This is a genomic window from Belliella calami (assembly GCF_022549695.1).
Lineage (GTDB): Bacteria > Bacteroidota > Bacteroidia > Cytophagales > Cyclobacteriaceae > Belliella > Belliella calami.
The window spans coordinates 1-57671 of the sequence record NZ_JAKZGS010000010.1; the positions used below are offsets into that span (position 1 = coordinate 1).

The following is a 57671-nucleotide window of genomic DNA, read 5'->3' on the forward strand; positions in this document are numbered from 1 at the left end:
ATCTTTTTAATAATCTGAGAAAACAATGTAATATTACACATGAGAGGTCTTTGTTTTTGGTGCAAACCCAAAATACACATTTTGGGCAAAAATTCAGACCTCTCATATTTTATTTAGGACGCTATTGACTTTTATGTTATGGATAGAGAATTGTTTTTGCCAAAATCAAAGGAATAAGTCACTGGGATTTTCTGCTGGGTATACCGAAGCATCAAATTACATGAAAGGTATAAATTATAATTTTGGGTTTGATATTGAATCAGGAAAAAAACTTATCTATCAAATCAATGCATACTGGGTATCTGAAGACAAATCAATGCCAAATTTCAATTCAGGAGGACCAACTATCGATTTGTCTGAGTTCATTGATAATCAAGTAGGATCTAAATCACTTCTTAATCACACAATTATAACCGGATTAGAAGCTGGACTTGGCTATAAAGTTTTGGACAAAAATAGGGTCAAGCTGATCCTTTCCACAGGATTTAATTTTCAAAGATTGATTTATAATGAAATACAAACTGCCGTCATCCCAGATCAAAGCAACATGACAAATTTTGGCATTTATTCATTTTCTTATAATAAAAATCATTTAGGGTACCATGGTGGAATCACAGGATTGGCAAAACTGACTCAAAGAATATGGATCGGGCCTGAAATAAAATGGAGGGGATATTTCGGTGTGAACCCACCGATTCACCCGGTAATTTTCAATTCCTTGGACATAGACTCAATCAACATGAACGTCAAACTAGTTTTTGATTTGTAATACAAGTCTTTTGCTTATCCATTTGTTGGGATTGCAAAACCTATTGTTCCTAATAAAAGAATCAAATTTAAATCAATGAAGAAATTAACTATATTATTATTTTCGATGGCTTTTTCAATCGGATTCACCAATGCGCAAAGCCGATTTGGTTTGGGCTTTGGTGGCCAAGCATTAAAGTTTCAACATGAAACTATAGGCGAAGATGTTGGTGCCAGTCAGTTTCGGTCTGCTACTGGAAACTTTGATCTAGGTGCAAGGATCTATGGAAAATATACTATCAATGATAATTTAAATTTTATGCTGGGTATTGATCTTCAAACTTGGAATTTGGGATACCAAACTATTCATGGTAAAAACGAGAGTCATTACGGTATTTATGCATATAATTATTTTACTGGAATTTCTTACTACAAAAACTTCTCAAACAGTCGCTTTGGATATTCGATCGGGGCTGAATTAACTATATCAGAATTCAGTGGTGGTGCGGATTACAATGGTAACGTTCCAGAAGGCTCACGCCTTTACTAAGGTTTAAGCACTGATAGTAATGGAAATGAAATGGATAATAGTATCTATCTTCATGAATATTCAAGAAGTTCTAACGGAAGAAAACACCAGCTCTTTATTAGACCCGAGCTGGGCTTGTTTTATGATGTCAGTCCAAAAGGCAGAATCGTCCTAAAGGCGAACTATGGCTTTAACCTTCACGGCGATGTTTTGACACTGGATTACAAGAGAATCAGGTATCAAGGGGAATTTTATCAAACCAAGCACCGATACAGTGGGGATTTTATATCCACTTTATTAGCTAATGAGATCAAATTCAAGGCATAACTGACAGCTAAAAATTAGAATTATAAATAAACCATCAAGAGCAATAAGAAGACACAGAGGATACAAGGGCGATTTATCACAATTAGAATATTTGTGACCTCCTTTTTGAAATCCTTAGTGCCCTTGGTGGTTTAAACTTTTTTTATCCATTCTTTGTATAACCTTCAGGTAATCTAGCGAATAGAACACGGATGAGGCGGATGAAGTGGATGGTCACGGATTTTTAATCAGTGACTATCTGTATAATCTGTAGCATCAGTGTTCCATCCGGAAAAAATCCTCACTCCAAGGACTTAGCGTAGCAAATCCAAGTTTAAACTGAGGATAATTTTCTTGGAAATAACTGTATTTCTTTGGCTTGATTTGGTTTTGATCAAATTTGGCTTCAATAGCAATTGGTGGCAGCATATCAGGAATAATAAAATCCACTTCTTTTCCATCAGCAGTTCGCCAAAAACGAATAGCGTCCTCCCCATGCTTGTCAACCAACATTCTAAAAACAGCCATCTCCCATAGCTCACCCTTATCTAGTCTCATATTTATAGGCTGGAAATTATTGATCAAACAGTTCCTCAAGCCTGTGTCCATCAAGTATCCTTTTGGCATTTTGGTCAGTTCCTTTCTAAGATTTGCATAGAATGGTTTAACCAAAGATAAATGAAAGCATGTTTGCATGACATCCAAATAGCTTTGAATAGTTTCATTCCTAGCCCTTAAGGTATTTGCCAATTCATTGATATTCACCAATTGCCCTGATTGTGACGCTATCAGCTTCATCAGTTGATAAAATACATCTTCATTTCTGATTCCCGCCTCTTGGATGTCTCTTTTCACAAATGAATCCCTTATCTCTTTAAGAATTTCTTTCTTTTCATCAATATCTGATTCTATCACCACGGCAGGATATCCACCAAAAAGCATATATTCTTCCCACTCCAATCTTATCAATTCTATCTTTACTGATTTGTAGGTTTTATTTTCTTGTATTCTTTTGATTTCATCTATTAATGACTTTTTGTCTTTCAACATCAAAAACTCCTCAAAATCACAAGTATTGATTCTGAAAATTCTTTTCCTCCCAGCCAACGAGTCTTTAAATTTATCATCCATATAAAAAGCACTGCTACCACTGCAAACAATCTTGACTTGATCGCTGTGGTCATCATAAAGCAATTTCAAAAAATTGGAGGGGTCGTTTAGATATTGTATTTCATCAATAAAGACAGTTACTTTTTGCTCTGTTGTCGGCAAATATGCCAGTAAATTCAATGGAGAAAAATTCAAGTCCTCTAAAAGGATTCTATTTTCAAGATTCACAAATAAAGTAGGCTCTCCTTTGCTTTTAAGGTTTTGTTCGAGATCTTTTAGTAAAGTAGATTTACCCGTCTGTCTTGCTCCTGTCAATACCGTAAATTCTTTCTTCAAACAATGCTTCAAGAGTTTATCAAACAATTTTCTTTTCATGGCAACAGTCTTTATTAACACAATTATAGCTAAAATATTAGATATTTTTACTATTACGATAGATAAATTATCCGATATTTTTACTAGTAAACTAGATAAATTATCCGATATTTTTACTGTTAGAATCAGAAAGCTATTGTGAAATCGACAAAGAGCTACCTCAACACCCATCAATACAATACCATTTTTCGTCAACCTTCTCCACCTCTATCCTTACAAGAAATCTTATATTCGTAGCTTAATAGAAGTTGAATGCATACAACCAAAATGCTTATCTTTCTCTATTAATACCATCAGAAACCTAAGCGCCAAGTACTTTATACATGGTACTTATTATTTTGTACAAAAAATGAAACCAACCATCATTATCGGCGGCGGCATCGTTGGCCTTTTTACGGCATATTATCTGCAAGAGCAGGGTGTAGAAGTTGTTGTCATCGACAAGAGTGACATGCTGACCAATACCTCCACAGGCAATGCCGGAATGATTGTGCCCAGCCATATTATCCCTTTGGCTGCGCCAGGAATGATCAGCAAGGGAATTGGTTGGATGTTTTCTTCCAAAAGCCCATTTTACATCCATCCAAGATTTGACAAAAAGCTCTTGGAGTGGTCTTGGCTATTTTATAAATCGGCCAATGCCAAACATGTGGAAAAAAGTATTCCCTATCTCAAAAACATTAGCCTGCTGAGCAAATCCCTTTATCAGGATTTCAAACTAGAGCATATTGATTCAGATTTGGAATTGGCGGAAAAGGGACTGATGATGCTCTATCAATCTGCCGAGGTGGAAAAAGAGGAAATTGAATTTGCACATCTTGCAAGGAAACATGGGCTTGAAGCAGAGATATTAAGCCCATCTGATATCGAAAAAATAGAACCAAATATACAAGTCAATGCCAGAGGTGCAATCTTATTTCCAGGAGATGCACATCTCTCCCCTACGGCTTTGTACAGTTTTCTGAAGAGATATCTAACCGATCAAGGAGTCAATTTCAAACCCAACCTTCAAGTCAAAGGATTTGAAAAATCAGGTGGAAAAGTAACTTCGGTAATCACAGATGAAGGTGCCATAGAGGGGAATCAGTTTATCTTATGTGGCGGTGCCTGGACTGGTGAATTGGCTGGAATGTTGGGATTCAGGTTACCCATGATGGGCGGAAAAGGCTACAGTTTCATCCAAGAAAACCAGCCTGAGATCAAACAAGCAGCGATTTTGACTGAGACAAAAGTAGCTGTAAGCCCATATAGCAAAAACATTCGTTTCGGGGGAACGATGGAAATAGCTGGTGTCAATGAAAATATCAATCTCAACAGGGTCAGAGGCATATTTGAGTCCATCAATCGCTATTATCCCGATTTCCAATCCAAATTCCCTGAGCCCGAAAAGATTTGGAAAGGACTCAGACCCTGCTCACCTGATGGCTTACCATACATCGGTCAGGCGCCCAGTTTGGAAAATGTCTTGGTGGGCTCTGCCCATGGCATGATGGGGATTTCCATGGCTCCTGCTACAGGAAAACTCCTTACCCAAATCCACCAAAAAGAATCTACTGGAATCTTGATTGATGCATTTGGGGTTGGGAGGTATCAGTGATAGCGGTGTACTAAGAAAAATGGCATTTCTGGCTTACAAAATAATAAATGCAGCTGATGGGGAAATGGTTGTCTGGCTTAGCTAAATTTCTCCCAATTTATCTTTACTTTCGAAACCAAACTGAAAATCTTGAAAAAAATGAAACGGGCAGCGCTTATCCTACTGCTTTTTACATGTATTACCAATTGCAAAACAATTGAACCTCCCCTAAGAAATGCCCCTGAACCTTTGGCTTCTGCTGATCCAAAACCAACTTCAGAGAAAACTGCAAATCCAAAGGTTGATCATTCTTTTGTATCTGAAGAATTCAGGGATTTTGTTCCTGAGGTAATTTCAAGAGATCTTTTGTTGGATTACAATGGATTTGTCTTGGAGTTCGATACACTAACTCAACATGCCAAATGGGTAAGTTATTTGCTTTGTAAAGAAAACCTGGGGCATGGAGAAGAGAGATCGAGTAATTTTAGAATGGAAAAAAGGCTGGGTGACCATAGCCCACGAGATGCTTCTTACAAAAATTCCGGATATGACAGAGGCCATTTGGCCCCTGCTGCAGATATGAGCTACAGTACTGAAAGCATGTATGATAGTTTTTATCTGACCAATGCCAGCCCTCAAGTACCAGGATTCAACAGGGGAATATGGAAAAGGCTTGAGGAGCAAGTCAGAAAATTCGCTTCGGAAAAAGACACAATCTATATTGCAACCGGACCAATTCTAAAAGAAAACCTTCAAAAGATAGCCAACAGTCGAATTTGTATACCTGAATATTACTATAAAGTGATTTTGAAAAAAGACACATCAAATCCCCAAGGAATCGCTTTTATTATGAAAAATGAATCCGCATCAGGTGATTTGGCCAATTTTGCAATCACCATAGATAGTGTTGAGGTTATGACTGGAATTAATTTTTTTCCAATGCTAGACGCAAAACAAGAAGCACAAGCAGAAAGTAAAGTCGATATGAATTACTGGTTTAGGAATTGATCACTCACATTTATAATTTCGAGAAACACTACTTATCCTTCCGAAAAAAAATAACTATCTTAGGCTCAACAAGCTGAAAATTTTGAAGAACTTTTTTATATTGGATTGCGATTAGATTAATACGGATATACGGAACTTTGCCACTAACTAAAAAAAGCCTAATTTAGCTTAGATCCGATATTAATTGATATTAGATACTCATAGATATTGAACATAAGCACGCAATCAACCTTGGAATTAAAGCTACTGGCAAAGAAGCGTATAATCATATAGAATAAAAAACCAAATAGATTATGACTACAGAACAGACTATTTCACTAGAAAAAAGAATTGAAGAATTGAAGTCAAGCTTGACTGGAGACATGTTTCAAGACATGGATACAAGGGATCAAATCCACAATTTGGAAATGCAACTCAAAGGAGTAAAGCCAATGGACAGCCATATTGATTGTGTTGGTTGTGGAAGCTGATTTTATTTGTATTATATATGTATCCTCTTTCTTGCACGTAGCCAAGCAATAGAATATTGGATGAACGATATGTGGTTCTGTTGACAGTTGTCCGGTGACGAGAATCCGCAACAGATAACACCTCTTCTGAGCCAACGTCCACATTGCGGATACTCATATACTTAAAACATAAAAACCCTCTTGAATTAACTTCTTGAGGGTTTTTATGTTTAATCAATATTTTTTGAAACAACTATTTGTCTTCTGGTAAAGCTTTGATATAGCTTCTCACTTTAATTGCACGCAAATAAATTGTCACTAATGGAATCAACCAAAGTAGCTCTGTGAAGGCAAGGTGGAAGATGGTTCTTTTATTCCATCCCAACTCAGGAATAAAACCAAATGCAAACCATACAGCGAGGACAAATTTCCCTACAAGACCAACCACTATAAGATAATACCAAGAAATCGGATAAAACGCACTCAAAAAAACTAAAAAACCAACGAGCATACCAAAGCTACCCAAAGCTGTCGCACTTAAGGCAACAGGTGCAGTGGTCTCCATTGATAACCACCTTAAAAGGTCCTCTCCAAAATACCTAAAAAAAGCAGACCAAGCAAAAGTGTACATTCCTGTAAGTAATAACAAGCCTCGCATAGGCATTGGGAACATCGGTGTAAGACTAGTGTTATCCATAATATAAATTAATTATCTTCAGAAGAATTAACAAAAAAGCACCATTGAGGTTTCTTTTCTTTAACAAAACTACATGAAGGATTTCACATTCACCCGAAGAATTGGGATAATTATTATGATTCCCGCATTACTATTGACTGGATTTATTGTAGGCAAAAGATTTGGCGAGATAACCCCGCAAGCCATAGAAGGAGCGGAGACATTGATTGGCTTGTCATTTTCTGCTTCAGAAAAAGACAGCATGATCCAAAACCTCAAAAACTACAAGTCTGGATATGAAAAAATGCGGGAGAAAAATATTGAAAATGCTATCGCTCCTTCACTCATTTTCAACCCTCTTCCACATGGGTTTTTCCCAAACCAAAACCAAGAAAAACCAAACTGGGGTTTGCCATCAGAAGTTGATCTACCAGAAAGTGATCATGACATCGCTTTTTTATCGGTGGCTGAGTTATCCACACTTATCAAAAGCCAAAAGATCACCTCTGAAAGATTGACAAAAATCTATTTGAAAAGAATCAAAAATTATGGTGACACCTTACAATCTGTCATCACACTTTTGGAAAAAGAAGCGATCGACCAAGCTAAAGCAATGGACATGGAAATCAAGTCAGGAAAATATAGGGGGCCACTACACGGGATTCCATATGGAGTCAAGGATTTGTTTGCGGTCAAAAATACCAAAACGACTTGGGGAGCAATGCCTTATAAAGATCAAGAAATCGATGAAACGGCCACAGTTGTGGATAAGTTGAATGACGCTGGAGGAGTTTTGCTTGCAAAGTTCACACTTGGTGCATTGGCAATGGGGGATATTTGGTATGGAGGAATAACCAAAAACCCCTGGAATCTCAAACAAGGTGCAAGTGGATCTTCGGCAGGATCAGCATCTTCTGTTAGTGCTGGGCTGATTCCGTTTGCTCTTGGTACAGAAACATTAGGAAGCATTGTGTCTCCATCTACAAGGAATGGAGTCACTGGATTACGCCCTACTTTCGGAAGAGTTAGCAAACATGGTGCAATGGCATTGAGCTGGAGCATGGACAAAATCGGCCCAATTTCTAGATCCGCATTGGACAATGGAATAATCCTATCCGTGCTAAACGGTGTGGATAAATCAGACAAAAGTACGATTCCTGCAGCCTTTAACTATAATGTGGATAACACAATCAATAACCTGAAAATCGGTTATTTTGAAGATTTTTTTGAAGGAGAAAGGCAAAACAATGTTTTGGACAGACGGGTTTTGGAGGACTTCAAGAAAATGGGCTTGTCACTTACTCCTGTCAAGCTAAAGACATCTGTTGATGTAAGCAGCATTTTGATTATGCTACAAGCAGAAGGAGCTGCTGCATTTGATGACATGACAAGGTTGGATTTGGATGATTTGTTGGTAAACCAACGGAAAAATGCTTGGCCAAACTTGTTTAGATCAGCAAGATTCATCCCTGCAGTAGAGTATATACAAGCCAGCAGAATGAGATCCATTTTGATTGAAGAAATGCATCAGCTTTTCCAAGAGTATGATGTAATCATCACTCCTTCTTATGGAGGAACTCAACTTCAAATCACAAATCTAACAGGACATCCTGCACTCTGTATGCCAAATGGTTTTTTGGACAATGGAAGCCCGGTATCAATTACCTTGCTAGCCAATTTATTCGAAGAAGAGAAACTGATCATGCTAGGCCGAGCGTATCAGGAAAACACAGATTGGCAAAATAAGAGACCTCCATTATTCAATAAATAATGGTAACTAACCGCAATTTATTCACTTAAATAGCAAATTACAGTTCAATGCCATTAAGATAAGTCCTGCCAGGTTTTCTATTAAATTAGAACCGGTCTCTTATTCGGAAGTGAAAACCAATAATAGATTTAAACCTGGCAGGTCTGGTTTCTTAACCAAACGACATTGAATTACAATTCCATCTTTTCCAAAGATTGTAGAAGAATCATTTGATTTTTTGCTCGGTGCAAGTTTTGTTGTGGGTATTTGATTTGGTAATAGACATTGCCGTTTAGGAAGTCTGCCAAAAACCTAAACCCTGTGATACAGGTCATCATTTTACCCCCAAAGTTCAAAGAGTTTATTTCTTCATTTGTAAAAACCCCTTTGCCTACATCAAGAAATGCTTTATGAAGACTGGCATATTTGGCTTTATCAATAAAAATCTGGTCCCAATTTGTAGAGTTTTCTCCTTGTGAACACGCGACAGTTCTAACCAAATCTCCAAAATCATTGAAAACATAACCGGGCATAATCGTGTCCAAATCAATGACTGCTTCTACACTTTTCAAATCATTAGAAAAAATCAAGTTGTTTATTTTTGTGTCATTGTGAGTCAGCCTGAGAGGAAGCTTTTCCTTTAAAACCAGATATTCTTCCACTAAAAATTTCCGGGAAATATAGAAATCTATCAGCTCCTTTACCTCACCTTCAATAGGGATTTTTGTTTGTCGAACCGCATCTGTCAGTTGATTGAACCTTAGCTCTAAGTCCAAAAATCCAGGAATTACTTCCTTGAATTCATCAATTTCTAAATTGTTAGCCGCAATAATCAATTCAGCAAAAGCCTTGGCTGCAAGATACGCATGGCTAGGCTCACTCACCTCATCCAAACAAATCCCATCTACAAAAGGTGATATTCGAAAGAAATCTTCATTGATCTCGGACAGAGTAAATCCTGAAATACTTAAGATTGGGAGAGGAAACTCATATGGTAAGCTAAAATTATCCATATATTTGATCAATAACTCGTGATTATGTGAAATGATCTCAGGTTTCTTAAATACTAACTTATTGAATCGTTGAAGAATATAAGTTTGGCGATGATCTATCACTTTATATGTTTGGTGAATGTGCCCACTACCAAAAGGTTCCACTTGTATTTCCTTCCAATTGAGACCATAAAGACTATTGAGTTCAGGTAAAAAAGAAAAAGTATCCATGCTTGAAGAAATTTATTTTGCAAAAGTAAGATTTTTGAATGAATCATTCATTTAAATTAAAAACCTTAATCTAAAGGCTCTTTGTGTTTGGGAAAAATTTATATACATTAGTAAAAATTTTATTTAAGTATTTAATTTAAAATAAAAATTTTAAATAACAAAATCAAAAACATATGAACATATCGCTACTAGACTGGGGCATCATTGCAGCTTTTTTTGTGGTTTCAATGCTGATTGGAGTATATACCTCAAAAAAAGCGGGCACTTCAGCAAAAGAATTTTTTCTTTCTGGCCGAAATATGCCCTGGTGGCTATTGGGTGTATCTATGGTAGCAACAACATTTTCTGCCGATACACCAAATCTAGTAACAGACATAGTCAGGACAAACGGTGTATCTGGCAACTGGGTATGGTGGGCATTTTTGCTAACAGGTATGCTGACTGTATTTGTCTATGCCAAATTATGGCGAAGGTCAGAAGTGACCACAGACCTCGAATTTTATGAATTGAGATATGGCGGGAAATCAGCCGCATTTTTGAGAGCATTTAGAGCTATTTACCTTGGAGTCTTCTTCAATGTCGTGATCATGGCAACAGTGTCATTGGCTGCCATCAAAATCGGTGGTGTTATGCTAGGTCTGAGCCCTATTGAAACATTGTTGATCGCATCGATCGTAACAGTGATATACAGTTCTTTGGGTGGGCTAAAGGGTGTGTTGTTGACAGATTTCTTCCAATTTTTTATAGCCATGGCAGGAGCGATTGGAGCAGCATATTATATTTTGGATCTTCCGGAAATCGGCTCTTTGGACAATTTGCTTACACATCCAAACGTAGTGGGCAAGTTAAGCTTCCTACCTGATTTCAATGATATGAATGTGATTGTACCGTTATTGATCATGCCTTTGGCTATCCAATGGTGGGCTACTTGGTATCCTGGTGCTGAACCAGGAGGTGGAGGATATATTGCACAGAGGATGCTTTCGGCCAAGGATGAAAAAAATGCGATCGGCGCTACCTTGTTTTTCAACATTGCCCACTATGGTATGAGACCATGGCCTTGGATCATTATCGCATTGGGATCGTTGATTATATTTCCGAATGTGTCAGATATGCAAGAGGCTTTCCCACATATTCCGGTGGATAAGATGGGACATGATTTGGCTTATTCTGCTATGCTGACTTTCCTTCCAGCAGGTTTGATAGGATTGGTCTTGGCCTCTTTGATTGCGGCTGTTATGTCTACTTTATCCACTCATCTCAATTGGGGATCCTCTTATGTAGTGAATGATTTCTATTTAAGATTCCTAAAACCTGAAGCTACCGACAAGGAGTTGGTTTTGGTGGGGAGAATTTCTACGGTAGTTTTGATGGGACTGGCAGCTTTGCTGGCACTTGCGTTATCAAATGCTTTGGAAGCCTTTGAGATATTACTTCAAATCGGAGCAGGTACAGGAGCGATATTTATTCTTCGTTGGTTTTGGTGGAGAATCAATGCAAAAACCGAAATTGCTGCCATGTTGATTTCTTTGGTCGTGGCAATTTTCTTTCAATACATCAATCCCAAATTTAATATCATTCCTATTACTGAAGGCCAAGAGTATCTTAAGATTTTATATGGCGTCATTATCACTACAATCGGTTGGGTTACTGTAACTTTATTTACCAAGCCTGAAAAAGATGCTGTTTTGCTTACTTTTTACAGAAAAGTAAAACCGGCAGCCTTTGGGTGGAAAAAATTACTGAATCGCTATCCCGAAGAAGAGCAAGAACAAGGTCAATTACCAATGGAAATTGGTTTGATGTTAGTCGGATCAGTGATGGTTTATGCAACCCTATTTGCCGTAGGCTTCTGGATATATGGAAATATCACTGGAGCCTCTATAGCTACGGGCACCGCAATTTTGGGAGGGATTATCATCTTCAGGAGTTGGAAGAAAATGAGGTGAGAATTTGTATGATGGCCTTTTATAGAAAGTTAAATGCCATTCCATAAATCTTTTTACAAAATAATACGGTGTAAAATCATTTAGTAATCCCGTCCAGTTTGCAAACTGGACGGGAATATTTTTTGCTTATTCATGAACACAAATAAAGCAGATTTGCAGATGGTCAAGGATCGTGTCGAGTTGGTTGGTCTCATCTTCTCGTTTCTCGTTTCTTAATCCTTAATTATCAACATCTTAATGTTCGACCCTCTCAGGGTCGTGTGACACCATAATTGTGTTTTCATCCCCCAGTTTCACCGAGGGTTAATGAAATGTTAAAGCCTTTCAGGCTTCTCACTCTCTCTCATTGTCATGTCCTGAAATTACTTGACACTCTGTCGCGTCCTGATTTTTCTTGACACTTTATTTATAGATTTCTCTTTACTCTCTTTAGCTATTCAATTGCCCCGTCAGGGCAAAAGCGAATCAGACATTTACCATTGCATTGGGTTGAAACCCAATGTTAGTGTCAAGTACCCTTTCAGGGTATATTCTCATTTCTTTGTCAGGACATGAAAATTAAATGTCTAGCATCTCACTTCTTATGTCTAGCATCTTGGGATCTTCCACATCATTTCACAAATTCCAAAGTGTTGATCAAGTGCATCATATCAACTTTGACATGCTCAATGACCGGGGCGAGAGAATCGTTTTTCATGGCTGTATCAAAATAAAGTGCACCTCGAAGGAAGTGATTGGTAGAATCTGTGACAAAAAACTGGAATTGTGTTGGAACTTCTCCACTCAACTCAGCCACTACTCCTGTGTAGCCTTTAGGTGTCAAAAACACTGACTCTTCAATACCATAGGCTTTGATTTGATGCTTGGCAGTCAAATTGATCGCATCATTCAAGACCATTTTGACATCACTACCTTTGCTCCCCAATGGTAAATAAGTAAGGTGAACTTTGGCGCCGAATTTTTGATAGTTCAAATTAATCCAGTCTTTTTGATTCAAATTGAAAGAATCTTGCTCAACCTCTACTGCTATTGGCGAATCAAATCGGTAAGGATATTTGCCTTCGAGTACTTCAAAATCATGCGTTGGAAGGTCTATTCTGTTATAGCCTGTTGGCCTTGGAAGATAATCCCCGCCACAGCTACTAACCAACAATAAAATAGTGATCCAGTAAATGTTCTTAAATGACATGATTCAAAGTTATTAAATTGAATTGATTTGCGCTTTGGAATATCGATATTTATGTAAAATTCAAAAAAATCAAAAATATGAAAACAAGTAAAACTATCTTTCAAAGTGCATTTATCGTCATGCTCCTGCTTATCGGTCACACTGTCGCTACAGCTCAGACGACCATGGAAGAGTTTATGATGAAATGGGAAAACGGCAAAAAATTGACCCTAGCAGTGGTGGAAGCAATGCCTGATGATCTCCAAAACTACAAACCGCATGAGACTGCCATGAGTTTCAATGAACAAGTGACCCACTTAAGTTCAGCGATTGTTGGAATTGGTGGTGGTTTTTTAATGGGAGAAGATTCTGGAATTGATTTGGAAAAAAAGCCAAGCACAAAAGCTGAATTAAAGGCTTTGGTAGAGGCTTGCTATGATTACGGCAAAGCTACATTTTCAAAGTTGACAGAAGCACAACTAGCCGAAAAAATCGATATTTTCGGATATACTGCCAGCAGAAGACAAGTATTGGGATTGATAGATGATCACTGTACCCATCATCGTGGTGCAGCGATTTCTTATATCAGAGCCAATGGGATCGAACCACCAAGATTCACTGCATTGTAATGAAAAAAGCCGGGATGAACCCGGCTTTTTTTATTGGAAAACAACTCATTCAATTTTCCATTTAGTTATCCATGGTCTGTGCCCTCACAGACCATCGCCAAGGATTTTTTGATTATTATGCCTTGTTTTACACAGACTTTAGTAGGAGAATTAAATTGGTCTGTGAAGACACAGGCTAAGGTGTATTAATTCGGTCTGTAGGGCACAATCCTAGGTGTAATTAGAGCTGGTCTGTGAGAACGCAGAAATGAGTATAGTTTTGGTCTGTGAAGACACAGACCAAGGTTTAAGTTACCCTTTGACCCATTCGACTTTTTCTTCGATCGGCTTTCTTCGACCTTCTGGCCAACGATCTGTAGCAGGTTTTGCTACATAGAAAAATCCCATCAACATATCTTCCTCAGCTAAACCAAACCATTCTTTGGCTTCCGGCCAAAATGTAGGCCCACCAGTTCCCCAATATGCCGCCAAACCGTGCGCAGAAGCAGTAAGATACATATTCTGTACAGCCATAGAAACAGCAGCAATCTCTTCCATCACAGGAAGGTTTGCCTTAAGGTCTCTCTTCATTTTGATAGCAATTATATGCGAAGCTTTCAGGGGGTTTTCTTTGAATTTTTGAAAAGTCGCTTCTATGAAATTTCCATTTTTGGTAGCCCTTTCTTTGTAAAGATTTGCTTGAAAATCAGCAAACTTCACCAACCCATCACCTGAAAAAACAGTGAAACTCCATGGCTCTGTCAATTTATGTGTCGGTGCCCAATTGGCATTTTCTAGCATTTCTTCTATAATCGCATCATCCACCGGATCATTTTCCTTGAATTGAGCTACAAACATGGACCTGCGTCCACGAATGATTTTATTTACTTCTTCGATATTGAAATCAGGTTTTTGCATATTGTATTAAAATTTATAATTAGTATATCAATTCAAGATCCCTTAAAATGGTTTCCTATTTCTCCTTTATAATCCCACTTCTGTTGATTTTGGATTATTTTTTTCTTCATTGATCAAGTTGTACATGATTTGTTCAGCCTCTGAGTATTTTTTCACAACACGAATTGCTACCAAAGCAAGGGGGATCCCTATCAGATTGATTACCATGTCTACTTCTGTACTAGAAATCAAGTTTTCGACAGTATTCTCTTTTTTCAAAAACTGCATTGAAATCCTTCCCAGGAGACCGGAAATAATCCACAATGCCCACCAAGACCCAACCCATGCCACTGGTAAATACACTTCTTTTCCAAAGTTTCTTTTGAGTAAGGAAGTGGTTTCGGCGTAGAGCTCTTTCATGATTTGGAAAGGTCTGTAGAGATTGATAATTGGAACAAACCAAGCACCAGCTGCCCAGCCCTCACTTTGGTTGAGGTGTTTTACATTGAGATGAAGATTATAATATGCTCTTCTAAACCACCTAATAAACAATACCGCTGTCAGAATAATAGAAGCAAGATAAATCCAAAAAAACAAACTTACCCTGAGGTCATTTGCCTCTAATTCTTCCATTGTGTAATTCTCACCTTCTTGGATATTGATTAAAAGATCAAATTGAAGATAATTTGAAAACAATACAATCACTTCCAACATCAAAACTATCCAAAGTAAGGTAAGAGCATATTTTGCCCTTTGATCATTAGGTCGAATTTTTTTCATTATGAAACATCGAGATTAAATTACTTCTAATAAAAACAAATAAAACTAAACCCTTTCTCTAAAATTTCAAAGGGTTTTCTCCCACATTAATTTGCCATTATCAACATAAAATACCTCCAGAGAAGGAGCCCTTCCGTCTTTTGTCAAATGTCTATTTACCTTTAGAAACTATACCCAACTTTCACACCACCATAAAAATTCCTCCCTGGTGCAGGTTGGAAAAATCTATTTGCAAAAGCATTCAGGTCATTTCCCAAACTGTAGGACTCATCGAGTAAGTTATCCACACCCAAATACGCCTCCAAGTCCCAATTTGCAATAAATGTACTTCTCCAGCCAACTCTTCCTCCTACCAAGTTGTAAGCATCTTGATATACTGTATTAGCATCATTCAAGGGCAACTTATCCACATATTGATGGGTGAAGTTCAAATATAATCCAAATTTGGATCTGAAATCAAATTGGTTGACAAGAGTATTTGGAGCTACTCCTGTGAGTTGGTTTCCTGAAAAATCATTCCCACCACTATTGAAATCCGCAAACTCAAAATAATGCCCAGTAAACGCATGATTGATTTTCAATTCTTGAATAAGTGTCTGTGGATTTCTCCATACCGCATAATCCACTTGCGCTTCAATGCCACGTTGATTGGTACTTCCGGCATTTCTGAACAAGACTACACCTTGTTCATTGGCAAAAGTAGTGATCGTCTGATCCAGCTTGAAATAGAAGCCTATAACATCAATATTGAAGATCCCAAAACTCGATCTGTAACCCAATTCATAGTTCACTCCCCTTTCAGCTTCCAAATCCAAGTTCAAACTACCTTCATTGGTCCGAACCTCATCTATACTTGGAGGAGAAAAACCTGAACTTATACTACCATGCACTGCAGAGGTATTGTTGATCTTGTATGCAAGCGCAAATCTAGGTACAATAATGGGGTCAAATCTCCTAACATTATCAGCGGGATCATTTGCACTTGCATCAATAGTCCTGTTGATATCATACTTGGAAAAATTCTCACTTGCCGCCACTGTCAAAAGAAGATCAGGGGACAATTCAATTTCAAATTGTTGGAAAAGAAATGCTTGGGTTGTAATCAGATCATCACTAAACCTTACCGTATCTGCTTGGCCGTTTCTATTACCAAAATTTTGAGCCAATGTTTTACCCAGCTGGTATTCACCTCCGGCAATAATCCTAATCGGAAATCTACCTAGTTTATCATTTCTGGTAAATTTCGTCCTTCCACCATAGCTAAAGGCTGTTTCCTTTTTGTAATCTAGAATAAACGGATTCTCAAAATCAGTCGTGTTTACAAATACAGAGGTTTGATTTTCCAAATACTCATTGAACTGGTATGTATGGGATAACAAACCATAAAGTGACTTTTGAGTGATCGAACTGTTTTGGTCTATAGAACCTGGCCTTGCCTGCCTTGGATTTTCATTAGCTTGGTCAGAATTAAGCGCGCCAGGAATTTCATAAAACAAATCTGTATATAAAATCTGTGTGGATAACTCTTGTTTTTCGGAAGGCTTCAGATGCGCTGCCAATTGAAAAACTTTCCTATCAACCGCACTGTGCTCGCGATAACCATCAGATTTTTGATGCACATAGGAAGCACTTATTCCACCATTCCCTATTTTCTGGTCTATTCCAACCCTATACCTTAAAAGTCCAAAATCCCCTACATTCAAATCCGAAGAAATCCTATTTTCCTCTATTTCTTTACGGCTTTCCAAATTGATCACCCCCCCATTTCCTGCACCATATATACTGCTTGCTGGTCCTTTGATGATTTCAGTATTTTGGATATTGCTTAAATCTAAAAGATTTAAGGGAGTCGTTCCATCAGGCGAAGTGAATGGAATACCATTCCAATAAACCTTGATATTCCTTACTCCAAATGGAGACCTCAAAGAGCTGCCTCTTATTGAAATTCTATAGCTTGCCGGAGCTCTTTCCTCGACTCTTATTCCTGCTTTTGTATTGAAGGCGTTTACGATAGAAGTTTCATTAAACCGATGCAATTCATTTTCCAACACCCTGCTCACAGCACTCGCTTGCATTAGCAGTGGCCTGTCTGTTTCAAATGCAGTAACTGTAACTGAGGATAAGTCATTAAGAGCAATTTCCAATGTGACGAGATTCTCTTTATTTGGCATGATTCTTTGCACTTTACCTTGGTAGCCAAGGTGGGAAAACACTAGCTCTTTAGATTGTGTCAAATTAATTTGTGCAATCCCATTCTGATTTGTCACCTGATTTTTTTCTCCTTCTATCTTGATCACAACCCCTGAGATAGGTAGCTCATTGTGCGTATCGATCACTTTGATGGTAGTCTGGGCAAAAGTGGATGAAAAGGCAAAAAGTAATATAGGGATGATTAGTTTTTTCATGGTGTAAATTATTGCTCTTTGTATGAAACCTAGAATCTCGCATATAATATTCACTACGGACATATTCCGCTTAAAAATATTTAAATGCTAGGCTTCTTATTTAGGGATTAGATCCTAAAATTACCAAAACTTATATAGACATATTGTAAAAATTGAATTAAAAGTATAATAAAGCGAAATTGAACCCAAATAGTTATAAAATTTGTATGATTTTATCATTGAAAAATGACAAATTACTTTAAATTTAAAATCATATATAAATGCCGTTAAGATAAGACCTGCAAGGTTTTCTATTAAATTAGAACAGGTCTCTTATTTGGCAGGGAAGACCAATAAAAGATTTAAACCTGGCAGGTCTGGATTCTTAACTAAACGACATTGAATCATATATACTCAATTTATTTGACGGTGAAAATGATAAGAATGCTCCTAGTTCTCATTTTTTTTATTGCAAGTTGCTCTACCAAAGCTCCTGAGCCCGTATTTCCTATTCCATCTGAAAGACAGCTGGCTTGGCACAAAATGGAATATTATGGTTTTGTCCATTTCAATATGAATACTTTTTCAGATATGGAATGGGGTATGGGTGATGAAGACCCCTCAAGTTTTAACCCCACAGATTTGGATACCAGACAATGGGCAAAAGTTGCAAGAGAAGCTGGAATGAAAGGACTTATCATTACAGCCAAGCATCATGATGGCTTCTGTCTCTGGCCTTCAGAATATACAGAACATTCCGTAAAAAAATCCCCATGGAAAAATGGCCAGGGCGATCTCATCAAAGAATTGGCAGAATCCTGCAAAGCTGAAGGAATAGGTTTTGGAATATACTACTCACCTTGGGATAGAAACCATGCGGGCTATGGAACGGAAACTTACATTTCTTATATGAAGAATCAGCTCACCGAGTTATTGAGTAACTACGGTGAAGTGTTTGAAGTATGGTTTGACGGTGCAAATGGAGGAACTGGATACTATGGCGGGGCAAATGAAGATAGAAAAGTGCACAAACGCTCTTACTATGAATGGGAAAATGTCTATAAGCTAGTTAGAGAATTACAACCAAATGCAGTGATCTTTGGAGACGCTGGCCCAGATGTACGCTGGGTGGGTAATGAACACGGCTATGCATACGAAAGTACATGGTCTAACCTAATGAGGGATTCTGTTTATGCTGGAATGCCTGAGTACGCTGAGCTGTATTCAAGTGGACAAGAAAATGGGAGTCATTGGGTTCCAGCAGAAGCTGATGTATCAATCAGACCAGGCTGGTATTATCATGCATATGAAGACCACAAAGTGAAATCTCTGCCACAATTGTTGGATATATATTATAAAAGTATCGGACAAAACAGCGCGCTACTTATCAACTTTCCTGTGGACAGAAGGGGACTTATCCATGAAAAGGACGTAGAACAAATCATGAAGTTATCCACAAAAATCACAGAAGACTTTGAAAACGACTTAATTCAAAACGCCAAACTAGTTGCGAGTAATGAGAGGGGAAAAGGCTATGAGGTAGAGAATGTTCTGGAAAATGAATGGGAATCCTATTGGGCGACTGAAGATGGAGTAGTCCAAAGCAGCATTGAAATAACTTATCCACAAAAAATCCGCTTCAACAGATTCTTGATTCAAGAGTTCATTGCGTTGGGACAAAGAGTCAAAAGCTTTAGTCTAGAAATCAGAACTGATGAAGGTTGGCAAGAAATCTATCAAGGCACAACAATCGGGGCAAAAAGAATTCTAAGACTGGGGGACCATTTCACCGACAAGATTCGGCTGAATATTTTGGATGCAAAAGCTTCTCCTGCCATATCCAAGGTTGGTATATTCGATGCTCCAAAACTATTGGTTCAGCCAGTTATCCACAGAGATAGAGAAGGGAAGGTATATATGGAAATTCCGGAATCAGGTGTGGATATCTATTATACCCTTGACGGTACTATTCCAAGCAAATCAAGTGGAGAGCAATACATCGCTCCATTCACCATGAAAGAAGCGGGCAAAATCACAGCCATTTCAATCGACCAAAATAGTTACGATTCGAGTGAAGCCATGGTTCAGAACTTTGACATTGCAAAATCGAATTGGAGGGTTATTCATGACGATCCAAACTCAATAAACATCATAGACGACGATCCTAACACCAATTGGACTAATCCAAAAAATGAGGTTATCATTGATCTTGGTGAACTTATCCACATCAATGGCTTTGAATATTTGCCTCCCCAAGGTCGGTATTTTAGCGGTTTGATTTTCAAGTATCAATTTAGTGGCAGTGTGGATGGGAAAAGTTGGAAAGATCTGTCCATTGGTGAATTTTCAAATATAAACAACAATCCAATCAAACAAGAGATCCGTTTTGGGAAAACACAAGCCCGATATATCAAACTAACAAGCCTCGAGACTTGGGATGGAAAACCAAGTCAGTATGCAGAGATTGGAGTGCTTACCCGAGATTGAGTTTAAAATGAAAACAGGCAGTAGAAACGAATTCTACTGCCTGCTTTTTTTTATGAAAATTTGAAGAAAATCACTTCCTCTGCGCTTTTTTCATCGGATTATCGCCAGATGAAGCACCTCTTACTCCTGCAGCTCCTTTGAACAGTTCAAATCTGCTTGGTGCAAATGTCCGTGGCCAATAATTGTTAGATTCGTCAATATCAGCTGTTTCTCTATATGGATCCAGCAAGATGCTTTTCACTTCTTTTTTCTTCGCAAAAACTTTAGAAACTTCATTCTCATTCAATCTCCAAATCTGTGCTGGAATTCTATCAACTTCAGAAGTTCCATCTGTATAATTAAATTGGATTATAAGTGGCATTACAAGGCCTCCAAAATTTTTGAATCTCAATTCATAGAAGTTCAAGCCACTATTCAAGAGATCCTTCTCTTGCTGACTCAATCTAGCCATAAAGTCCTTGTAAGCCTTTTCATCTTCAGGCGTCACAGTGAAAGGATTATAACTATTATAGAAATCTCTAGTCGCAGGATCTGCCTCCAATACCGTCTCTTCTATATCTTTTGCATTGTAAGTTTTTGATATATAGGACTCTTCTTTATCAAAAGTCTTCTTGGCATCTGCTTTTTTCTCCGCTGGAGTTCTATTATCCAATTTATACCAACTCACAGATTCTAATGAAATATCAACAGGATCTGTACCAAAGAACCAACCTCTCCAAAACCAATCCAAATCCACAGCGGAAGCATCTTCCAATGTTCTAAAAAGATCTTCTGGCGTAGGGTGCTTGAACATCCATCTTTGGGAATACTCTTTGAACGCATAATCAAAAAGCTCTCTACCCATTACAGTCTCTCTTAGGATATTTAATGCTGTGGCAGGCTTAGCATATGCATTTGGACCAAACTGAATGATATTTTCTGAATTAGTCATGATAGGTTCAAGGAGGTTTTGTTCGCTTGCCATATACGGCGCGATTTTATGCGCAGGTCCTCTTCTGGAAGGGTAATCTCTATCCCACTCTTGTTCTGCCATAAATTGCATGAAGGTATTCAACCCCTCATCCATCCAAGACCACTGTCTTTCGTCAGAATTGACAATCATTGGGAAATAATTGTGTCCTACTTCATGTATAATTACTGAAATCATTCCGTATTTTACAGCATCTGTATATGTCCCATCCGCATCAGGTCGGCCGTAATTGAAACAAATCATTGGGTATTCCATTCCATTGCTTCCCTCTACTGAAATCGCAACAGGATATGGGTAATCAAAGGTTTTGGCAGAGTAAGACTTTAATGTATGAGCTACTACTCTTGTCGAATATTGTTCCCAAAGTGGGTTTCCTTCTTTTCCATAATAGGACATGGCCATGACATCATTTCCACCTTGTTTCACTGCCATAGCGTCCCAAATTAATTTACGAGACGAAGTCCAAGCAAAATCCCTCACATTTTCTGCATGGAAAATCCATGTTTTCTTATCTTTAGACTTTCCTTTTTCCAATCTCTCAGCCTCTGCTTGGGTTCTGATGACTACTGGCTTGTCATACGATTTTTTTGCCTGCTCCCAACGATCTAGTTCTGTTGGAGAAAGTACTTCCTCTGGATTTTGCAAAACACCAGTGGAACCAACCATGTGATCAGCAGGGACTGTGATTTTTACTTTATAATCTCCAAAAGTCAATGCAAATTCTCCTCTACCTACAAACTCCTTATTCTGCCATCCTTCAAAGTCGGAATAAACTGCCATTCTAGGAAACCATTCTGCCATCGTATAGAGGTAATTACCATCCTTCTCAAAAAACTCGTATCCAGGGCGACCACCAATGAAACTCATCCTATCGTGGATATTGAAACTCCAATCCACTGTAAATTCAAACTTTTCACCTGCTTTCAATGGTTGTGGCAAATCAACTCGCATCATTGTATTATTGATCGTCACCGGAATATCATCTCCTGACATTGTCTTGACAGCATTGATTTTATATCCCAAATCTTGATCGTGCCATACGATTCCTTCAAGCTGCCTCATAGACATTCTTGGATTGATGCTGCTCGTTGCCATCTTTTGAGTGTTGGAATCTTTGGATCTTTCATTTTGGTCAAGCTGAATCCACAGATATGTCAATTGATCTGGGGAATTGTTGAAATAAGTGACTTTTTGCCATCCTTTGATAGACTGGTTGTCATCATTCAATTCTACTTCGATTTCATGATCTGCTTTTTGTTGCCAATATAAGTGCCCTGGGGCTCCTGAAGCAGTTCTGTACACATTTGGAGAGCGAAGCATGGTTCCCAATTGTTCGAATTTCTCTGCATGATTTCTTTCAGCACTTTGGCCAAAAGATGCAAATGAACACATAAGTCCAAGTGCAAGGAAGGTAAATATTCTATACATATTGTAGCTATTATAGTCAATGACCCGAAGGTCAAAATCTTTGATAATATAATTATTTTCTACCAAAACTTCGTGTCTATCATCATCATGATAGCCATACCAAGTACAACGGAAGAAATCGTAATTGTCCATTCTTTTCTATTGACACCTATCAGGCCGACTATCAGTGAAGAGGCAATCAGGAATATCGCAACGATCGCCAGCTGCCCTACTTCCAGACCAATATTGAAAGCTAATAGCGGTTGAAATATCGACGCTTCTCTTCCTAGGAGAGATCTCAGGTAATTGGAGAAACCAAGACCATGAATAAGTCCGAAGAATAATGCGAAAATGTAATTCAACTGTATTCCACGGCTATTGCTAGGTTTTGGCTTGAGAATATTGGCAAATGCAGTGATGGCAATAGTAACTGGAATTAGGAATTCAATCAAATTTGAATTGACTTTTACAATATTCAATGTCGCCAAGGCCAAAGTAATCGAATGACCTATTGTAAATGCTGTTACCAATATCAATATTTTTTTCCAATCTCTGGCTACATATATCGCACATAGTGCTATCACAAAAAGGATATGGTCAAAACCTTTAATATCTAGGATATGCTTATATCCTAACTCAAAATACAATTGAAATTGGCTCATTTTTGCCTTAAGTATTTAAAATTATTTTTACTTCACATTACGGGAATGTAAGTATAATGCATAATTTGCAGAAAAAGTACAATTAAACTCTCAAATGGTGTATAATTATATTTTCACGTTAATCTTGGGATGGAAGGTATTGTTCCATCCTTTTTATATCAGTCTGACAGACATCAGGTACAATGATGCTTCGAATACGATCGAAGTTGCACAAAAGATTTTTTGGGATGATCTCGAAAGGGGACTTGGTGAGACTTTCGGTACAAAGGTGGACTTCTTGAATCCAAACGATCCAGAAAAACTCAAAAAAATGGTTGAGAAATATGTAATTCAACATAATGAAATCGTCATTAATGAAAAAAATATCAAACTGACCTTCTTAGGTTATGAAATCGAAGAAGAAGCAGTTTGGATATATTTAGAAGGTGAAAGCTCTGGAATTCCCAAAACAGTCAATATTCGAAATACAATACTTATAGATCAATTCAATGACCAGCAAAATATTGTAAATTTCTATATTGGGAAAAAGCCCAAAAGCTTGATTCTATACAAAGAAAAAATAGAGGGGGAGATTGCTTTCTAGATTCTCAGTAGATGTCACTCTTGTTAAGTTGCTTCCCTCTTATTATTTCAAATCCCTCCATTACCAGGCTTCAAACTTCCTTCTTCAAAGGAATCTCGCTAAGTGGAAACCACCTATTATCTATCCTTTTGAGCAATACCAATCGGTCAAATTGAAACTCATAGTCAAAATCCAAACTATTGACATAAGCCCAGTATTCTTCAAAATCTTTCGCTTTAATATCTTTAAATGCCACAGTCATATGTGGGTAATAGTTTGTATCACTCAATTCTTTGACCAATTTCAATTCACGTTTGAAATGTTCTGCTAGAGCACATTGCAATAAGTTGAGTTTTTCGTTTCTCCTTACTTTTATAAAAATAACCCTATTCCCAAATTTGCCAAAGCCTTTGAAATGAAGCTTTATACTTTTGTAATCTTTGGCAAATTCTTCCAAACTTTTTGTCAAAATATCCTCCTTGGCTTCATTCCAACTAAATGGCATCTTAAGGGTGACATGAGAAGGTGATTTCAAAGAATATTTAAGTCCAAACTTTTCCCTAAGATCTTCTTTAATTGCAGTTGCCCCTTTTTGAACTTCTCCTTCTGGAACTAGTGCAACAAAATATTTACCTATAACTTTTGCCATTGAACACAAATATATTTGAATTCAGATTCTATACTACGTAATTCCTTCATCTATTTATTATAAATTTGAGTGGGATTTGTATAATCTCGGGGCAAACGATTAAATTGAAACATCATTGAGAAATTATAGCTATGAAGAATTTTGAAAAGGCAATGATTGGCCTTGACCTCAGCGAAATGGATGAAATTCTGATCCGAAAAGTTGCTTTTATCAGTGAAGCACTAGGGTTCAAGAAATTGTACTTGGTCCATGTTGCCAAAGACTTGGTCCTTCCCGAGGAAATCAGAAGTGCATATCCAGACCTGCTTGCTCCAATGGACGAGACAATCACTGCAGAAATAAAATCATTAATAAATAATGAAAAATCGCTAGATAAATCTATCGAAATAGAAATTATGGTCTTGGAAGGAAACCCTATGGAAACTTTCTTAAGGTCTGCCAAAGTCAAAGATGTCGATCTAATCATTATGGGAAGAAAAGATGAACTACCTGGCAGTGGCTCCCTTTCCAAAAACCTTGCGCAAAAAGCTCCTTGCTCAGTTTTATTTCTAACTGAACAGGGACCTGTTGCTATACCTAAAAAAATAATGGTGCCTCTAGATTTTTCTGGTCATTCTAACATTTCTTTCGAGTTTGCTACACAACTCAACAAAGATCTCAATGCCGAGATCATCGGTATGCATATCTATGATGTCCCTACAGGATATTACAAAACAGGAAAATCTTTTGAGGAGTTTGCGAAAATTATGGAGGATAACTCAAAGAAAAATTACAAAGATTTTCTTCATAAAAACAAGTTGAATTCATTTGAATGCCTATTTCTTTTGCGTGAAAATGGAAATGATGGAAGACAAATCCTGAAGTTGGCAAAAGCAAAGAACATCGACCTTATAATTATGGGAAGTCGGGGGCGAACCAATTCAGCAGCTGCTCTACTCGGAAGTATCGCTGAAAAAATCGTTCAGCTAAACAATGAAATTCCGATGTTGATTTTTAAGAAAAAGGGTGAGAATATGGATTTTCTCCAAGCCTTGATGAAGATCTAAAATATATACACGGAAAAAGGATTGTAATTTAAGAAATAGTTGCTTTTCGATTCCTTTCGATAGTAGATCCGTCTCGATGGACAAGATGTCTCTGGCTATTAGTCTTTTTAAAATACATGAACTAGATGTTTCTTGCATATTTGCTTTTCACACTAAACTAATATGATTATAAGCTTCTTTGCCAGTAGCTTTAATTCCAAGGTTGATTGCTTGCTTATGTTCAATATCTATGAGTATCTAATATCAATTAATATCGGATCTAAGCTAAATCAAGCTTTTTTTAGTTAGTGGCAAAGTTCCGTATATCCGTATAAACTAATATGCACTTTCTCTATTGTACACTAGTTCTATGACAGTCTTGATACAAATATTCAAATCCATCCAGATAGACCAATTTTGGATATAAAAAGAATCTAATCTTACTCTTGATCTGATTTGCCTTAAGTTCTCAATTTCACCACGATATCCTTTTACTTGTGCCAAGCCTGTAATTCCCGGTTTGATTTTATGACGGGAATTATACTTTTCTACCTGCATTTGAAATGTCCTATTCATCGGAATAGTATGTGGCCTAGGCCCAACTATTGACATATTCCCGATAAAAACATTTAAGAACTGTGGCATTTCATCCAATGAAGTATTTCTCAAAAATGCCCCAATTTTTGTCACCCTCGGATCATTTCTTACCGCTTGCTTCGTGTCTGCATAGTCATTTGGAGTCATAGACCTGAATTTTAGACACTTGAATACCTGATTATTTACTCCATTTCTTTCCTGAACAAAAAATATTGCCCCCTTTGATTCGAGTTTGATCAAAAAACCAACTAAAGGAACCATCCAACTCAATATAAAAACTATCACAAAGAGTGAAAACATGATATCAAACGCTCTTTTCAAAGCCCTATTCATGATATTATCCAAAGGAATATCATTGATATTAATCACAAAAAACTCTTCGTATTTAGAGAATGACAGATTCTTCTCTAGTTGTAAATTTCCGTTAGGAATGACTTTCACTTTAATGTACTTGTCATCGGCATAATTCATTACTTTTTTGATGATGCTCACATCCAAGTTTTCACTGATATAGATCAAATCTAAATCTAGCTCATTTGCTTCTTCAAAAAACTTATCAACAGCCCCTCTTGTATTTATGCTATTCACATCCAAATCATCATAAAAACCAATAAAATTGATCCCGAAATCCCTTCTTTTCCTAAAGACTTGAGATAATTTATTGCTAGTCCCACTTTTTCCCAAAATCACTGCATTTCTGTAGTTCTTTCCTTGGATTCTATATTGTTTGAGTGCCAAGTGAACTCCAACCCTATACAATCCCAAAAACAAAAGTGAATTGATTGCAACTCCAATTAAGAAAAAGATACCCAAGGGGTGTTCTTGGGTTGGGACCCAAAAGATTGACATCAGCCCCAGAAGCCAAATCATTGATTCGGGTAATTGCTTTAGCGTATATCCAACTTCGGTCGTTCTTCCTATCTTGTAATCTTTCCTACCTACAGAGATCAGCAACCAAAAAAGAAGAAAGTAGCTATAGAGTGTTAGGTTTACTTTGGGAAAATCAATAAAATACACAAAAACAGCAACCGTGACTGTAAGCCCAATCGCGATTACTAAAAGATCCCCAATAACAAAAAGCCAAGGGAAGTATTTGTGAAAACGTCTTTTCATAAAAATTTATAATCCTATAACTATTTACGTAAACAGCTAGTGGATAGATTATTCTTGTTTACCTATTATTCGAATAATAACTTCGAATAATTAAATTTGATCGTAAAATTAAAAAAGTTTTACAAAGCAGTGTTACATTTGAAGCAATAAATTTTTTAATCTTGTATTTATTAATTTAAAAGTAAAAGTCCAAAAAGCCCGTGTTTAAATTTAAAGACCTTTTGAGTACTTCTGCTAATCCTGAATCTATCGGGTATAAGTTCAGAAATAGACGTTTTATTGTATTTGAAACTTTTGTTTGACATTCTAACCAAAACCAAACTAAGCCAGACTAGAAAATGGGAACCAAGAGATGCCAAACAGTACATAGAGGAAATCCGGTTACTTTCTGGAAAGGAAGTGAAAACGCTCTTCCCAAATTCCAAAATTTATAAAGAGAAATTTATTGGCATGACAAAGTCCTATGTAGCTCACAATCTTTAGTTTTTTTCTCTTAACTCATAGATATAATAACACTGATAGTCTTTTTCATACTCATGCAATTCAGCTTGGTCACCATATTGAAGATATCGATTCTGGCCAACATTGAGCAAAATTTTGCCAGGTAAAGTCCATTCTATAGGTTTCCCTAGTTGCTTTCCATCTTTGATATAGAAGTAGTACTTTTTTCGTGAATTTGCTTCAAGCTCACGTTGCTCCTCACTTGGATTTTCAAATACAGTATTTGGATCAGAACCTGTTCTATATCCAATCAACATCTCATCACCAAAACCTACAGCTTCAAAAAAAGCTCCACCAAACCTATTGTTATTCCCTCTATGTTCTTGCACAGTAGCTCTTGTTGCTTCTTCCAATGGAACTGTAATCAATTTATTGGGAGCAATTCTCTCCAAGTTAATTTTATTCACAATCTTAAAATTGTCATTGGGATCCATTTGATACAAAATGGAATCACCATACATGATACTTGAAATGTAGGTAGAGTTCACGTCTGAAAAATAAATAGGGTTATCTAAAAATGGAATAAAAACTCCCTGCTTGAAGGCACTGCTCTCATCAATTTTCCCTCCCTTTTTAATTTCGCCTGTCTTGACATTCTGCAAATGAACCATATTTAGGGTATCAAAATAATCAACTGGATAGGTTTGTAAAAATGCATCATTCATATTTACCACAGCAGAAATGCTCCCATCTGTGGTCTTGAAAGAGCTAAGGTTATCCCTTGTAAAATTCATCAATCTAAATCTAATCCCTTGCTCAAAAGTAAAGCTTCTCTGAACTTTCAGATTCAAGTCATAAACAAATGTGCTTCCATCAGTGACCACCATAATCTCATCCCCAACAAACCCCACTCTTGCGGTAACTAGACCAAATGCATCTGGTCCCTCGGCTAAGGTATTCTCTGCTACTATTTCTCCTTCTTTGTCAATGATGATAAATCTACCCTCCATACTCATCTGAGGGATTATCAAATACAATTCTTTTTCGTGGTGATAGTCCAGTATATGAACTGTCTTCAAAATATCGATGACGACCGAATCGACTTTGACAAATTCGAATTCTTTATCTAGATCAGAAATCTTGTTTTTGGAATCACAGGATAAAATCAAAAGGCCAACGCCTAGAAAGTAAAGTAGATGCTTCATATCGGCAAAAATTTTTCTTCAATATAATTGTTTATTTAGTTGAAAAAAAATCCCGATAGATATTCTCAAGAAATCCTCGGGCCATCCGTTTGAAATTCAGATATTAGCATATTAATCACTAAACTATCTAAGAAAACTAAACTTATTTATTATGAAGAATTTCATCGCTAAATTTTTGATCTGTATTACACTATGCTCTATAGCCCATGCTCAAACACAGCCAATACTCAATCTGGAAAAAGCCACAAAAATTGCCGATGCTGCTCAAGAGAAAGCAATTTCTGAAAACTGGAATGTGGTCATTTCGATTCTTGATCAAGGAGGAAATCTGATCTTACTCAGAAGAATGGATGGTACACAAATAGGAAGTATAGAAATCGCCCAACTCAAAGCCAAAACAGCCTTTGAATTCAAACGTCCGACAAAAATCTTCGAAAACATGATCAAGGAAGGAGCGGTTCACCTGACTACCATGCCTATTACGGCTGTAGAAGGTGGTCTCCCAATCTTCCAAGATGATGTCATCATTGGATCCATTGGCATATCTGGAGTGACTTCTGCACAAGATGGTATCATAGCCGAAGCGGCATTGAAGGCAGCTGGGTTTAAGTAAGAATATTGATAATTTCTTTGTGCGTAGGAAATTTTTCCAATAGCTCTTGTTTGTTGTAAAGTCTAAAATCATCGAAATCAAAACCAGGTGCAACAACGCATGAAACAAGTGCAAAAGAATCTTTATCGTCCACAGTAGAACCAAAAATCACCCCAGCAGGAACCATCTGCTGGGGTTTATTTATTTCACTTACTGGACCAACTTTGATTTTGTCATATTGACCATTTTCATCTATCACATGTACTGTCAATGGTGATCCTTCATGATAAAACCACATTTCGTCACTTTTGATTTGATGAAATTTGGAAACATTCTCAGAGGTCAACAAAAAGTAAATTGAAGTCACAATACTTCGCTCCCCAGAAGATGTACCAATTCCTAAATCAGATCTGTAGATCTCTTTATAATATCCTCCTTCTGGATGTGGTATTAAGTCCAATTCAGCAACCAATTCTTTGATTCTTTTTTGTATCATCTGTATATATCAATAATCTTATCCACGATTCTCACAGCTGTCTTTCCATCCCAAAGTGGGATTCCTTTGTAGGATTTCCATTCACCACGCATCAACTTTTGGAGATATGGCGCCAGGTTTTGGGGATTTGTTCCTACCAATTCATTGGTTCCCAAATGAATGGTCTCAGCACGCTCGGTATTGTCTCTCAAAGTCAAACAGGGCACGTTCATCACGCTTGCTTCCTCGGTGATTCCTCCTGAATCTGTAATCACAGCAAAAGCATTTTCCACCAAATAATTAAATTCCAAATAAGCCAAGGGGTCAACTAGGTGTAAGTTTGAATAGGAAATCCCAAGCTTTTCCAAGCTTTTGGCAGTTCTCGGGTGAACAGGGAAAATAATCGGCATCCCATTGGTACCTTCTATAATTGCATCAATCATTGCCTTGAGCTGTCCCTCTTGATCTACATTCGCAGGACGGTGCATGGTGAGGACAAAGTATTTCTTCGCTTCCAAAACATCGAAAATTTCACCTTTCGGCTTTTGGAATTTTGACCTATTTGTCAACAAGGTGTCGATCATGGTATTGCCGACATAATGGATCTTTTCTTTTGCAAAGCCAGCTTGGAGAAGATTTTCATTAGCAATTTCTGATGTGGTGAAAAAATGGTCTGAAATACTGTCTGTCACCATCCGATTGATTTCTTCTGGCATTGTCAAATCGCCAGAGCGAATCCCTCCTTCCACATGAGCCACATCTACGCAAAGCTTCTTGGCAGTAATCGAACAAGCCAATGTAGAAGTCACATCACCGACAACTATTACCAAATCTGGCCTATTTGCCAACAATTCCTTTTCAAAGGCGATCATCACTGCGGCAGTTTGCTCTGCTTGTGTCCCTCCTCCAGCAGCAAGATTCGTGTGAGGTTCAGGTATATTCAATTGATCAAAAAAGTCGCCCGACATCTTTTTATCATAATGCTGTCCAGTATGTACTAGCCTAAATGATAGTTGGGAGCCTTTATTTATTTCAGCTTGAATGGCATGTAGGATTGGTGCGATTTTCATGAAATTTGGCCTAGCACCTGCCACCAAAGTAATTTTGATCATAGAAGGATTAATAAATATTGAATGGCTAAATTAATTATAATTGGCAGGAGGACAAATTCATAAATCATCTAATCTCTCTTGAAAATAAGACGTTTTGCATATTTATTTCGTTTATTTGTAGATTATTAAAATACCATACCTTCATCCAATCCACTTGAAGGACAAAAACTTTGACGAAATGATAACCAATTTCAAAAAAACGCTTCCAATTTACTTTTTGGGATTTTTTCTTCTGACGGCGCTATATTCATGTGAAGATGAATTGGTTGGCGAAACCCAAATCTACTCCAATGACTTTAGCCAGTTAGATTTGAGGAATTTCAACAACTCTAGACTCTTTGTCTTCGAAAATGATACGATTATGGGGTTTTATCACAATGAAGAAGTCTGGGTCAAACTCTTCGATATTCCTCCACATAATGCGATAAAAATCACGATAGATGTATTGGCACACGACACATGGGATGGCAATTTGGATGATGGTGTTTCTGGTCCTGATTATTGGTATTTCAAAATAGATGATGAAGAAGTCTACAGGACTACTTTTTCCAATAGCGTATGTGAATCTACTTACTGTTTGAGACAATCTTTTCCAGATGAATTTATAAAACAAAACTTTCCAAAAGAAGGGGCTTTAGCGACCAATATCCCTGGACTATGCAGCCAAGCTGGCGTCCCAAACCAAACTACCAAGTACTCAATCACCAAGACTTTCAGACATTTCAAAGATAGCTTGAAAATCACAATGGGTGATGAGTTGATGCAGACCAACGCATTTAGTCCCCTATGTGACGAAAGCTGGTCAATCTCCAAAATTGAAGTTAGTGCTCTTGCTGTTAGATAATAGAATATGAAAAAATTACTAAAACTCAATATTTTCTTACTTTTGGCAGTTGCTTCATTTGAAAATATAGCGCAAACCCTTCCCTTCAATACACTTGGAATGGAGGAATATCTTAGGAGAAGACAACTTTTGGGCGAGGTAGATCGGAATAGTTCATTCACGATCAGACCACTTTATCCAGCTCAAGCATTTGATACGTATTCAGGAATAGATATAGACAATACTTTTCAGGATTTTGATAACTCGGAGTTCAATATGAAATTCGGGGACAAAAAGCAGGGAACCTTTTTGCTCATGCCTTTTACAATGATGAATCAATACAATTCAGATTTGACTTTTGGGCAAAATGATGGAGCAATGATTCCAAATAATGGATTGCAATCCATGTTATCCCTAGGGGTCTTTGTCAGCTATGGGATATTTAGCCTTCAGTTTCAGCCAGAATTGGTTATTGCCCAAAACAAAGATTTTGTGGGTTTTCCAATCGAGCATCAGTCAACTATTCTTTATTACTACGAGTATTTGAATAGAATCGACATGCCTGAGCGATTTGGCACAGGTACTTATATGAAACTTCTCCCTGGCCAATCAAGTATTCGCATCAATCCGGGAAACTTTTCCATTGGTCTTTCCACTGAAAACCTTTGGTGGGGGCCTGCCAAACGTTCATCTTTAATACTTAGCAACAACGCCCCAGGTTTTGCCCATTTTACAATCAATACAAGAAAACCAGTGAAAACGGCAGTTGGACATTTTGAAGGCCAAATTATCGCTGGACATCTAAACAGCACAAACTACGAATTGCCACATCAAGATTATATCTTTCAGCAAAACAACGTTTTTGTACCCAAAAGAGAAGATGGGAGCAGGTATCTTTCTGGATTGATATTGACCTATCAGCCAAAGTGGGTTCCTGGGCTTTCTTTGGGATATGCATCTACAAGCCACATGTATCGGGCTGATATGGATGAGTTAAAAGATTACTTGCCTGTATTTAATGGGGAAAAAAGCATAAGTACTGTGGGATATCCAAAAAGAGATCAAAGGCAACAATTTAGCTCTGGTTTTTTTAGATGGGTAACTCCAGAAGGGCATTTTGAATTTTATGGCGAATATGGCACAAATGGTAACAGCAGAAGACTGAAGGATTTCTTGGTGACACCAGAGAGAAATAGAGGTTTTACTTTTGGATTCAGTAATATGTTTCCGCTCAAAAAGCAAGAACAGTACATACAACTTAGTGCAGAAATGACCCAAACTGGCCAAACCATAAGAGAAAGTATTAGAGACATGGACACTTGGTACATTCATGACCATGTAAGGCATGGCTACACACATCAAGGACAAGTGTTGGGGATGGGCTATGGTCCAGCCGCGAATGTTAATTGGCTAGAAGTAAGTTGGATCAAAAATTATAATAGAATCGGATTTCAATTCGAACGGATTGTCTACAACAACGACTTTTATTACTTCAGAATGGAAACTTCAAAAGATTGGCGAAATAAATACATAGATTTAGTACCCGGTCTAATAGCTGATTGGAGATTTGGAAATGTCCTTCTAAGTGGAAGTTTACAATATGTGAATACCTTAAACTATAAGTGGTATCTTGAAAATGATCCGGATTTCTATTTTGTGCCTGGGGATGATCGAAAAACAGTAATGGCAAGGTTTGGTATTTCTTATATTCTAAAATAAAATCACAAAACTTCATTCAAGCCAAAATAAAAGGCGCGTTGATCTCCAAATGCAATGTCAATCCTAATATTAAGACCTTCTGGATTTAGCTTGTAACGGAAACCAAACCCACCGCCATATTTCATTCGACTTAAGGTAAATTGGTTTGGACTATTGGCCACCTGACCAGCACTTCCGAAAAACACCATCCCAAAATTTCTGTAAATCGGCACTCTGTACTCCGCCTGATGCACTACAGCATGGCGATCTCTATATCTTCCCTCGAAGTACCCACGCATCAGATCACTCCCACCTATCAAAGAGACATGCTGAAAAGGTGGATTGCCTGTCGTAAAACTCCAATAACTCTGTAATGCCAAGACCTGACTCTTGTATGGGTTGAGGTATTTTCTGAGATCTAATGCATATTGATTGAAAGTAAAATTACTACCCAAAAAACCCTGAAAACTCATCCAAGTGAGTCGGTTATACCAGCCGTCTGAAGGTTGAAAAATATTGCCTCTTGTATCATGGTTCAATACCAATCCCAAACCTGAGAGCCTCTGACCATCTGATCCCGCTACTTGATCTGTGTCAAGGATACCACCTGGCTCTTTTTTAAAAATATCATCTATCCTAAACTCATACCTTGGACCCAAGTAAAGCCCTTTTGCTATTTTCTTTTCATAGTTCAAATGAAAATATGCATATCTCGTAGAGTAAAACTCCTCATTGGAAGCATCAAGGTCATTTCCTATTCCATAAAACTTGAACGGATAATTGGTGAATTCTATCCTTGCATTTAGATACTCCTCGTTTTCATTCATCCACAGATCCAATTCAGTAGTTACAATCGTCTGATTGTTCAAAGTGTACAGGAAAGTAATCGGCAAAGTAGAAGGTCTAAGCAATTCATCGGACTCATTTTTATGCCTAAATATCCTAATCGCCCTGATTCCCAATCCAAGGTTAGTCTCTGGAGAATAAACTACTGCTGGGATAAAAGACCATTTTTCCCCTGAAATCAAATCAACAGTATTGTCAGCAAAATCGAATAATTTTTCGATCAAACCCGATTTTCCAACACTGTCAGCTTCTGAAATAGCTTGTGGATAAGCCTTCAAAGAAAAAAATAGAAACAATATCACCCATGCTTTTTTCATTGGCAGCAAAGTTACGCTTTCGATTCAGCTTCGCAACACTTAGAACTCGATGATGATACCGACAGTAGGTAGAACTGTTCCGGCTGGATTTTCAGCCAAGCGTAATAAGTACCTCGAAGGATCATTTGGATTCACTTGAATTTCACCAGAGTTATCCCTTACCGGAATCAGGTTGGGTGGCTGTTGGGCTTTGAAATTGTATGCGTTCTGAATGTCAAAATACCAATTGAGATTCCACTTGTCGAAGAAATATTTTTTATCAATTCTTAAATCCAGCTGGTGAAATGCTTTAAGTCGAATATCATTGATACGGTTGAAATCATTGATGCCAACTCCTCTAGCGTCCCAATTGTTGATCAAAGCTGAGCTTTGCAGGTCAAAAGGAGTATAAGGGGCACCGCCTAAGAATCTCCATCTTCCACCAATTTCCCAGTTTTTGCCAAAACGCTTACCGGCAGTCAAGCTGACTATAAATCTATTGTCCCATGAGGACGGGATAAATCCATCCGTATTGGGATTGGTAAATTCACTTCTCACTAGTGTGACTGCTGCGATTCCATAGAAATTGTTAAATAACCGCTGCTGTGCCAAAAATTCCACTCCATAAGCCCTTCCTTCTGCATTGGAATTGACTGGCTCATTTCCGATGACGCCAAAATCAGCCCCCAAATTGGACAATGCGATCCCATTTCGGATAGATGAAGGATAATTGTTGTAATGCTTGTAAAAACCTTCTATGGTAAAACGCCTGTTTTTCTCAGGAAACACACGCTCTATTCCTGTGATAAATTGGGTAGATCTGATAAATTTTATGTCATTAAGCTGATTCACCAAAGCTCCTTCATTGTTTCTATAACCCAAAGCTGTATAAGGAGGCTTTTGGTAGTAGATTCCTGAATTTGCAGTCAGGAAGAAATTAGGCTTCAATTGATAGGAAACAGAAAGTCTAGGGCTGATTTGATTAAGAGGATTTTGGGCTGTTGCACCAAAATCACTTCCATCCATTCTTATTCCTCCAGAAAGTAATAGTCGCTCATCTACAGAAGTTTTGGTTCCCGATACAAAAGCTCCGTAACTATTGAAAAATGCTTTGTTGTTCACCGAAATCACTCCTCCTTCATTTGATAGTGTGCTCCGGTCAAAATTATTGATCAAATACCTCGCAAATTCATAATTCACTCCGTATTTCAAACTATATCCTTTTCCAAAAATACTGTTTTCGGCTCTGAATTTATTTTCACTTTCTTGGGAAGTATAGTCAAAAATGAGGTTTTGGGGATCACTTTCATCGTTGTTGAAATATTTGATGGACTGATTGTTCAGCATATTTCGACTTAGAATAAATGTCCAAAAACCATTTTCCCTGAATCGCTTCAATTTTGCACCGGTTGCATAATTCCATTGGGAGGAAATTGGAAGACTTCCCAACAGGTATAACCTCTCTTCCCTTTCTTCAAAAGTTTCATTGTTTGGAACATCAAAATTCAAAGCAAACTGATCAATTGCTCCTACACCGATCAAAGTCAATTCTGTTTTGTCATTGAATTTCGTTTTTGTCTTAAACTGAAAATCATTGAAAGTAGGCAAAAAAGGCAAACCAATCAGACGAAAGAGTCCTTGTAAATAGGATCTTCTAGCTGACACCAAATAGGTCGTCTTTTCTCCCAACGGCCCTTCATTGGAAAGTGTCAATTCACTGGCTCCTACTGTCAGCTGGGTAGCCATTTTATCTCTCCTTCCTTCCTTGAGCTGAAATTCAAAAAAGGAACTTAGAGAGTTCATCCTATTTGCTGGAAAACCACCAGTGATTACTTCTACATTTTGAATCAAATTTACATTGAGAATACCAACTGGCCCACCTGATGAACCTTGTGTAGCAAAGTGATTGATTACAGGTACTTCGATCTCGTCTATGTAGAATTTATTTTCATTTGGAGCACCACCACGGATGATAATATCATTTCTGAAACTTGCCGTGCTTGCTACACCAGGAAGCGATTGAATGACTCTAGAAATATCTCTGTTTCCACCTGGATACCTTTCTATTTCATTGGCATTGAGCTTTCTTACAGAAAGAGGTGTTTCTTCAGACCTAGAAAATTCTGAGCTCACGACCACTTCATTCAGATCGGCAGCTTCTTCTTCCAGCTCAAAATCCAACTGCACCGGCTTGGCTCGGGAAACTTGCACCTCAAAAATCGTTTTGCTTCTAAAACCAACAAAACTTGCCTTAATATTATAAAGTCCTGGCTTGATTCCTTCAAGTTTATATACACCATTTTCATCCGAAACAGTCCCTATATCAGAATCCAAGATGACGATATTGGCAAAGGGAATTGCTTCATTGCTAACAGGATTTTTCACTTTTCCCTGAATGACCCCGTCTTGGGCAAAACTGTGGTATGAAATAAACAAAAAGCTAACTATTGTAAACAGATTTCTCATAAATGACAATTAACAGTCTATCTAATCTATTTTGGATATAAATGGTTTCGGGAAATTGATAAAAAACGCGAAGTTTCTAGGTTTTTTTTAATCTTTTAGTCTCCAAAGCCTCCACCATGGAGTCCCAGGGGAATCGTGATGTTCATAATGATAGCCGAAAAAATAACAGGACAAAAATGCCCAAACATGGTTTTTTGATTGTGTCTTGGAATGGTGAATATTTTCGGATTCACCCATGTGAGGTCTATAAGTGCCGAAATAAAACAGCTGGAATGTTGCCAAAACAGCTGGCAGCATCCAGAAAACGATCAGGTTCTCGGTTGGTAAAAATAGTTTTAGAACATTGAATGTGACAGCCATTAAAATTATCTGCCAAATCGAAACGTACTGTTTGATAAAACTAAAATACCAAAGAAAGAAATTGTCAGAATGATGGTAATCGGGATCTTTGTCGGTAGCCACATATTTGTGGTGTTCGTGATGTTTTGGAAATAGTCTCCAATAAAAATTATAAGAAAACAAAATCGCCGTCAACCAACCGATTGCATGGTTCAACTTTTTGTTTCTCGATACCAACCCATGCATTGCATCGTGCGAAGTGATGAAAAGCCCTGTATAGAGATGTGTTTGAATCAAAATTCCTAAATAAGTAATAGGACTGTACCAACTCAAAGGGAAGCTTAATAGAAAAGCCAATGATATAGACCACAAAAGGATTACAGAAGAACCTATTAGGATTCCTTTAGGATCAATAGAGTTGCTATGGCTTATTGAGTTGGACACGAGGCAAATTTAGACAAATAAATTTCCCAACTTAAAACTTACTCAATCTTTCTTTGACTTGCTCCATTAGCCACATTGGGGTGGAAGTGGCACCGCAGATACCGACTGTATCATTTGGAGAAAACCACGAAGGACTGACTTGGTCTTGGTTGGAGACAAAATGTGTATTTGGGTTTTTTTCCTTACAAACATTATACAATACCTTCCCATTCGAAGATTTCGTTCCACTTACAAAAATAATCTTGTCGAACTTCTCCGCAAATGCTCTCAGCTCTTTATCACGATTTGATACCTGACGACATATCGTATCATTGGTATTTACGGTGATGTCATTTTCCTTCAGGATAGCATTGATCTCATAAAATTTATCTGTGCTTTTTGTAGTTTGGCTATAAAGTGTCAAGTTTTTTGGCAGGTTAGGGAGATCCAATTCTGAAATATCCTGAAATACTACTGCTTCATTGTTTGTTTGACCCAAAAGGCCTACCACTTCTGCATGCCCATGCTTACCATAGATATAAATTGTCTCTTTTTTATCAAATGAGTTCTTGATCCTATTCTGAAGCTTCAATACTACCGGACAGCTCGCATCGATCAGGGTAAGGTTATTTTTTATGGAAAGTTCATAAGTAGAAGGTGGCTCTCCATGGGCTCTGATCAAAACTTTTTCATCTTTCAGATCCTGCAATTCATCGTGGTTGATGATTTTCAGTCCTTTTTTGGTAAGCCTATTTACTTCTTCATCATTGTGAACAATGTCTCCAAGACAGTATAAGTATCCTTGCTCATCTAATATTTCTTCTGCCATTTCTATGGCATAGACTACTCCAAAGCAGAATCCGGAATGCTGATCTATATGTACATGAAGATTCATCATAAGCTATAAACTTGAAGTTGAATAAATTGTTTTTTTACTTTTTATCTTCTCATAGATACTCAAATTCATCAGAAGCAATGTCATCGAATATACAGTATCTTCAATCGGAATAGTAAAGATCCTGATAGATAGATTTTCTAAGTCATTGTATTTCACAACTTGTTCATCAATAAATGACCCCGTCAATATCCCATTTACTATCAAAAATGGGATCAACGATACCAAATAAGTCAAATAAAAACGTCCCAAATATTTCCCTTTAAAAAAGAAATAATGAATCGCTAGCGTAAATGCTCCAACAATAAAATTCACAGAAGTGTACCATTTGTCTAAGTTCGACAGACCAACAATTAGAAATAAAAAAACAAGGATAAAGGTAACAGGCTTCACAATAGGTGCAAATACATCTTTTTTTATAAAGTAATTCAGAACCTCATAAATAAATATACAAGCAAAAGGGACTGTTAAGAAAAAGAGCCATTCTTCCAAAGGCAAGTCGAAGAAATACACACCGATTAGATACCTTGGATTGAATTCCCATACTCCGATCACAGTAAACCAATGATCCCAGACTATGAAGAATATACCTGTCGCCAAAATCGCTGGAAATAGAGCATACCAATTTTTGGCATATTGGACTTTATTTTCAAAAGACCTTACAAGAGGAAATGAAATTGTAAATATATTCAGAATGAGATATAGGTAGTTTTCCATGTTTAAGCCAAGCCTAATTTCATGACAAAATAAGTACTTATTAAAAGAGACATTTTTTTTGAATTAGGGATTCTAACCCTTTCTTGCGTAATGGTCTCTGGAGGTAAGGATTTAATTTTGTCAAATAGTTTTTGATAATAAAGGTAGGCCACTTTCACTCCCATTTTTGCTCCTTTTGGCAAATTGTTGATCCCGATCAACGCTTCGTCAAAGTCTTTTTGAATGTCTTCTTCAATCAATTGTTTTGCGGATTTATCAAAATCCATAAAGTCAACTCCTGGGAAATACACCCTACCTCTCTCTTCATAATCACTTTTGATATCTCTGAGAAAATTTACCTTTTGAAACGCAGCGCCAAGTTTGCAAGCTGGAGATTTCAAGCTCTCGTAACTTTTATTGTCTCCGTTGCAAAATACTTTGAGACACATCAAGCCAACCACTTCTGCAGAGCCATAGATATACTCGTTGTATTTTGTGTCATTGTAGGTATTGAAATCCAAATCCATTTCCATACTGTGCAAAAATGCCTCAATCAAATCCAGGTCAATCCTGTATTGATTTACAATGATTTGAAATGCATGAAGAACAGGATTTAGGCTTATTTTTTCGCTGATCGCCTTGAAGGTATCTCTCTTGAATAGCTCCAGCAATGCTTTTTTGTCATGATCATGAAATGTATCGACTATTTCATCTGCATATCTTACAAACCCATAAATGGCGTAGATAGGCATGTGATATTTTTTATCTAGCGTTTTGATACCCAAAGTAAAACTTGTACTGTAGCGCTGTGTGATCAGCTTACTACACTCAAAAGTGGTTTGGTCAAAGAGGGCTTTAGCATCCATACTTTTAATATACAATTTTATTTACAAATTGTTTTCTTTGATCACTTCTTTAGCCACTACATGGCCCGAAATCAATGATGGCGGAACCCCCGGGCCAGGCACTGTAAGCTGACCAGTATAATAGAGGTTTTTGACTTTTTTGTTTTTCAATGATGGTTTTAAGATTGCAGTTTGCAATAATGTATTTGCAAGACCATAAGCATTGCCTTTGAATGCATGATAATCTGATTTGAAATCATTGTGGGCATAAGACCTCTTATAAACTACATGGCTTCTAATCTCTTGCCCCGTCAATCGCTCAAGTCTATCCATGATCAAGTTATAATACTTTTCTCTCATTTCCGCAGTATCATTCAAATCGGGAGCAAGTGGGACGAGCAAAAACAAGTTTTCACTCCCCTCTGGCGCTACAGTTGGGTCAGTGATGGAAGGCACAGATGCATAGAATAATGGTCTTTCGGGCCATCTTGGATTGGTATAGATTGCATCGGCATGCGGCCCAAGTGGCTCGTCGAAGAACAAATTATGATGTCTCAGGTTCTTCAGCTTTTTGTTGACCCCAAGATAGAACAACAAACTACCAGGTGCCATAACTCGCTTGTCCCAGTATTTGTCATCATAATTGCTGTATTTATCTTCGAGAACATGTCTATCAATGTGGTTATAATCTGCACCCGCTACTACAACATCTGCTTTGTATTCCTTACCGTCTTTGGTAATCACAGATGTCGCCTTACCATCTTGGATGTTAATTTTGGAAACCTCAGCATCAAATTGGAATTTGACCCCTTTTTCCTTCGCCAAACTTACCATTCCTTCAATGATCTTATGCATTCCACCTTTTGGATACCAAGTACCCAAGGCTATATCAGCATAGTTCATCAAGGAATAAAGTGCGGGAATATTATTGGCAGTTTCTCCAAGAAACAAAACCGGAAATTCCATCAATCGGATGATTTTGTCTTCTTTGAAAAACTTGCGTACATGCTTTGACATCGATTGAAAAATATCCATTCTAAGCATATCCAAAAGTAGCTTTGGGCTAGCAAATTCCAATAGAGATCTACTCGGCCTGTAGACCAAATCTTGAATTCCTACTTTGTATTTGTAGGCAGCTTGCTTTAGAAACTCATCCAACTTTGGACCTACGCCAGGCTCCAAAGTCTCTAAAAGCGCCCTGAATTCTTCAAGGTTTGCAGGAATATCTACAAAATCATTGTCTCCAAAGATTACTGTGTAGGAAGGATCCAATCTTTGAAGGTCATAATAGTCAGAGGTTTTTTTTCCAAAAAAGGAAAAATAAGTATCAAACACATCTGGCATCCAATACCAGCTTGGCCCCATATCAAAAACAAAACCCTCGGTTTCGAACTTTCTAGCTCTACCACCGGGGGTATTGTTTTTTTCAAGCAATGTTACTTGATAACCTTTATTTGCAAGGTGTGTAGCAGCAGAAAGGCCAGCAAAGCCAGCCCCTATAACTACAACATTTTTATTGGACATGTTATTAATTTTTGTGTCTGTACACGTGAAGATCGTCTTTTAAAATTTTGCGTGCAATATGTATTCTATTTTTTACTGTTCCAATGGGAATATCTAATTTTTCAGCTATCTCGTGATATTTAAATCCTCTGTAATGCATCATAAACGGACTTTTATAAACATCATCCAAACCTTCTATAGCTCCATGAATATCATCCATCGTAAAATCACCATATGCCCCATTCTCAACCAAAACATCTCCAGAATTGATATAGTGTAGATTATCAGTAGTATCCACAAAGGTCCCCCTTCTCATCATCCTTTGGTAATTAGTGATAAAAGTGTTTTTCATGATCGTGTACAACCATGCCTTTAGGTTGGTTCCTTCCGTAAACTTATCCTTGTTGGTGAATGCCTTGACCATTGTGTCTTGCATAAGGTCATTTGCGTCATCCATGTCTCTTGTCAATTTCAAAGCAAATGGCTTCAAAGAGCTAGAGAGCTTGTCGAGTGAGTAACTGAATTCTAGAGTTGTCATGGTTTTTGTTTTTGTTGAATCAAATATATAAATGATTAAACAAAATCCAAAACGTTTTGTCTAATTTTTTTTATTTTTTATTAAACAAAATAATAGCAAGAGATAACATAAACTTAATATATAGATCAAAATCATCATTTCCGATGTATATACATGCTTTTTTCAATAAAAAAAGGCCCAAAGGCCTGTTTAATTTTTTATTAATTTTGTTAATTATTTTTCTTGATATACAGGATCGAATTCTTCTAGATACTCTTTCAAGTTTCTGATATAGTTCATGACTTTGACATTTTTGGGAAACTTAAAGTCTTGTCCTAATATCTGATATCCCGACACGATCAATTCGGCCTCATTGTAAGTTTCAGCCAACACGTTGATGTATTCTTCTACCTGCTCCGATCCTGGCGCTGTGGTAATCACGGTCATCAAATAATCAGGGCGATGCATTTTACATATTAACTCCAAATCAGCCTTTGGGGTGCTCTGTCCGAGATAGAATACTTTATGTCCTTTGAGCTTGATAAGATACGCTGCAAAAAGGAGAGATATTTCATGTAATTCTCCTTCGGGAAGAAATAGCAGAAACTTTTTCCCTCCACCTTTATAAACTTGTCCATCAATAGCGACAATAAGTTTCTGACGGACCAAGTTACTGATGAAATGCTCTTGTGCAGGATTGATAGCTCCAGTTTGCCACAGCACACCAATCTTAGACATAAATGGATAGATAATATTCAACATGGTCTGTTCAAATCCAATTTTCAATATGTTGGTTGAGAGAACCTTGTCGAATCTTTCTTCATCCATCTCGATCATACAAATGGTCAACGCATGTATTTGATCATCGTGTGTGAGTGTTCTTTCTGTCAGCTTCACCACTTCCTGCCGGATTTCTGCAATGTCCATTTTGGCAATCTTACTGATTTTAAAGCCATTGTCATTCAACAACGCTACATTCAAGATCAATTTCAGATCATGGTCATCATAAAATCTTATATTGGTATCTGTCCTTTTTGGTGTTAGCAAATTGTAACGCTGCTCCCAAATTCTCAAAGTATGTGCTTTGATTCCCGACAGTTGCTCCAGATCTTTAATTGAATAAGTACTCACGTTCATTTCGCTTTAAAATATTTTTTGGGTACTACAAACAAACCAAATGAAACAGCATCATCCTTTTTATTGGTGGCATGATGCGCTTGATGCGCTTTGAAGATCCCTCTCAAGAATCCATTTTTTGGTTTTTCAAACCATTTCATCCTTCTGTGGATCAATACGTCATGCAGGAAGAAATAACTAATACCATAGAGGCTGATCCCAATCCCCATCCAAAATCTGTAATCCAATTGCTCCAAACCAACTATAATCAAAACAATAGCTATACTTCCGAAAAGCAAAGAAAATAAATCATTCAACTCGAAGAATGACTTGGATGCTTGGTGATGTGTTTTATGAATATTCCACAATGGCCCATGCATGATGTATTTGTGGATGAACCAGCCGGAAAATTCCATTGTGGCAAAACCTAAGATTATATAAAGGACTGCGTACATCATAGTTGTAACTCGAAGGTTGATGATTTTGTTTATTTATATCCTCCCAAATTTACCTCAACAAAATATTGAGCAGGAAAAAGAATGCAGCTAAATTAATTAGTAGATACAAAGAAAGTGGATTTGATTTGATAAAAGATAATTTTCTATAAATCAACTGAATGATAAAAGCAACACCTAACCAACCAATAAAATTGGAAAGTGGGATATTGTCATTTTCCCAAGACCAAAAGTCCAGTTTGACAGCTACAGGCTCTATCAGAACATCAAGCACCACCATCACAACAGCTCCAGCCAATGCCCCGAGATAATCATTCTTAATCTTTTGGTGAAAAATCTCTCCACTGGCATAAACCAAAAGCAACCAATTGATCCCGATCAATAAAGGCACTTCAAACATCTGAAACCCCAAGACTGGTCCGTAACTGTAATTTCCGAATGGAAAACCTGTATGCACCCCCATTACTTCAGAACCATATCCCAACCAAAATGAACTGAAAATAAACAATATAAAGGAAAGGTTCCATTCCTTTTGAAAGGAAAAAAGTAATCCTGTACAGAGAAGTAAGTGGAAAGGAGTAAGAAATTGAAAATAAGGTCTCAAAAGAGGAATAGTCATTCCCAGTAATCCTACCAAGTGGAAAATTGTTATAATTACTTTGAAAATCGTAACTTTATCGGAGAAAAAGTTGCCTGCGTAGAAATGCTTATTCATTTTATCCATCTAATATTACCATTCGTCAAGGAACTTAAATCCTTGTAGGGAGATTTGAGTAAATATTAACCCGTGAAACGTTTCGTTGTTAGAAAATAATTGGACAAAAATAAAGATTAAATATATGATTCTATACAATATCACCGTCAATGTAGAAAAGGATGTGGAAAAAGAATGGCTGGACTGGATGAAAAACACCCATGTACCATATATTATGGAAACAGGTTTATTTGTTGAAAACAAAATGTTCAGAATCATGCATGACTCGGAAGATGGTGGGATTAACTATTCTGTTCAGTTTTTTGCAAAAGATATGCAGTCTGTGATGACCTACCAAAACACCTACTTTGATGCACACAATGCGATTGTACAGCAAAAATTCCCAAAAAAATTGGCGATTTTCATGACCTTACTCGAATCTGTCTAAGATGAAAAACTGGGTGAAATTAGTCATATCGTTGATCCTCCCCCAAATCGCTGGAGGACTGGGAGCTTTGGTTACAATCTCTTCAGTGGGCTCTTGGTATCAAACTTTGGAGAAACCTCCCTTCAATCCTCCTTCATGGGTATTTGGACCTGCTTGGACTACGCTCTATGTGCTGATGGGAATATCCCTTTATCTAATTTGGACTTCAAACCATCCTTTAAAAAGAACTGCATTGAAATTGTTTGGGATACAACTATTCCTGAATGCGCTTTGGTCTCCTGCCTTTTTTGGATTGGAATCTCCTATTCTGGGTTTGATTGTAATTATACCTCTTTGGGGAGCGATATTAGTTTGTATCAAAATCTTTTACCCAATCCATAAGTGGGCTTCATTTCTTCTGATTCCATACATTTTGTGGGTGAGCTTTGCTACTGTTCTCAACGCTTCAATCTGGTATCTCAATTAAATCCTATGGCTAATATCTCACAAGACCCAAACAAATTTCGTTGTCCTTGGTGCCTGGGCTTCGAGCAATATGTGAAATATCATGACCAAGAATGGGGGGTGCCAGTGTATGAAGACAAAATTCACTTTGAATTTTTGATCTTGGAAAGTGCTCAAGCTGGACTTAGCTGGGCTACAATCTTGAAGAAAAGGGAAGGTTACAGAAAGGCATTTGCTGACTTTGATTACAAAATTGTTGCAGATTTGCCAGATTCATATGTCTCTGAGCTTCTGCAGGATCCAAGCATCATCCGCAACAAACTCAAAATAGAAGCGGCTATCAACAATGCCAAACACTTTATGGAAGTCCAAAGTGAATTTGGCTCTTTTTCCAATTATATCTGGGATTTTGTGGATGGAAAAGTCATTGATAGACAGCTTAAAACTTTACAGAATGCTCCTGCAACGACTTCGGAGTCGGACAAACTTTCCAAAGATCTCAAGAAAAGAGGCTTCAAGTTTTTGGGAAGCACCACAATCTATGCACATATGCAAGCCACAGGATTGGTCAATGACCACCTCGTAGATTGCTTTCGTTATGAAGAAGTGAAGAATTTGGCAATTTGAGATGTCTAGATTTTGTTTATGGTTTTCTAAAAAACACACCTATTTTTTAGGGTTATAAGCGTCCTTATATTTTGTCCAGATTTCATAAATCGGATCTCCTTTGGAACTCATTCCACTGTGATGCCATTCTCCATCGACCACTTCATATTTGAATTCCAAACTTGCACCAACCCTGCTGTCATCTCTGGAGAAAAACTCAATGTTTTCTATATACTGACCATCCTCGGCTGTGTATGTTCCTCCTCCCGTACCTGAGAATTCTTTAGTCTCTGAATTGAAAGCTACCCATTGGAAATGACCTCCACTTAGGATTTTGATGGTTCTTCTTGCCCCTGGTGTAGATCTACTGATTTCACCATCTCTTTTTCTTCCGGTGATCACCCAGTTTCTTGTCAAGTCATCTTTGGAATCACTGACTTTTTCCCAAATCTCCACCATGGCATTTCCAGCTTTCTCTGTGGAAATCACAATTTTCCCATCTACCATATCCAGTGAAAACTCAACCCTCATTCCAACCATTTCCTTATCGGCGGTAAAAAAATCATATGTCTCTAAATAATAATTGTCTTTTAGACTAAACTCACCACCACCAGCACTAATAAACTTATTGCCTTCGTTCTCTTTGGCTCCAAAAGAAAAATACCCGTCTTGATAGATTTTGATGTATGTTTTGTCTTTGATCTCTTTGCCATTTTGATGGGTAAGTTTCCATGCACCGTCAATACTCTGGCTGAATAATGATCCGAATAGAAATAGGAGCGGTAGTATCAATATTTTTTTCATGGTCAGATTGTGTTAGGTTTAGGCTTGTAAATTACCAATTAAATCTTTGATTATGAAAAATTTTACACTTGGAAAGAATAAAGAACAAGTAATGACCATGATTCCAGACAGAAATATCAAAGTAGTCTTATTGGGAAGCACTAGGATCTGTATCAGCAGGGTTGGAGAATTTTTTTATGCATTCGAAACACATTGCCCACATAGAAAGGCCGAATTAAAGCAAGGAACTGTTACAAGTTTTGGAGACATCGTCTGTCCTCTTCATGAATATAGATTTGATATGAAAACAGGCGATGTAAAATCCGGTTCGTGTGGGCAATTGAAAACCTATCAAGTTGAATTGACAGAAGATGGATTGAAAATTTCAATTTAATGCAATTTCCCGCCATTTGGTACTGGAATATCAACAGTAGCAAGAGCAATTCTACCCTGACCATCATCAAATCCGGTGACAAGTACTTCAGACATGAAATTTGCAATTTGCCTAGGAGGAAAATTGCAAATACAAATGACCTGTTTCCCTATCAATTCCTCCACTTTGTACAAGTCTGTGATTTGGGCAGATGATTTTTTGACCCCTAGTTCACCCAAATCAACTTGCAGTTTATAGGCTGGTTTTCGTGCTTTGTCAAAAACCTCGGCGTGAACAATTGTCCCAATTCGGACATCAATCTTTTGAAAATCAACATGATCAATCGTTTGCATAGCTGCATAATTTTTAATACTTTTGAAAACATTACTTCTAACCTACTGGTTGAAGTAGTAAGATTAGAGCCACTTATTATGTTAGAACAAAATAATATTTCCCTGACTTATACTAAAGGATTTTTCTTCGCAATAATATTTTGCGTTTTTGGGTTTACCGATATCTTCGCACAAAGTGACAAAGATAGAAATCTTCCTGATGTTCCGAAAACTGTGGATAATCCAATGAATTTTGAAAGTCCAGAGTCTTCTAATTACGACACTAAATTAGATTTAAATAGCAAACAAAATAATATTAATAAAGAAACAAAATCTTCTACTAACCAAAATCCTGTCCGTAAAGAAAATCCAATTTACAAACAAGGAAGTGATAAGGATATAAAGAAGGAAGGTATGTCTACGCTTTCATTCAATTTGTTCCTTTATATAGTAGATAAGTTTAAAGAAGATAATTAAGCAAATACCAATAAACCTAAACTGAAAACAGGCTATTTCGAAAGATCTAGCCTTTTTTTTTGGTTATTTTTTTTATCGTTAAATCCAGCCAATTGCATGTTGTCGTAATTCCCTCCAAATAAACAAACCAAAAATTTTAGAATTATGAAAACTATCAATTTATTCAAATCTGCTTTTATAGCCATGTTTTTTTTAGGATCAACGATGGCTTTTGCACAAAGTGAAAAAACTGTAACTGTAGGTGGTGCTCCAATGTATCCGTCTAAGAACATTGTAGAAAATGCAGTTAATTCAAAAGACCACACAACTTTGGTAGCTGCTGTACAAGCTGCGGGATTAGTTGAGACTTTACAGACTCCTGGCCCATTCACAGTATTTGCTCCAGACAATGCAGCATTCGAAAAATTACCAGCAGGGACAGTTGAAACTTTGGTGAAGCCTGAAAACAAAGCAATGCTTACTGGAATTTTGACTTACCATGTAGTAGCTGGCAAAATGGGATCAAAAGAAATCGCTGCCGCTATCAAAAAAGGTAATGGAAAAGCAACTTTGACAACTGTTCAAGGTGGTAAATTGACTGCATGGATGAAAGGAAAAGACCTTTATATATCCGATGAAAATGGCAATCAATCAAAAGTAACTATCGCTGATGTGTATCAGTCAAATGGTGTAATCCACTCTGTAGATACAGTAGTGCTTCCAAAAAGCGAATAATTCTGAATTCTTGAAAATCCACCAATTCAAGATCAATTAGAATTGTCCTTAGAAATAAAAAAACACAAAAAAAGCTGAACGTTGATCGTTCAGCTTTTTTCATTTCTATAGGTGAAGTAAACCTTACCAGCTTCTTCCACCACCACCTTGGAACATTCGCATCATTGGGTTTCCACCTTGTTCGCGTGCGGGCTGCTTAAAGCTTCCTATATTATAAGTAAAGCTGAACAAAGCGTATCTTGTCAGTACTCTCGTGAAAGTATCCGTGATAGAAATGTCATTGATTGTTCTGGAAATCGCATTGTTTTGACCCAAAAGATCAAATACTGTCACCTTAAATTCACCTTTATTATCTTTTAGGAACCTATACCCTGCTTCGATATTCCATAACCAAACTTGCTGATCCAAACCTGCCGACAAGCCTTTGTAAAGTGCATTGTTGACCACATTGGAAACAAATAGTTTTCCATTATTCGGAGAATAGTACAACCTAATATTCGAGTTTTGGATATAATAATTATTGTTCAAATTATTCTGTAAGGAAGAATTTACGATCGTATAAGTACCGGTAGTTGATAATGTAAAGTCCAAATCCTTGCTGATATTTGAGGTCAAAGTCAGGCCTTGGCTCAAATCGATGTTGTCATTTTGGTTCCGCTGACCATTGATTATTCCAGGAGTTCTGGTGAATGCAGCTGAGGTATTCATGTTAAATTGGGATTTGATCGCTTTGATCGGTGCACCATAAGTCATGAAAACCCTTGTATTGAATTGGCCACTTAGATTTTCAGGCCTTGATAATTGCCCACCAGGTCTCAACAAAACCTCTCCGTTGATCAAAGTATCTTGTTGGGCCACAAAAGTATTGGAACCAATAAAATTCTCTGTCAAAGAAGCAAAAGCGAATACAAAGAAAGTTCTGGATTTCTCCAAATTCAATTTCCCCAAGTTTATAAAGACATTGTGATTAAAAGATTGACCAAGATTTGGGTTACCAACTCTTAAGTTCAATGGATTTGAGTTGTCTATTACATTTTGCAATTGATTGACACTTGGCTCGTTTGTAGAAGTCCTGTACCTCATCCTGAATGTCCTTCCTTTTGCCATATTCCTATAGTTCAAGTTCAAACCAGGAAGCAAATTACTGAACGATCTATTAAACACCCTTTCTAAAGGGAACAAACTTTCATTGTCTTGCTCTGCATATTGGTAATCCAAATTGGCATTGATATTCCAGTTTTTGTAATTGTACCTGTAGCCTACACTTGGTCTCTGAACGACGAATCGATTGTCAAAAACGTTACTCAATGCAGTATCAAGTACCATCAAATTTGCCTCTGGCACCAAACTAAAAGTCTGCTGATCAGCGGAAGACTTGTTGTTTGAAACTTGATAAGACAATGTCAACAATGATTTTTCCGAAATCGGCTCGGTCAATTGCATGTTGACTCTATAATTGAATCCATCAGTCAAACCAAAAGTTTCTTGATTGATGGTATCACTGATATTTCTGATAAAATCCCTATTCGCTGCCAGCAATTCTGAATAGGAGTCACGTTTGTTCAATGCTGTGAATAATGTAGTAGAAAGTGTTCTCCCTGGTTTTTCGAATTTATATCTGTAAACGATGTTGTTTGAAATATTATAACCCGAAGAATTATTGTCTGAAATAGACCGTGTGCTACTCAATGATTCTAAGCCAGCATTCATTGTCAAAGCGTCTCTATCTGTATATGCATTACTTGTTGTATAATTCAAACTTGGAGTAATGATCAAAGCATTTTTTGGGTTGATATCATATTCTATTCTTGCATTGGCTCTATGGTTTCCATTTTCGACAGTATTGATCAAATTTTCCTCATAAAACTGTCTATTTTCTTCCGACAAGATAATTTCCCTATTGGTGAAGCTGCTCAGATTGTTTCGGGAATTGCTGTAAAAGTAACTTCCAGTTACATTCATTTTTTCCCCCAGCTTATCAGAGTAATTCAACCCCATACTGTTTGTCGTGATGATACCATTGTCTTGGCCACCACCAAAATTAGCTGGTCCACCTCTTCCTCCTCCTGGTCTTCCTCCTCCAGTATTCCCTCCCAAATCTTCAGAGGAAAAATTCTGCTGATTGATATTGTTGAATAGTCCTACAAGGGAAATCCTACGATCTCCATTGAAAAAATTTAGACTTCCTCCAGCTGAATAGCGTTCGTCTGTTCCATAACCAGCATAAAGTCTTCCGAATGTACCTTGTCTTCTATCTCCACGAGTTACGATATTGATCGTCCTTGCATAATTTCCGTCATCAAAGCCAGTCAATCTAGCTTGATCTGATCTTTGGTCAAGTATTTCTACGCGATCTACTACATCAGCTGGAAGATTCCTCATAGCCAGAAATGGATCGTTTCCAAAAAACTCCCTTCCATCTACCAACACTTTTTGTACATTTTCTCCCCTTGCTTGAATCTGACCATTCTGAATAGTGACTCCTGGTAATTTTCTGATCAAATCTTCTGCGTCTGCATTTTCCCTGGTTTTGAAAGCTGCAGCATTGAATGAAGTGGTGTCTCCCTTCTGTTCACCGACTACAATCTGTCCTTCTATAACTACCTCTCCAAGTAATTTACTGTCTTCATTCAAGGCAATAATTCCAAGATCCAGACCATCTGCCCTTCCCATTTGTTTGGAGAATTTTTCGAAGCCCAAAAATGAAATCTCAACTTTCACATCGGGAATCCAAGGTCTGCTTACTTCAAAATTCCCATCAATATCCGTCACAGTGGATGTCAATACGGAGTCGGTTACTGTCTTTACCAACACATTGGCACCAATCATTGGCAACTTTGTACCACCTTCGATGACCTTCCCTTTGAATTTCAAATCAGGTCTGCCTTGCTGATTTCGTTGAGCTGAAACCTCCATAGTGGCAGCCATCATCACTAGCAAGAAAAATAATCTGTAAATCTTAATATTCATTCTTTTGGTTTTTAAATCGAGTCTTAGACACGACGAATGATTGAAAAGTTTAACCTCCAATATCACTAAGTTTTAAAAGGAATTTTTTCAGGTTGAAAGGCTAAAAAAGGGGGGTGGGGATTGGGGGATTGGGGGATTGGTTAAAAGGTTGGAAAGTTGGAAGATTAGGGATTTGAAGATTGGAAGATTGGAAGATTGGGGGGATTAGTTAAAAGGTTATAAAGTTGGAAAGTTGGAAAGTTGGGGCAGACCTTTGAGTGCGTGGCTCAATTCGCTATTTCTAAAGCACCAAATAGATATTAGGGATTGGGGATTGGGGATTGGTTAAAAGGTTGGAAAGTTGGAAAATTGGGGCAGACTGGTTAAAAGGTTGGAAAGTTGGAAAGTTGGGGTAAACCTTCGAGGTTTGGAAAAAACCTCAAAGGTTGGGGCAGACCTTTGAGGGCGGCGCCAAATTGGCTATTTCCAAAGCACCAAATAGATATTGGGGATTGGGGGATTGGGGGATTGGTTAAAAGGTTGGAAAGTTGGAAGATTAGGGATTTGAAGATTGGAAGATTGGAAGATTAGGGGATAGCAGGCCTTTTTCTAAACTCCTAAACGCTAAACTTTTAACCTTCTTCAGAGCATATTTCAAATTTACATCAAACCCCATCTTCGTACATCATACTTCGTACTTTGTACATCATACTTCGTACATTATTCAAGTAAATCATTGACTACCACGGAAGCACAGGTACAGCCAAAGGCGGCTGGTAAAAAGGACATGGTTCCGTAAGCTGATTTTTTGAAATTTCGGCCATCAGTCATCATGAGGCTATCTTTGAGATAGAGTTCTGAAGAAAATACGGCCTTGAATCCAGAAGTAATGCCCTTATTCTTGATCCTCTTTCTGACGTGTTTGGCAAGTTTGCAATTGTAGGTTTCTGAGATATCGGCAACTTTGATCTGAGTGGGATCTACTTTTCCTCCAGCACCCATCGAACTGACTATGGGAAATCCTTTTTGATAGGCACTTTCTATCAGATGAAGTTTCGGCGAAAAACTGTCAATACAGTCCACAACATAATCATATTCATTTTCCTGAAGCAATTTGAACATCGCACCAGGCTTTAGAAATTCTTTGATGACATGAATCTTAAGGTTTGGATTGATCGCGGTCAATCGCTCTTCCATCCATTCAGCCTTTAGCTGACCGACATTTTTTTGGGTAGCGGGCAGCTGTCTGTTGCAATTGCTGATATCTACTGCATCTCCATCGATAATCGTCATTTCTCCAACCCCACTTCTACAGATAAATTCCGCAGCAAAAGACCCAACTCCACCCAATCCAACCACCAATACATGTTTCTGTGCCAATTTTTCCAATCCTTCACGGCCTACTATCAATTCTGTCCTTGAAAGCCACGCTAAATCACTCATGTTATTTTTCTTTTCGAGATGTTATTCCAATTTCCCACTACTTGTTCCAAAAGTCTTTCGACTGGAATTTGCAAAAGTAAAGAAGCTTGTGAAAAAACCTGTTCAATTTTCAAATTCGAATCATCAGTTTCAAAAAAAATTCTTTCGAACGGACAAATTTTCAGAAATTCTTGTGCATTTGAGCCACTATTGAACAACGCTTTACCAAAGGAAAAGTAAATAGGGGCATCCAACAAGGAGCTACCGATCTGTGATTTTGCATTGAAACCATGCCAAATCATCGGAGGGAGGATTGCTTTTTCCTTTATGATTTGTTGCAAAAGATGAGTCCCTTTCACTTGATGCATGATCACCGGTAGACCTAACTCAAGCGCCCAATCTAGCTGTGCCGCAAATGCTTCCTGCTGTATGTTGACCGCAGGCCCTTTGATCAGATCAAAGCCACATTCTCCAATAGCCATCAAATTCGGATCTTGGGAAGCTGCTTTCATTTTTTCCAATTTCCGCTCCCAATCCTCATCCAATTCCCAAGGGTGAATTCCCAAAGAATACCAAAATTGGGCATTGTCTTTTTCAGTACTTTGGTTGTATATCGAGCGCTTCCCATTGATACCATGCGTATGTAAATCAAATAAATCCATGAAATCAGCTACTCTTTTTTGATTAGAACTACTTATTTGTTAGTTTAATGAAAAATTTAGACACATAAAACAACAAATACTCATATCAATGTCCTTGTTTTTGGTTTTTTCTTGTTCGGAGAAAAGTAAGGAAAATAATGTAAATGCAGAAGAATTGACTTTGATAAAAGAAGATTCTCTACAAATTTCTTATTTTGGAATTCTGAACCTGATGGATGTACATCCCGAATCAAAAAAGATATTGCTATTCGACCAACAGACTAGGAGTTTGATTGTCAGTGATTTTGACGGTACTAGTCCTACAGAAATCATAAATGAAAGTGATTCGCCAGCTAGTTATGGCTCTTTTCCATTAGGTGCAGGAAAATTTTCGGAAGATGGAAAAAGCTTTACCGTCATTTCCAATCAGGGAGTATATACTTATGACTTGGAGGGAAATCTAATCAATGGCGGCAAACATCAAGAAGCAGAGATGCCGGCATTTTCGGGACGGGCTTCAGCAGATCAAGAGTTTTATTGGGTAGGGGATAGAATCATAACCCCTACAGGAGGAAGGACTGCCTTTGACAGAAATACCAAGGAGTTTTATGAGAATTATCTTTCCCTTGCTTGGTTTGACACTTTGGACAGAAAAGTTGATCTATTTATGAATCTGGATGAACAAAGTGTATTTAGAAATGGCAAAGCACATGACCTCAGTCATATCAAATCGCTGGTGACTGTTGACAAAAACAGGATTTATTATATCCAAGGAATAGAACCTGCACTAAACATCCATCAAATTGAATCACCTTACGAAAAAATTAAAAGGGTGAATTTGGAGATTGATGATTATACTTTTAATCAAGGTGAAGATTTTGAGAAAGCTGATCCAAGAATGATTAGTCCAGATATGTTTTCAGGAAGAATAGAAAATCTAAAAGTTTTGGAAAACAATATACTGATCTCTTTTTCACCTGGCGTACCTGAACTTGATCAGGACAAATATGATAATTTGGGATGGCAAACTATCATGGCAAAAATGAAAAAAGATTACAGATATAGAATGCTCATCATGGATTTGGAAGGAAGAAAATTGAAAGACTTACCAATTCCATATGAATACAATGCAAGACAATGGCTCGTTAGAGATGGATTCATTTGGTTTTTGGGAGAAATAAACCTTGAAGAGGAAGAGGATTTTGTGAAAGTATATAAGGTAAAACTTGGAGCAGAGGAATAACCACAGTAAAACATTTATTGCACGGCAAAAGAAAGTAACCACAGATGAACACTAAGGAAAAGGCTATGTAGCGAAGTGCTTATCTGTGGTTTGCTAAAGTATTATGATCTAGCCTGCGTCTTTAGCGCAATCTGCTTGCTATCAAATAAGGATAGATGAATTAAATTTGTGTTCAACTCTGGTAAATTATTTTTTTGATCTTACCTCAACCTAAATGAACCACCAAAGCCCAAGTTAATTGTTCCGATTTTTTGTTCTACATTATAGTTTTCAAACTCTGGTTTTGTAGAAAAATAATCTGCGCTGATAATTAGTGAAAATTTTGGGCCGACGTGAATTCGTACTTGTGTTCCCAAACTGTATGCATATGAAGCGGAGGTCTGCGTACCAGAACCCACATTGGGAATAGTAGTAGCGGCATATCCAATCATCGGTTTAAAATCAAAATCCACAGTTTCTGAAACTGGCAGTGATAATAAAGGACCAATCATCAAGCCCCCATAAGACCAAGGATCTATACCATTTGCATCTATTGGGTTGGCCGCACCAAACCAAGAACCTGCAATTCCGAAATTATCTGAAAAAAGATAACCAAAGTTGACCAAGTTTATTTGTAAGCCGGTTTTTGCCAAGCCATTTGAAGGATCGCCAAAATCCCCTAATGGAAAAGATGGTCCAATGGTAAGACCTATATAACCTCTTCTTTTGTCAAAATTAGTACTCCCCTTCTCTTTTGTCAGCTTTTCAATTTCATCCATTTCAAAAAAGAAAACACTTCTGTTGGGAGTCTGAATCCTTATGGAAGTATTGGGAACTTGCTCTATTATCACTCCTCTTACTACGTTACCATCTTTGAGATATACTACATCTTGATAATTACTTTGTCCAAACGACAGGATAGAAATCAAAGTAAATAATATGATTGCTAAATATTTTTTCATTTTAAGGAAGTTTGGTTTAGAATATTCTTGTTTTATACTGACCAAATCTAACTAAACTCTATCAAACTAAAAATACCTACATGTAGGTATTTATTGTGAAAATCTTTCATTTGCTGATACTTTTCAGCTTGATAAAAAATTTTTTTTAATAAAATATCCATGCATTAGAACGCATATGAGACAGGTTTACGGAATAAGTTTCACGCAGAAACAGCAAAGAAAAAAGCGAAAATGTCAGTTTTTTTATATAATACGCTTTATTTCCAGTTTTGCCTCTTTTTTGTTTCTTTGATATGAGCAAGATGATGATTGCAATGCCAAGCATAAACACCAATATTTTCGTCAATCCTAAATTTCATTCCGTGTTCCGGATGAATGAAAACTCGTTTGTGATGGTCTTCAGATAGGTTTTTCAACAAAAAAGTCCATCTTTCGTGAATACCTTCTAGCATTTTCAATGATGAATGGATAGGCATATTTTTGGTATCGTCAAGTTCTGCCCAGCGTTCTTCAAAGTAAGGTTTAATAGTTGGTTCTTCTTCCGTAAGCGCAAGTTTTAGCCGAACCAAGCTATTCATGTGACTGTCGGCACAATGGTGTATTACCTGCCTAATTGTCCAGCCATTTGGTCTGTATGGTGTATCAAGTTGTTCGTCAGTAAGGTCACCAACTTCAATGACTAGTCTCACAGGAAATGTCGAAATATCATCAATCCATTTTTCTAAAATAGCGTTTGTAATTGTAGCAGGTTTGGCAAACTTACCAATTGGGAATTTTAAGTTTTCTAATTCCATATCCGTCATTTCGTGCTTCGATCTATGTATTCGTTTTTATTTACTTCCCACCCAAAGTTTACCTTTTGGTATAAAATAAATTATGTCTTTATTTCCGTTAGAATTCTGAATTTCCTGATTCCTAAAACTTCCATTTTCTAATTTTTCCAATAACCTTCTATCCCAAAAATACGCTTCATTCTTTTTGTATTGTTCAATAGACCAAAGCAAATCACTTTTCCAATATGGTTCTTCGTCAACCTTTGGCTCCCATTTAAATTCTTGACTTAATTGACTTAAAAATGAAGAATTATTTTTTTTAAATTCGGCCGCTTCAAATATATTTTCATAGTGATTAATCCTATCATCAATGGCGCAAACCACTTGAGATTTGGAAACCCTTGGTTCATAAAGCCAAATTTTCAAATAATAAGGTCTGTTTAGCTTTTCTAATTTGGTTTTCCAGTTATCATAGATTTTTTCAAGCCCTTTAATGATTTCCATTTTAGCCTTCCCTTTTGGTTCTGGAATATGGCTTTCTGTCAAAGTCAAACTATCCCAAGGGTCAACATAAACTTTGGTGTACATGTATTTTCTTTCATTCAAAAACTTTGTGTCCAATTCCAGGTTTTCATTTATCCATTCCTGAATTTTGGAAATCTTTTTCTTATAACCTCTGATTTTTATATATCTCATTGTAATTCATGGGTGGCATGGATTTTAACTTTGTGCAGGTAGGGTTTTTAGGGCTGAACTTTATAAGAATTAAAGAACTTGGATTTAGAACTTCCCTGTAATAAAAGCACGAAATCCCTGCTTGTATGTATGTGCTGTTATGCCTTTGCCCTTTTTTCATTTGTTGTTATAATTAAGTTCAAAAGTTTTAAATCCAATTGGCTTGTCTTCTTCTTGTCCCCAAAAAAATTTTATTTTGTAACCAAATTTATCATACTCAAACCCATACCATTCTAAGCATTTCCCTTTGTTGTCCTTTCTAATATAATGAGTTAGATTTTTATTCTCGTCATAAACTCTTTCTTCTGTCTTAACTGTCGAACCATTTAGAATAAATTTCCAAATC

57 protein-coding genes (1 of these 57 running past the window's edge) are annotated in these 57671 nt (G+C 37.3%); 23 read left to right on the forward strand and 34 right to left on the reverse strand.

The window, feature by feature from the left end; genetic code table 11:
- The first annotated feature begins 220 nt into the window (after positions 1 to 220).
- The 3 genes from MM236_RS12395 to MM236_RS12405 all read left to right on the forward strand — a co-directional run bounded on the left by MM236_RS12395 (position 221) and on the right by MM236_RS12405 (position 1603).
- Positions 221 to 769, forward strand: a complete 549-nt coding sequence (locus tag MM236_RS12395; protein ID WP_241275298.1) for a hypothetical protein — start codon at positions 221 to 223, stop codon at positions 767 to 769.
- Between the two features lie 75 nt (positions 770 to 844).
- A complete protein-coding gene (locus tag MM236_RS12400; protein ID WP_241275299.1) occupies positions 845 to 1297 on the forward strand; it encodes a hypothetical protein in 453 nt (150 codons plus the stop codon).
- A gap of 30 nt (positions 1298 to 1327) precedes the next feature.
- The gene (locus MM236_RS12405) at positions 1328 to 1603 is read left to right on the forward strand and encodes a hypothetical protein (protein ID WP_241275300.1); all 276 of its coding nucleotides are present in this window, start codon (positions 1328 to 1330) and stop codon (positions 1601 to 1603) included.
- A 255-nt stretch (positions 1604 to 1858) separates the two neighbouring features.
- Here the strand turns inward: MM236_RS12405 and MM236_RS12410 are convergent, their stop codons facing one another.
- Positions 1859 to 3067: an ATP-binding protein gene (locus MM236_RS12410; protein ID WP_241275301.1), complete on the reverse strand. Its 1209-nt coding sequence runs from the start codon at positions 3065 to 3067 to the stop codon at positions 1859 to 1861.
- Between the two features lie 349 nt (positions 3068 to 3416).
- Between MM236_RS12410 and MM236_RS12415 the strand changes: the two genes are divergently transcribed.
- The 3 genes from MM236_RS12415 (at position 3417) to MM236_RS12425 (ending at position 6121) form a co-directional block, all read left to right on the forward strand.
- On the forward strand, positions 3417 to 4664 hold the full coding sequence (locus MM236_RS12415; protein ID WP_241275302.1) for an NAD(P)/FAD-dependent oxidoreductase: 1248 nt from the start codon (positions 3417 to 3419) through the stop codon (positions 4662 to 4664).
- A 138-nt stretch (positions 4665 to 4802) separates the two neighbouring features.
- A complete protein-coding gene (locus tag MM236_RS12420; protein ID WP_241275413.1) occupies positions 4803 to 5651 on the forward strand; it encodes a DNA/RNA non-specific endonuclease in 849 nt (282 codons plus the stop codon).
- A gap of 293 nt (positions 5652 to 5944) precedes the next feature.
- Positions 5945 to 6121 (forward strand): hypothetical protein, encoded by a 177-nt coding sequence (locus MM236_RS12425; protein WP_241275303.1) that lies wholly within the window; start codon positions 5945 to 5947, stop codon positions 6119 to 6121.
- Positions 6122 to 6353: 232 nt separating this feature from the next.
- Here the strand turns inward: MM236_RS12425 and MM236_RS12430 are convergent, their stop codons facing one another.
- Entirely contained in the window at positions 6354 to 6797 is a 444-nt protein-coding gene (locus tag MM236_RS12430; protein WP_241275304.1) for a hypothetical protein, read from the reverse strand.
- A gap of 73 nt (positions 6798 to 6870) precedes the next feature.
- Here MM236_RS12430 and MM236_RS12435 point away from each other — a divergent pair, with 73 nt between their 5' ends.
- Positions 6871 to 8547, forward strand: a complete 1677-nt coding sequence (locus tag MM236_RS12435) for an amidase (protein ID WP_241275305.1) — start codon at positions 6871 to 6873, stop codon at positions 8545 to 8547.
- Positions 8548 to 8717: 170 nt separating this feature from the next.
- Here the strand turns inward: MM236_RS12435 and MM236_RS12440 are convergent, their stop codons facing one another.
- Positions 8718 to 9749, reverse strand: coding sequence for a phosphotransferase enzyme family protein (locus tag MM236_RS12440; protein ID WP_241275306.1), 1032 nt, complete (start codon positions 9747 to 9749; stop codon positions 8718 to 8720).
- Between the two features lie 173 nt (positions 9750 to 9922).
- Between MM236_RS12440 and MM236_RS12445 the strand changes: the two genes are divergently transcribed.
- Positions 9923 to 11698 (forward strand): sodium:solute symporter family protein, encoded by a 1776-nt coding sequence (locus MM236_RS12445; protein WP_241275307.1) that lies wholly within the window; start codon positions 9923 to 9925, stop codon positions 11696 to 11698.
- Positions 11699 to 12308: 610 nt separating this feature from the next.
- On the opposite strand, the gene gldD is transcribed toward MM236_RS12445, so the two are convergent.
- Positions 12309 to 12887: a gliding motility lipoprotein GldD gene (gldD, locus tag MM236_RS12450; RefSeq protein WP_241275308.1), complete on the reverse strand. Its 579-nt coding sequence runs from the start codon at positions 12885 to 12887 to the stop codon at positions 12309 to 12311.
- Between the two features lie 77 nt (positions 12888 to 12964).
- Between gldD and MM236_RS12455 the strand changes: the two genes are divergently transcribed.
- Positions 12965 to 13495, forward strand: a complete 531-nt coding sequence (locus tag MM236_RS12455) for a DinB family protein (RefSeq protein WP_241275309.1) — start codon at positions 12965 to 12967, stop codon at positions 13493 to 13495.
- 291 nt (positions 13496 to 13786) lie between these two features.
- On the opposite strand, the gene MM236_RS12460 is transcribed toward MM236_RS12455, so the two are convergent.
- The 3 genes from MM236_RS12460 to MM236_RS12470 form a co-directional block, all read right to left on the reverse strand.
- Entirely contained in the window at positions 13787 to 14392 is a 606-nt protein-coding gene (locus MM236_RS12460; protein WP_241275310.1) for a nitroreductase family protein, read from the reverse strand.
- A 66-nt stretch (positions 14393 to 14458) separates the two neighbouring features.
- Positions 14459 to 15151: a DUF4328 domain-containing protein gene (locus MM236_RS12465; RefSeq protein ID WP_241275311.1), complete on the reverse strand. Its 693-nt coding sequence runs from the start codon at positions 15149 to 15151 to the stop codon at positions 14459 to 14461.
- Between the two features lie 161 nt (positions 15152 to 15312).
- Positions 15313 to 17556: a TonB-dependent receptor domain-containing protein gene (locus MM236_RS12470; RefSeq protein ID WP_241275312.1), complete on the reverse strand. Its 2244-nt coding sequence runs from the start codon at positions 17554 to 17556 to the stop codon at positions 15313 to 15315.
- A 414-nt stretch (positions 17557 to 17970) separates the two neighbouring features.
- Between MM236_RS12470 and MM236_RS12475 the strand changes: the two genes are divergently transcribed.
- Positions 17971 to 20022, forward strand: coding sequence for an alpha-L-fucosidase (locus tag MM236_RS12475; protein ID WP_439648020.1), 2052 nt, complete (start codon positions 17971 to 17973; stop codon positions 20020 to 20022).
- A gap of 70 nt (positions 20023 to 20092) precedes the next feature.
- On the opposite strand, the gene MM236_RS12480 is transcribed toward MM236_RS12475, so the two are convergent.
- Both MM236_RS12480 and MM236_RS12485 read right to left on the reverse strand, forming a co-directional pair.
- Complete coding sequence (locus MM236_RS12480) at positions 20093 to 22420, reverse strand: M1 family metallopeptidase (protein WP_241275414.1); 2328 nt, start codon at positions 22418 to 22420, stop codon at positions 20093 to 20095.
- A gap of 59 nt (positions 22421 to 22479) precedes the next feature.
- Positions 22480 to 23061, reverse strand: a complete 582-nt coding sequence (locus tag MM236_RS12485; protein WP_241275314.1) for a HupE/UreJ family protein — start codon at positions 23059 to 23061, stop codon at positions 22480 to 22482.
- Positions 23062 to 23155: 94 nt separating this feature from the next.
- Between MM236_RS12485 and MM236_RS12490 the strand changes: the two genes are divergently transcribed.
- Positions 23156 to 23644: a DUF6702 family protein gene (locus MM236_RS12490; RefSeq protein WP_241275315.1), complete on the forward strand. Its 489-nt coding sequence runs from the start codon at positions 23156 to 23158 to the stop codon at positions 23642 to 23644.
- 70 nt (positions 23645 to 23714) lie between these two features.
- On the opposite strand, the gene MM236_RS12495 is transcribed toward MM236_RS12490, so the two are convergent.
- On the reverse strand, positions 23715 to 24272 hold the full coding sequence (locus MM236_RS12495; RefSeq protein WP_241275316.1) for a 2'-5' RNA ligase family protein: 558 nt from the start codon (positions 24270 to 24272) through the stop codon (positions 23715 to 23717).
- A 131-nt stretch (positions 24273 to 24403) separates the two neighbouring features.
- On the opposite strand from MM236_RS12495, the gene MM236_RS12500 reads away from it, so the two are divergent.
- The gene (locus MM236_RS12500) at positions 24404 to 25318 is read left to right on the forward strand and encodes a universal stress protein (RefSeq protein WP_241275317.1); all 915 of its coding nucleotides are present in this window, start codon (positions 24404 to 24406) and stop codon (positions 25316 to 25318) included.
- Between the two features lie 315 nt (positions 25319 to 25633).
- On the opposite strand, the gene MM236_RS12505 is transcribed toward MM236_RS12500, so the two are convergent.
- Both MM236_RS12505 and MM236_RS12510 read right to left on the reverse strand, forming a co-directional pair.
- Entirely contained in the window at positions 25634 to 27007 is a 1374-nt protein-coding gene (locus MM236_RS12505) for an exopolysaccharide biosynthesis polyprenyl glycosylphosphotransferase (protein ID WP_241275318.1), read from the reverse strand.
- Between the two features lie 479 nt (positions 27008 to 27486).
- On the reverse strand, positions 27487 to 28653 hold the full coding sequence (locus MM236_RS12510) for a hypothetical protein (RefSeq protein WP_241275319.1): 1167 nt from the start codon (positions 28651 to 28653) through the stop codon (positions 27487 to 27489).
- Between the two features lie 151 nt (positions 28654 to 28804).
- On the opposite strand from MM236_RS12510, the gene MM236_RS12515 reads away from it, so the two are divergent.
- On the forward strand, positions 28805 to 29266 hold the full coding sequence (locus MM236_RS12515) for a GlcG/HbpS family heme-binding protein (RefSeq protein WP_241275320.1): 462 nt from the start codon (positions 28805 to 28807) through the stop codon (positions 29264 to 29266).
- Here the strand turns inward: MM236_RS12515 and MM236_RS12520 are convergent.
- Both MM236_RS12520 and wecB read right to left on the reverse strand, forming a co-directional pair.
- Positions 29259 to 29741: a cupin domain-containing protein gene (locus MM236_RS12520; protein ID WP_241275321.1), complete on the reverse strand. Its 483-nt coding sequence runs from the start codon at positions 29739 to 29741 to the stop codon at positions 29259 to 29261. The genes MM236_RS12515 and MM236_RS12520 overlap by 8 nt on opposite strands.
- Entirely contained in the window at positions 29738 to 30832 is a 1095-nt protein-coding gene (gene wecB, locus MM236_RS12525; RefSeq protein WP_241275322.1) for a non-hydrolyzing UDP-N-acetylglucosamine 2-epimerase, read from the reverse strand. Before wecB ends, MM236_RS12520 begins: the two co-directional genes overlap by 4 nt.
- Before the next feature lie 178 nt (positions 30833 to 31010).
- Here wecB and MM236_RS12530 point away from each other — a divergent pair, with 178 nt between their 5' ends.
- Positions 31011 to 31676 carry a hypothetical protein gene (locus tag MM236_RS12530; protein ID WP_241275323.1) on the forward strand — a complete coding sequence of 222 codons (666 nt, stop codon included), beginning with the start codon at positions 31011 to 31013 and terminating at the stop codon, positions 31674 to 31676.
- Between the two features lie 6 nt (positions 31677 to 31682).
- On the forward strand, positions 31683 to 33374 hold the full coding sequence (locus MM236_RS12535) for a capsule assembly Wzi family protein (RefSeq protein WP_241275324.1): 1692 nt from the start codon (positions 31683 to 31685) through the stop codon (positions 33372 to 33374).
- Positions 33375 to 33376: 2 nt separating this feature from the next.
- Here the strand turns inward: MM236_RS12535 and MM236_RS12540 are convergent, their stop codons facing one another.
- The 11 genes from MM236_RS12540 to MM236_RS12590 form a co-directional block, all read right to left on the reverse strand.
- Positions 33377 to 34516, reverse strand: a complete 1140-nt coding sequence (locus MM236_RS12540) for a BamA/TamA family outer membrane protein (RefSeq protein ID WP_241275325.1) — start codon at positions 34514 to 34516, stop codon at positions 33377 to 33379.
- 39 nt (positions 34517 to 34555) lie between these two features.
- A complete protein-coding gene (locus MM236_RS12545; protein WP_241275326.1) occupies positions 34556 to 36961 on the reverse strand; it encodes a TonB-dependent receptor in 2406 nt (801 codons plus the stop codon).
- Positions 36962 to 37048: 87 nt separating this feature from the next.
- Positions 37049 to 37744 (reverse strand): fatty acid desaturase, encoded by a 696-nt coding sequence (locus MM236_RS12550; RefSeq protein WP_241275327.1) that lies wholly within the window; start codon positions 37742 to 37744, stop codon positions 37049 to 37051.
- 31 nt (positions 37745 to 37775) lie between these two features.
- Positions 37776 to 38621 (reverse strand): 4-hydroxy-3-methylbut-2-enyl diphosphate reductase, encoded by an 846-nt coding sequence (locus MM236_RS12555; protein ID WP_241275328.1) that lies wholly within the window; start codon positions 38619 to 38621, stop codon positions 37776 to 37778.
- Positions 38622 to 38624: 3 nt separating this feature from the next.
- The gene (locus tag MM236_RS12560; RefSeq protein WP_241275329.1) at positions 38625 to 39335 is read right to left on the reverse strand and encodes a lycopene cyclase domain-containing protein; all 711 of its coding nucleotides are present in this window, start codon (positions 39333 to 39335) and stop codon (positions 38625 to 38627) included.
- Between the two features lie 2 nt (positions 39336 to 39337).
- Positions 39338 to 40180, reverse strand: coding sequence for a phytoene/squalene synthase family protein (locus MM236_RS12565; protein ID WP_241275330.1), 843 nt, complete (start codon positions 40178 to 40180; stop codon positions 39338 to 39340).
- Between the two features lie 21 nt (positions 40181 to 40201).
- Positions 40202 to 41683 carry a bifunctional phytoene desaturase/3,4-desaturase gene (crtID, locus tag MM236_RS12570; RefSeq protein ID WP_241275331.1) on the reverse strand — a complete coding sequence of 494 codons (1482 nt, stop codon included), beginning with the start codon at positions 41681 to 41683 and terminating at the stop codon, positions 40202 to 40204.
- A gap of 4 nt (positions 41684 to 41687) precedes the next feature.
- Positions 41688 to 42200 (reverse strand): RNA polymerase sigma factor, encoded by a 513-nt coding sequence (locus MM236_RS12575; protein ID WP_241275332.1) that lies wholly within the window; start codon positions 42198 to 42200, stop codon positions 41688 to 41690.
- A gap of 213 nt (positions 42201 to 42413) precedes the next feature.
- A complete protein-coding gene (locus MM236_RS12580; RefSeq protein ID WP_241275333.1) occupies positions 42414 to 43316 on the reverse strand; it encodes a MerR family transcriptional regulator in 903 nt (300 codons plus the stop codon).
- Positions 43313 to 43753, reverse strand: coding sequence for a sterol desaturase family protein (locus tag MM236_RS12585; RefSeq protein WP_241275334.1), 441 nt, complete (start codon positions 43751 to 43753; stop codon positions 43313 to 43315). Before MM236_RS12585 ends, MM236_RS12580 begins: the two co-directional genes overlap by 4 nt.
- Positions 43754 to 43802: 49 nt before the next feature.
- Entirely contained in the window at positions 43803 to 44465 is a 663-nt protein-coding gene (locus MM236_RS12590; protein ID WP_241275335.1) for a carotenoid biosynthesis protein, read from the reverse strand.
- 124 nt (positions 44466 to 44589) lie between these two features.
- Here MM236_RS12590 and MM236_RS12595 point away from each other — a divergent pair, with 124 nt between their 5' ends.
- From MM236_RS12595 to MM236_RS12605, 3 genes are read left to right on the forward strand one after another with little or no spacing between them, the layout of a single operon-like run.
- Positions 44590 to 44892, forward strand: a complete 303-nt coding sequence (locus tag MM236_RS12595) for a DUF4286 family protein (protein WP_241275336.1) — start codon at positions 44590 to 44592, stop codon at positions 44890 to 44892.
- Between the two features lies 1 nt (position 44893).
- Entirely contained in the window at positions 44894 to 45358 is a 465-nt protein-coding gene (locus MM236_RS12600; RefSeq protein WP_241275337.1) for a TspO/MBR family protein, read from the forward strand.
- A 5-nt stretch (positions 45359 to 45363) separates the two neighbouring features.
- Entirely contained in the window at positions 45364 to 45963 is a 600-nt protein-coding gene (locus tag MM236_RS12605; RefSeq protein WP_241275338.1) for a DNA-3-methyladenine glycosylase I, read from the forward strand.
- A 39-nt stretch (positions 45964 to 46002) separates the two neighbouring features.
- Here the strand turns inward: MM236_RS12605 and MM236_RS12610 are convergent, their stop codons facing one another.
- Positions 46003 to 46746, reverse strand: a complete 744-nt coding sequence (locus MM236_RS12610) for a hypothetical protein (protein ID WP_241275339.1) — start codon at positions 46744 to 46746, stop codon at positions 46003 to 46005.
- A 52-nt stretch (positions 46747 to 46798) separates the two neighbouring features.
- Between MM236_RS12610 and MM236_RS12615 the strand changes: the two genes are divergently transcribed.
- On the forward strand, positions 46799 to 47119 hold the full coding sequence (locus MM236_RS12615) for a Rieske (2Fe-2S) protein (RefSeq protein ID WP_241275340.1): 321 nt from the start codon (positions 46799 to 46801) through the stop codon (positions 47117 to 47119).
- Here MM236_RS12615 and MM236_RS12620 read toward each other — a convergent pair.
- Positions 47116 to 47451, reverse strand: coding sequence for a tRNA-binding protein (locus MM236_RS12620; protein WP_241275341.1), 336 nt, complete (start codon positions 47449 to 47451; stop codon positions 47116 to 47118). The genes MM236_RS12615 and MM236_RS12620 overlap by 4 nt on opposite strands.
- Here MM236_RS12620 and MM236_RS12625 point away from each other — a divergent pair.
- Both MM236_RS12625 and MM236_RS12630 read left to right on the forward strand, forming a co-directional pair.
- The gene (locus tag MM236_RS12625; protein ID WP_241275342.1) at positions 47434 to 47907 is read left to right on the forward strand and encodes a hypothetical protein; all 474 of its coding nucleotides are present in this window, start codon (positions 47434 to 47436) and stop codon (positions 47905 to 47907) included. The two genes, MM236_RS12620 and MM236_RS12625, sit on opposite strands and share 18 nt — an antisense overlap.
- Positions 47908 to 48051: 144 nt before the next feature.
- Positions 48052 to 48621: a fasciclin domain-containing protein gene (locus MM236_RS12630; RefSeq protein WP_241275343.1), complete on the forward strand. Its 570-nt coding sequence runs from the start codon at positions 48052 to 48054 to the stop codon at positions 48619 to 48621.
- Between the two features lie 123 nt (positions 48622 to 48744).
- Here the strand turns inward: MM236_RS12630 and MM236_RS12635 are convergent, their stop codons facing one another.
- The gene (locus MM236_RS12635) at positions 48745 to 51591 is read right to left on the reverse strand and encodes an outer membrane beta-barrel protein (RefSeq protein ID WP_241275344.1); all 2847 of its coding nucleotides are present in this window, start codon (positions 51589 to 51591) and stop codon (positions 48745 to 48747) included.
- A gap of 378 nt (positions 51592 to 51969) precedes the next feature.
- Between MM236_RS12635 and MM236_RS12640 the strand changes: the two genes are divergently transcribed.
- Complete coding sequence (locus MM236_RS12640; RefSeq protein WP_241275345.1) at positions 51970 to 52161, forward strand: hypothetical protein; 192 nt, start codon at positions 51970 to 51972, stop codon at positions 52159 to 52161.
- A 129-nt stretch (positions 52162 to 52290) separates the two neighbouring features.
- On the opposite strand, the gene MM236_RS12645 is transcribed toward MM236_RS12640, so the two are convergent.
- Positions 52291 to 53013, reverse strand: coding sequence for a tRNA threonylcarbamoyladenosine dehydratase (locus tag MM236_RS12645; RefSeq protein WP_241275346.1), 723 nt, complete (start codon positions 53011 to 53013; stop codon positions 52291 to 52293).
- Complete coding sequence (locus MM236_RS12650; RefSeq protein ID WP_241275347.1) at positions 53010 to 53654, reverse strand: TatD family hydrolase; 645 nt, start codon at positions 53652 to 53654, stop codon at positions 53010 to 53012. Before MM236_RS12650 ends, MM236_RS12645 begins: the two co-directional genes overlap by 4 nt.
- 88 nt (positions 53655 to 53742) lie before the next feature.
- Between MM236_RS12650 and MM236_RS12655 the strand changes: the two genes are divergently transcribed.
- The gene (locus MM236_RS12655) at positions 53743 to 54876 is read left to right on the forward strand and encodes a hypothetical protein (protein WP_241275348.1); all 1134 of its coding nucleotides are present in this window, start codon (positions 53743 to 53745) and stop codon (positions 54874 to 54876) included.
- Between the two features lie 200 nt (positions 54877 to 55076).
- On the opposite strand, the gene MM236_RS12660 is transcribed toward MM236_RS12655, so the two are convergent.
- The 4 genes from MM236_RS12660 to MM236_RS12675 form a co-directional block, all read right to left on the reverse strand.
- On the reverse strand, positions 55077 to 55817 hold the full coding sequence (locus MM236_RS12660; RefSeq protein ID WP_241275349.1) for a porin family protein: 741 nt from the start codon (positions 55815 to 55817) through the stop codon (positions 55077 to 55079).
- Between the two features lie 257 nt (positions 55818 to 56074).
- A complete protein-coding gene (locus MM236_RS12665; protein ID WP_241275350.1) occupies positions 56075 to 56611 on the reverse strand; it encodes a YfiT family bacillithiol transferase in 537 nt (178 codons plus the stop codon).
- Positions 56612 to 56647: 36 nt separating this feature from the next.
- Complete coding sequence (locus MM236_RS12670) at positions 56648 to 57286, reverse strand: hypothetical protein (protein WP_241275351.1); 639 nt, start codon at positions 57284 to 57286, stop codon at positions 56648 to 56650.
- Between the two features lie 156 nt (positions 57287 to 57442).
- A protein-coding gene (locus MM236_RS12675; protein ID WP_241275352.1) for a hypothetical protein crosses the window boundary here: on the reverse strand, positions 57443 to 57671 show its 3' portion. The gene runs 539 nt beyond the window's last position; the window shows 229 of its 768 coding nt (coding positions 540–768); the start codon falls outside the window, past its right edge; its stop codon occupies positions 57443 to 57445.

Excerpts from the sequence above, each read along its gene's own strand:
- MM236_RS12395 (WP_241275298.1), top strand. The coding sequence starts at position 221 with ATGAAAGGTATAAATTATAATTTTGGGTTTGATATTGAATCAGGAAAA.
- MM236_RS12400 (WP_241275299.1), top strand. The coding sequence starts at position 845 with ATGAAGAAATTAACTATATTATTATTTTCGATGGCTTTTTCAATCGGA.
- MM236_RS12405 (WP_241275300.1), top strand. The coding sequence starts at position 1,328 with ATGGATAATAGTATCTATCTTCATGAATATTCAAGAAGTTCTAACGGA.
- MM236_RS12410 (WP_241275301.1), bottom strand. The coding sequence starts at position 3,067 with ATGAAAAGAAAATTGTTTGATAAACTCTTGAAGCATTGTTTGAAGAAA.
- MM236_RS12415 (WP_241275302.1), top strand. The coding sequence starts at position 3,417 with ATGAAACCAACCATCATTATCGGCGGCGGCATCGTTGGCCTTTTTACG.
- MM236_RS12420 (WP_241275413.1), top strand. The coding sequence starts at position 4,803 with ATGAAACGGGCAGCGCTTATCCTACTGCTTTTTACATGTATTACCAAT.
- MM236_RS12425 (WP_241275303.1), top strand. The coding sequence starts at position 5,945 with ATGACTACAGAACAGACTATTTCACTAGAAAAAAGAATTGAAGAATTG.
- MM236_RS12430 (WP_241275304.1), bottom strand. The coding sequence starts at position 6,797 with ATGGATAACACTAGTCTTACACCGATGTTCCCAATGCCTATGCGAGGC.
- MM236_RS12435 (WP_241275305.1), top strand. The coding sequence starts at position 6,871 with ATGAAGGATTTCACATTCACCCGAAGAATTGGGATAATTATTATGATT.
- MM236_RS12440 (WP_241275306.1), bottom strand. The coding sequence starts at position 9,749 with ATGGATACTTTTTCTTTTTTACCTGAACTCAATAGTCTTTATGGTCTC.
- MM236_RS12445 (WP_241275307.1), top strand. The coding sequence starts at position 9,923 with ATGAACATATCGCTACTAGACTGGGGCATCATTGCAGCTTTTTTTGTG.
- gldD (WP_241275308.1), bottom strand. The coding sequence starts at position 12,887 with ATGTCATTTAAGAACATTTACTGGATCACTATTTTATTGTTGGTTAGT.
- MM236_RS12455 (WP_241275309.1), top strand. The coding sequence starts at position 12,965 with ATGAAAACAAGTAAAACTATCTTTCAAAGTGCATTTATCGTCATGCTC.
- MM236_RS12460 (WP_241275310.1), bottom strand. The coding sequence starts at position 14,392 with ATGCAAAAACCTGATTTCAATATCGAAGAAGTAAATAAAATCATTCGT.
- MM236_RS12465 (WP_241275311.1), bottom strand. The coding sequence starts at position 15,151 with ATGAAAAAAATTCGACCTAATGATCAAAGGGCAAAATATGCTCTTACC.
- MM236_RS12470 (WP_241275312.1), bottom strand. The coding sequence starts at position 17,556 with ATGAAAAAACTAATCATCCCTATATTACTTTTTGCCTTTTCATCCACT.
- MM236_RS12475 (WP_439648020.1), top strand. The coding sequence starts at position 17,971 with ATGATAAGAATGCTCCTAGTTCTCATTTTTTTTATTGCAAGTTGCTCT.
- MM236_RS12480 (WP_241275414.1), bottom strand. The coding sequence starts at position 22,420 with ATGTATAGAATATTTACCTTCCTTGCACTTGGACTTATGTGTTCATTT.
- MM236_RS12485 (WP_241275314.1), bottom strand. The coding sequence starts at position 23,061 with ATGAGCCAATTTCAATTGTATTTTGAGTTAGGATATAAGCATATCCTA.
- MM236_RS12490 (WP_241275315.1), top strand. The coding sequence starts at position 23,156 with ATGGTGTATAATTATATTTTCACGTTAATCTTGGGATGGAAGGTATTG.
- MM236_RS12495 (WP_241275316.1), bottom strand. The coding sequence starts at position 24,272 with ATGGCAAAAGTTATAGGTAAATATTTTGTTGCACTAGTTCCAGAAGGA.
- MM236_RS12500 (WP_241275317.1), top strand. The coding sequence starts at position 24,404 with ATGAAGAATTTTGAAAAGGCAATGATTGGCCTTGACCTCAGCGAAATG.
- MM236_RS12505 (WP_241275318.1), bottom strand. The coding sequence starts at position 27,007 with ATGAAAAGACGTTTTCACAAATACTTCCCTTGGCTTTTTGTTATTGGG.
- MM236_RS12510 (WP_241275319.1), bottom strand. The coding sequence starts at position 28,653 with ATGAAGCATCTACTTTACTTTCTAGGCGTTGGCCTTTTGATTTTATCC.
- MM236_RS12515 (WP_241275320.1), top strand. The coding sequence starts at position 28,805 with ATGAAGAATTTCATCGCTAAATTTTTGATCTGTATTACACTATGCTCT.
- MM236_RS12520 (WP_241275321.1), bottom strand. The coding sequence starts at position 29,741 with ATGATACAAAAAAGAATCAAAGAATTGGTTGCTGAATTGGACTTAATA.
- wecB (WP_241275322.1), bottom strand. The coding sequence starts at position 30,832 with ATGATCAAAATTACTTTGGTGGCAGGTGCTAGGCCAAATTTCATGAAA.
- MM236_RS12530 (WP_241275323.1), top strand. The coding sequence starts at position 31,011 with ATGATAACCAATTTCAAAAAAACGCTTCCAATTTACTTTTTGGGATTT.
- MM236_RS12535 (WP_241275324.1), top strand. The coding sequence starts at position 31,683 with ATGAAAAAATTACTAAAACTCAATATTTTCTTACTTTTGGCAGTTGCT.
- MM236_RS12540 (WP_241275325.1), bottom strand. The coding sequence starts at position 34,516 with ATGAAAAAAGCATGGGTGATATTGTTTCTATTTTTTTCTTTGAAGGCT.
- MM236_RS12545 (WP_241275326.1), bottom strand. The coding sequence starts at position 36,961 with ATGAGAAATCTGTTTACAATAGTTAGCTTTTTGTTTATTTCATACCAC.
- MM236_RS12555 (WP_241275328.1), bottom strand. The coding sequence starts at position 38,621 with ATGATGAATCTTCATGTACATATAGATCAGCATTCCGGATTCTGCTTT.
- MM236_RS12560 (WP_241275329.1), bottom strand. The coding sequence starts at position 39,335 with ATGGAAAACTACCTATATCTCATTCTGAATATATTTACAATTTCATTT.
- MM236_RS12565 (WP_241275330.1), bottom strand. The coding sequence starts at position 40,180 with ATGGATGCTAAAGCCCTCTTTGACCAAACCACTTTTGAGTGTAGTAAG.
- crtID (WP_241275331.1), bottom strand. The coding sequence starts at position 41,683 with ATGTCCAATAAAAATGTTGTAGTTATAGGGGCTGGCTTTGCTGGCCTT.
- MM236_RS12575 (WP_241275332.1), bottom strand. The coding sequence starts at position 42,200 with ATGACAACTCTAGAATTCAGTTACTCACTCGACAAGCTCTCTAGCTCT.
- MM236_RS12580 (WP_241275333.1), bottom strand. The coding sequence starts at position 43,316 with ATGAACGTGAGTACTTATTCAATTAAAGATCTGGAGCAACTGTCGGGA.
- MM236_RS12585 (WP_241275334.1), bottom strand. The coding sequence starts at position 43,753 with ATGATGTACGCAGTCCTTTATATAATCTTAGGTTTTGCCACAATGGAA.
- MM236_RS12590 (WP_241275335.1), bottom strand. The coding sequence starts at position 44,465 with ATGAATAAGCATTTCTACGCAGGCAACTTTTTCTCCGATAAAGTTACG.
- MM236_RS12595 (WP_241275336.1), top strand. The coding sequence starts at position 44,590 with ATGATTCTATACAATATCACCGTCAATGTAGAAAAGGATGTGGAAAAA.
- MM236_RS12600 (WP_241275337.1), top strand. The coding sequence starts at position 44,894 with ATGAAAAACTGGGTGAAATTAGTCATATCGTTGATCCTCCCCCAAATC.
- MM236_RS12605 (WP_241275338.1), top strand. The coding sequence starts at position 45,364 with ATGGCTAATATCTCACAAGACCCAAACAAATTTCGTTGTCCTTGGTGC.
- MM236_RS12610 (WP_241275339.1), bottom strand. The coding sequence starts at position 46,746 with ATGAAAAAAATATTGATACTACCGCTCCTATTTCTATTCGGATCATTA.
- MM236_RS12615 (WP_241275340.1), top strand. The coding sequence starts at position 46,799 with ATGAAAAATTTTACACTTGGAAAGAATAAAGAACAAGTAATGACCATG.
- MM236_RS12625 (WP_241275342.1), top strand. The coding sequence starts at position 47,434 with ATGATCAATCGTTTGCATAGCTGCATAATTTTTAATACTTTTGAAAAC.
- MM236_RS12620 (WP_241275341.1), bottom strand. The coding sequence starts at position 47,451 with ATGCAAACGATTGATCATGTTGATTTTCAAAAGATTGATGTCCGAATT.
- MM236_RS12630 (WP_241275343.1), top strand. The coding sequence starts at position 48,052 with ATGAAAACTATCAATTTATTCAAATCTGCTTTTATAGCCATGTTTTTT.
- MM236_RS12635 (WP_241275344.1), bottom strand. The coding sequence starts at position 51,591 with ATGAATATTAAGATTTACAGATTATTTTTCTTGCTAGTGATGATGGCT.
- MM236_RS12645 (WP_241275346.1), bottom strand. The coding sequence starts at position 53,013 with ATGAGTGATTTAGCGTGGCTTTCAAGGACAGAATTGATAGTAGGCCGT.
- MM236_RS12650 (WP_241275347.1), bottom strand. The coding sequence starts at position 53,654 with ATGGATTTATTTGATTTACATACGCATGGTATCAATGGGAAGCGCTCG.
- MM236_RS12655 (WP_241275348.1), top strand. The coding sequence starts at position 53,743 with ATGTCCTTGTTTTTGGTTTTTTCTTGTTCGGAGAAAAGTAAGGAAAAT.
- MM236_RS12660 (WP_241275349.1), bottom strand. The coding sequence starts at position 55,817 with ATGAAAAAATATTTAGCAATCATATTATTTACTTTGATTTCTATCCTG.
- MM236_RS12665 (WP_241275350.1), bottom strand. The coding sequence starts at position 56,611 with ATGGAATTAGAAAACTTAAAATTCCCAATTGGTAAGTTTGCCAAACCT.
- MM236_RS12670 (WP_241275351.1), bottom strand. The coding sequence starts at position 57,286 with ATGAGATATATAAAAATCAGAGGTTATAAGAAAAAGATTTCCAAAATT.